This is a genomic window from Sedimentimonas flavescens (genome assembly GCF_019264375.1).
Taxonomy (GTDB): Bacteria; Pseudomonadota; Alphaproteobacteria; order Rhodobacterales; family Rhodobacteraceae; genus Rhodobacter; species Rhodobacter flavescens.
This window is the reverse complement of record NZ_JAHVAI010000001.1, coordinates 1-55081: the sequence shown is the minus strand read 5'-3', so window position 1 is coordinate 55081 and position 55081 is coordinate 1. Positions and strand designations below refer to the sequence as shown.

General features: G+C 64.7%; 55 protein-coding genes and 4 tRNA genes (1 of these 59 cut by a window edge). 23 read left to right on the top strand and 36 right to left on the bottom strand.

Annotation, left to right across the window (positions count from 1 at the left end; all coding sequences use genetic code 11):
- On the top strand, window positions 1-83 hold the 3' end of the coding sequence (locus KTQ37_RS00295) for a FecCD family ABC transporter permease (protein WP_218628470.1). Its footprint begins 976 nt before the window's first position; 83 of the gene's 1059 nt are visible here — the last part of the coding sequence; the start codon falls outside the window, past its left edge; it ends in the stop codon at window positions 81-83.
- Window positions 83-826, top strand: a complete 744-nt coding sequence (locus tag KTQ37_RS00290) for an ABC transporter ATP-binding protein (RefSeq protein WP_218628469.1) — start codon at window positions 83-85, stop codon at window positions 824-826. The genes KTQ37_RS00295 and KTQ37_RS00290 overlap by 1 nt, the downstream gene beginning before the upstream one ends.
- A gap of 38 nt (window positions 827-864) precedes the next feature.
- On the opposite strand, the gene KTQ37_RS00285 is transcribed toward KTQ37_RS00290, so the two are convergent.
- The 11 genes from KTQ37_RS00285 to hisA form a co-directional block, all read right to left on the bottom strand.
- Window positions 865-2196 carry a glutamine synthetase family protein gene (locus KTQ37_RS00285; RefSeq protein WP_218628468.1) on the bottom strand — a complete coding sequence of 444 codons (1332 nt, stop codon included), beginning with the start codon at window positions 2194-2196 and terminating at the stop codon, window positions 865-867.
- 4 nt (window positions 2197-2200) lie between these two features.
- Window positions 2201-3028, bottom strand: a complete 828-nt coding sequence (locus tag KTQ37_RS00280; protein ID WP_218628467.1) for an ABC transporter permease — start codon at window positions 3026-3028, stop codon at window positions 2201-2203.
- Window positions 3025-3906 (bottom strand): ABC transporter permease, encoded by an 882-nt coding sequence (locus KTQ37_RS00275; protein ID WP_218628466.1) that lies wholly within the window; start codon window positions 3904-3906, stop codon window positions 3025-3027. Before KTQ37_RS00275 ends, KTQ37_RS00280 begins: the two co-directional genes overlap by 4 nt.
- Before the next feature lie 45 nt (window positions 3907-3951).
- Window positions 3952-4662, bottom strand: a complete 711-nt coding sequence (locus tag KTQ37_RS00270) for a transporter substrate-binding domain-containing protein (RefSeq protein WP_218628465.1) — start codon at window positions 4660-4662, stop codon at window positions 3952-3954.
- Between the two features lie 36 nt (window positions 4663-4698).
- Window positions 4699-5475, bottom strand: a complete 777-nt coding sequence (locus KTQ37_RS00265) for an ABC transporter ATP-binding protein (RefSeq protein WP_218628464.1) — start codon at window positions 5473-5475, stop codon at window positions 4699-4701.
- 132 nt (window positions 5476-5607) lie between these two features.
- Window positions 5608-6054 carry a tellurite resistance TerB family protein gene (locus KTQ37_RS00260; protein WP_218628463.1) on the bottom strand — a complete coding sequence of 149 codons (447 nt, stop codon included), beginning with the start codon at window positions 6052-6054 and terminating at the stop codon, window positions 5608-5610.
- A gap of 40 nt (window positions 6055-6094) precedes the next feature.
- Window positions 6095-6397, bottom strand: coding sequence for a DUF1330 domain-containing protein (locus KTQ37_RS00255; protein WP_218628462.1), 303 nt, complete (start codon window positions 6395-6397; stop codon window positions 6095-6097).
- Window positions 6390-6692: a DUF1330 domain-containing protein gene (locus tag KTQ37_RS00250; protein ID WP_218628461.1), complete on the bottom strand. Its 303-nt coding sequence runs from the start codon at window positions 6690-6692 to the stop codon at window positions 6390-6392. The genes KTQ37_RS00255 and KTQ37_RS00250 overlap by 8 nt, the downstream gene beginning before the upstream one ends.
- Window positions 6693-6744: 52 nt before the next feature.
- On the bottom strand, window positions 6745-7056 hold the full coding sequence (locus KTQ37_RS00245; RefSeq protein WP_218628460.1) for a phosphoribosyl-ATP diphosphatase: 312 nt from the start codon (window positions 7054-7056) through the stop codon (window positions 6745-6747).
- Window positions 7057-7068: 12 nt separating this feature from the next.
- Window positions 7069-7827, bottom strand: a complete 759-nt coding sequence (gene hisF / locus KTQ37_RS00240) for an imidazole glycerol phosphate synthase subunit HisF (protein ID WP_218628459.1) — start codon at window positions 7825-7827, stop codon at window positions 7069-7071.
- Window positions 7828-7960: 133 nt separating this feature from the next.
- Window positions 7961-8680 (bottom strand): 1-(5-phosphoribosyl)-5-[(5-phosphoribosylamino)methylideneamino]imidazole-4-carboxamide isomerase, encoded by a 720-nt coding sequence (gene hisA, locus KTQ37_RS00235; protein ID WP_218628458.1) that lies wholly within the window; start codon window positions 8678-8680, stop codon window positions 7961-7963.
- Window positions 8681-8816: 136 nt separating this feature from the next.
- Between hisA and KTQ37_RS00230 the strand changes: the two genes are divergently transcribed.
- The gene (locus tag KTQ37_RS00230) at window positions 8817-9200 is read left to right on the top strand and encodes a DUF2147 domain-containing protein (RefSeq protein WP_218628457.1); all 384 of its coding nucleotides are present in this window, start codon (window positions 8817-8819) and stop codon (window positions 9198-9200) included.
- A gap of 30 nt (window positions 9201-9230) precedes the next feature.
- Here KTQ37_RS00230 and hisH read toward each other — a convergent pair whose 3' ends face one another.
- The 6 genes from hisH to KTQ37_RS00200 form a co-directional block, all read right to left on the bottom strand.
- Window positions 9231-9869: an imidazole glycerol phosphate synthase subunit HisH gene (gene hisH, locus KTQ37_RS00225; protein ID WP_218628456.1), complete on the bottom strand. Its 639-nt coding sequence runs from the start codon at window positions 9867-9869 to the stop codon at window positions 9231-9233.
- Window positions 9869-10456 carry an imidazoleglycerol-phosphate dehydratase HisB gene (gene hisB, locus KTQ37_RS00220; RefSeq protein ID WP_218628455.1) on the bottom strand — a complete coding sequence of 196 codons (588 nt, stop codon included), beginning with the start codon at window positions 10454-10456 and terminating at the stop codon, window positions 9869-9871. The genes hisH and hisB overlap by 1 nt, the downstream gene beginning before the upstream one ends.
- Before the next feature lie 220 nt (window positions 10457-10676).
- Window positions 10677-10751: transfer RNA gene (locus KTQ37_RS00215), tRNA-Gly, on the bottom strand.
- Window positions 10752-10772: 21 nt separating this feature from the next.
- Window positions 10773-10847 (bottom strand) — tRNA-Gly (locus KTQ37_RS00210).
- Between the two features lie 104 nt (window positions 10848-10951).
- On the bottom strand, window positions 10952-11320 hold the full coding sequence (locus KTQ37_RS00205) for an MAPEG family protein (RefSeq protein ID WP_218628454.1): 369 nt from the start codon (window positions 11318-11320) through the stop codon (window positions 10952-10954).
- A 48-nt stretch (window positions 11321-11368) separates the two neighbouring features.
- Window positions 11369-14803 (bottom strand): pyruvate carboxylase, encoded by a 3435-nt coding sequence (locus tag KTQ37_RS00200; protein ID WP_218628453.1) that lies wholly within the window; start codon window positions 14801-14803, stop codon window positions 11369-11371.
- Between the two features lie 221 nt (window positions 14804-15024).
- Between KTQ37_RS00200 and KTQ37_RS00195 the strand changes: the two genes are divergently transcribed.
- Window positions 15025-16473, top strand: a complete 1449-nt coding sequence (locus KTQ37_RS00195) for a TrkH family potassium uptake protein (protein ID WP_218628452.1) — start codon at window positions 15025-15027, stop codon at window positions 16471-16473.
- A gap of 25 nt (window positions 16474-16498) precedes the next feature.
- Here KTQ37_RS00195 and KTQ37_RS00190 read toward each other — a convergent pair whose 3' ends face one another.
- Window positions 16499-18268 carry a serine protease gene (locus tag KTQ37_RS00190; RefSeq protein ID WP_218628451.1) on the bottom strand — a complete coding sequence of 590 codons (1770 nt, stop codon included), beginning with the start codon at window positions 18266-18268 and terminating at the stop codon, window positions 16499-16501.
- A 176-nt stretch (window positions 18269-18444) separates the two neighbouring features.
- Here KTQ37_RS00190 and KTQ37_RS00185 point away from each other — a divergent pair, with 176 nt between their 5' ends.
- The 8 genes from KTQ37_RS00185 to glmM all read left to right on the top strand — a co-directional run bounded on the left by KTQ37_RS00185 (window position 18445) and on the right by glmM (window position 28987).
- Window positions 18445-19383 carry a glycine--tRNA ligase subunit alpha gene (locus KTQ37_RS00185; RefSeq protein ID WP_218628450.1) on the top strand — a complete coding sequence of 313 codons (939 nt, stop codon included), beginning with the start codon at window positions 18445-18447 and terminating at the stop codon, window positions 19381-19383.
- The gene (locus KTQ37_RS00180; RefSeq protein WP_218628449.1) at window positions 19380-19856 is read left to right on the top strand and encodes a DUF6446 family protein; all 477 of its coding nucleotides are present in this window, start codon (window positions 19380-19382) and stop codon (window positions 19854-19856) included. The genes KTQ37_RS00185 and KTQ37_RS00180 overlap by 4 nt, the downstream gene beginning before the upstream one ends.
- A gap of 1 nt (window position 19857) precedes the next feature.
- The gene (glyS, locus tag KTQ37_RS00175; RefSeq protein ID WP_218628448.1) at window positions 19858-22005 is read left to right on the top strand and encodes a glycine--tRNA ligase subunit beta; all 2148 of its coding nucleotides are present in this window, start codon (window positions 19858-19860) and stop codon (window positions 22003-22005) included.
- Between the two features lie 125 nt (window positions 22006-22130).
- Complete coding sequence (locus tag KTQ37_RS00170; protein WP_218628447.1) at window positions 22131-24674, top strand: putative PEP-binding protein; 2544 nt, start codon at window positions 22131-22133, stop codon at window positions 24672-24674.
- 225 nt (window positions 24675-24899) lie between these two features.
- On the top strand, window positions 24900-25577 hold the full coding sequence (locus KTQ37_RS00165; RefSeq protein WP_218628446.1) for a cell wall hydrolase: 678 nt from the start codon (window positions 24900-24902) through the stop codon (window positions 25575-25577).
- Between the two features lie 88 nt (window positions 25578-25665).
- Window positions 25666-26583, top strand: coding sequence for a dihydroneopterin aldolase (locus KTQ37_RS00160; RefSeq protein WP_218628445.1), 918 nt, complete (start codon window positions 25666-25668; stop codon window positions 26581-26583).
- Between the two features lie 38 nt (window positions 26584-26621).
- The gene (folP, locus tag KTQ37_RS00155) at window positions 26622-27641 is read left to right on the top strand and encodes a dihydropteroate synthase (RefSeq protein ID WP_218628444.1); all 1020 of its coding nucleotides are present in this window, start codon (window positions 26622-26624) and stop codon (window positions 27639-27641) included.
- Window positions 27638-28987 carry a phosphoglucosamine mutase gene (gene glmM / locus KTQ37_RS00150; protein ID WP_218628443.1) on the top strand — a complete coding sequence of 450 codons (1350 nt, stop codon included), beginning with the start codon at window positions 27638-27640 and terminating at the stop codon, window positions 28985-28987. The genes folP and glmM overlap by 4 nt, the downstream gene beginning before the upstream one ends.
- Here the strand turns inward: glmM and KTQ37_RS00145 are convergent, their stop codons facing one another.
- Window positions 28988-29377: a hypothetical protein gene (locus tag KTQ37_RS00145; protein WP_218628442.1), complete on the bottom strand. Its 390-nt coding sequence runs from the start codon at window positions 29375-29377 to the stop codon at window positions 28988-28990.
- Between the two features lie 80 nt (window positions 29378-29457).
- Window positions 29458-30480 carry a ketol-acid reductoisomerase gene (gene ilvC, locus KTQ37_RS00140; protein WP_218628441.1) on the bottom strand — a complete coding sequence of 341 codons (1023 nt, stop codon included), beginning with the start codon at window positions 30478-30480 and terminating at the stop codon, window positions 29458-29460.
- Window positions 30481-30605: 125 nt separating this feature from the next.
- On the opposite strand from ilvC, the gene KTQ37_RS00135 reads away from it, so the two are divergent.
- Both KTQ37_RS00135 and KTQ37_RS00130 read left to right on the top strand, forming a co-directional pair.
- A complete protein-coding gene (locus KTQ37_RS00135) occupies window positions 30606-31064 on the top strand; it encodes an Lrp/AsnC family transcriptional regulator (protein WP_218628440.1) in 459 nt (152 codons plus the stop codon).
- Complete coding sequence (locus KTQ37_RS00130; protein ID WP_218628439.1) at window positions 31061-31519, top strand: Lrp/AsnC family transcriptional regulator; 459 nt, start codon at window positions 31061-31063, stop codon at window positions 31517-31519. The genes KTQ37_RS00135 and KTQ37_RS00130 overlap by 4 nt, the downstream gene beginning before the upstream one ends.
- Window positions 31520-31632: 113 nt before the next feature.
- Here KTQ37_RS00130 and KTQ37_RS00125 read toward each other — a convergent pair whose 3' ends face one another.
- From KTQ37_RS00125 to KTQ37_RS00115, 3 genes are all read right to left on the bottom strand, one after another.
- A complete protein-coding gene (locus KTQ37_RS00125) occupies window positions 31633-32838 on the bottom strand; it encodes a UbiH/UbiF family hydroxylase (protein WP_218628438.1) in 1206 nt (401 codons plus the stop codon).
- A gap of 65 nt (window positions 32839-32903) precedes the next feature.
- A complete protein-coding gene (locus tag KTQ37_RS00120; RefSeq protein ID WP_218628437.1) occupies window positions 32904-33110 on the bottom strand; it encodes a hypothetical protein in 207 nt (68 codons plus the stop codon).
- 104 nt (window positions 33111-33214) lie between these two features.
- Complete coding sequence (locus tag KTQ37_RS00115; protein ID WP_218628436.1) at window positions 33215-33865, bottom strand: pyrimidine 5'-nucleotidase; 651 nt, start codon at window positions 33863-33865, stop codon at window positions 33215-33217.
- Window positions 33866-33980: 115 nt separating this feature from the next.
- On the opposite strand from KTQ37_RS00115, the gene KTQ37_RS00110 reads away from it, so the two are divergent.
- Window positions 33981-34619, top strand: a complete 639-nt coding sequence (locus KTQ37_RS00110; RefSeq protein ID WP_218628435.1) for a GntR family transcriptional regulator — start codon at window positions 33981-33983, stop codon at window positions 34617-34619.
- Here KTQ37_RS00110 and KTQ37_RS00105 read toward each other — a convergent pair.
- Entirely contained in the window at window positions 34579-36417 is a 1839-nt protein-coding gene (locus KTQ37_RS00105) for a glycosyltransferase (RefSeq protein ID WP_236020991.1), read from the bottom strand. The genes KTQ37_RS00110 and KTQ37_RS00105 overlap by 41 nt on opposite strands.
- Before the next feature lie 224 nt (window positions 36418-36641).
- On the bottom strand, window positions 36642-37808 hold the full coding sequence (gene carA / locus KTQ37_RS00100; RefSeq protein ID WP_218628433.1) for a glutamine-hydrolyzing carbamoyl-phosphate synthase small subunit: 1167 nt from the start codon (window positions 37806-37808) through the stop codon (window positions 36642-36644).
- Between the two features lie 170 nt (window positions 37809-37978).
- Here carA and KTQ37_RS00095 point away from each other — a divergent pair, with 170 nt between their 5' ends.
- On the top strand, window positions 37979-38437 hold the full coding sequence (locus KTQ37_RS00095) for a GatB/YqeY domain-containing protein (RefSeq protein ID WP_218628432.1): 459 nt from the start codon (window positions 37979-37981) through the stop codon (window positions 38435-38437).
- Between the two features lie 49 nt (window positions 38438-38486).
- Here the strand turns inward: KTQ37_RS00095 and KTQ37_RS00090 are convergent, their stop codons facing one another.
- Window positions 38487-38996 (bottom strand): DUF2244 domain-containing protein, encoded by a 510-nt coding sequence (locus tag KTQ37_RS00090; RefSeq protein WP_218628431.1) that lies wholly within the window; start codon window positions 38994-38996, stop codon window positions 38487-38489.
- 131 nt (window positions 38997-39127) lie between these two features.
- Between KTQ37_RS00090 and KTQ37_RS00085 the strand changes: the two genes are divergently transcribed.
- Window positions 39128-39502, top strand: a complete 375-nt coding sequence (locus KTQ37_RS00085; RefSeq protein ID WP_218628430.1) for a hypothetical protein — start codon at window positions 39128-39130, stop codon at window positions 39500-39502.
- A 51-nt stretch (window positions 39503-39553) separates the two neighbouring features.
- Here the strand turns inward: KTQ37_RS00085 and ctaD are convergent, their stop codons facing one another.
- From ctaD to lipB, 3 genes are all read right to left on the bottom strand, one after another.
- Window positions 39554-41224 (bottom strand): cytochrome c oxidase subunit I, encoded by a 1671-nt coding sequence (ctaD, locus tag KTQ37_RS00080; protein ID WP_218628429.1) that lies wholly within the window; start codon window positions 41222-41224, stop codon window positions 39554-39556.
- 195 nt (window positions 41225-41419) lie between these two features.
- The gene (locus KTQ37_RS00075) at window positions 41420-41824 is read right to left on the bottom strand and encodes a c-type cytochrome (RefSeq protein ID WP_218628428.1); all 405 of its coding nucleotides are present in this window, start codon (window positions 41822-41824) and stop codon (window positions 41420-41422) included.
- A gap of 116 nt (window positions 41825-41940) precedes the next feature.
- Window positions 41941-42633 carry a lipoyl(octanoyl) transferase LipB gene (gene lipB, locus KTQ37_RS00070; protein WP_413243714.1) on the bottom strand — a complete coding sequence of 231 codons (693 nt, stop codon included), beginning with the start codon at window positions 42631-42633 and terminating at the stop codon, window positions 41941-41943.
- Between the two features lie 168 nt (window positions 42634-42801).
- On the opposite strand from lipB, the gene KTQ37_RS00065 reads away from it, so the two are divergent.
- The 5 genes from KTQ37_RS00065 (at window position 42802) to KTQ37_RS00045 (ending at window position 47882) form a co-directional block, all read left to right on the top strand.
- A tRNA-Leu gene (locus KTQ37_RS00065) sits at window positions 42802-42888 on the top strand.
- 396 nt (window positions 42889-43284) lie between these two features.
- The gene (locus tag KTQ37_RS00060) at window positions 43285-44388 is read left to right on the top strand and encodes an ABC transporter ATP-binding protein (RefSeq protein ID WP_218628426.1); all 1104 of its coding nucleotides are present in this window, start codon (window positions 43285-43287) and stop codon (window positions 44386-44388) included.
- A gap of 87 nt (window positions 44389-44475) precedes the next feature.
- A complete protein-coding gene (locus KTQ37_RS00055) occupies window positions 44476-45549 on the top strand; it encodes an ABC transporter substrate-binding protein (RefSeq protein WP_218628425.1) in 1074 nt (357 codons plus the stop codon).
- Window positions 45550-45661: 112 nt separating this feature from the next.
- Entirely contained in the window at window positions 45662-46912 is a 1251-nt protein-coding gene (locus KTQ37_RS00050; protein ID WP_218628424.1) for an ABC transporter permease, read from the top strand.
- Window positions 46913-46922: 10 nt separating this feature from the next.
- Window positions 46923-47882, top strand: a complete 960-nt coding sequence (locus KTQ37_RS00045; RefSeq protein WP_218628423.1) for an ABC transporter permease — start codon at window positions 46923-46925, stop codon at window positions 47880-47882.
- A 184-nt stretch (window positions 47883-48066) separates the two neighbouring features.
- Here the strand turns inward: KTQ37_RS00045 and KTQ37_RS00040 are convergent, their stop codons facing one another.
- Genes KTQ37_RS00040 through KTQ37_RS00010 form a run of 7 tightly spaced genes read right to left on the bottom strand, consistent with a single transcriptional unit; the run spans window position 48067 to window position 54456 of the window.
- Window positions 48067-49017, bottom strand: coding sequence for an AEC family transporter (locus KTQ37_RS00040; protein ID WP_218628422.1), 951 nt, complete (start codon window positions 49015-49017; stop codon window positions 48067-48069).
- Window positions 49014-49814, bottom strand: a complete 801-nt coding sequence (locus KTQ37_RS00035; protein WP_218628421.1) for an MBL fold metallo-hydrolase — start codon at window positions 49812-49814, stop codon at window positions 49014-49016. Before KTQ37_RS00035 ends, KTQ37_RS00040 begins: the two co-directional genes overlap by 4 nt.
- Window positions 49811-50614: a TatD family hydrolase gene (locus KTQ37_RS00030; RefSeq protein WP_328799675.1), complete on the bottom strand. Its 804-nt coding sequence runs from the start codon at window positions 50612-50614 to the stop codon at window positions 49811-49813. Before KTQ37_RS00030 ends, KTQ37_RS00035 begins: the two co-directional genes overlap by 4 nt.
- A gap of 22 nt (window positions 50615-50636) precedes the next feature.
- Complete coding sequence (locus KTQ37_RS00025; RefSeq protein ID WP_218628419.1) at window positions 50637-51755, bottom strand: DNA polymerase III subunit delta'; 1119 nt, start codon at window positions 51753-51755, stop codon at window positions 50637-50639.
- On the bottom strand, window positions 51752-52363 hold the full coding sequence (gene tmk / locus KTQ37_RS00020; RefSeq protein WP_218628418.1) for a dTMP kinase: 612 nt from the start codon (window positions 52361-52363) through the stop codon (window positions 51752-51754). The genes KTQ37_RS00025 and tmk overlap by 4 nt, the downstream gene beginning before the upstream one ends.
- A 6-nt stretch (window positions 52364-52369) precedes the next feature.
- A complete protein-coding gene (locus KTQ37_RS00015; RefSeq protein WP_218628417.1) occupies window positions 52370-53533 on the bottom strand; it encodes a D-alanyl-D-alanine carboxypeptidase family protein in 1164 nt (387 codons plus the stop codon).
- 14 nt (window positions 53534-53547) lie between these two features.
- Window positions 53548-54456, bottom strand: coding sequence for an SPOR domain-containing protein (locus KTQ37_RS00010; RefSeq protein WP_236020989.1), 909 nt, complete (start codon window positions 54454-54456; stop codon window positions 53548-53550).
- Between the two features lie 257 nt (window positions 54457-54713).
- Between KTQ37_RS00010 and KTQ37_RS00005 the strand changes: the two genes are divergently transcribed.
- A tRNA-Ser gene (locus KTQ37_RS00005) sits at window positions 54714-54803 on the top strand.
- The last annotated feature ends 278 nt before the right edge of the window (window positions 54804-55081 follow it).

Here is a 55081-nt window from a genome sequence, read left to right as displayed (position 1 = left end):
CGGCGATCCCGGTCGGGATCGTGACCGCCGTGGCTGGCATTCCGATGCTGGCCGCCGTCATCCTGACCCATAGGGGGAACTGATGTTCGAAATCACCCTTCCGGCGCTGCGGCGTGGACGTAGCCTGGTTCTGCAACCGATGGAATTGCGCCTGCCTGCCGGATCTCTGACCGGCATCGTCGGGCCGAATGGCGCGGGTAAATCGACGCTGCTGCGCGCCATCGCCGGGCTTTCGCCCGAGCGTGCGATCCTGCGTCGCGCGGGCCGTGTGCTCGATCGCGCCGCAGTGGGCTTTTTGCCGCAAAGCTTCACGGTGCGGGCCAATCTGTCAGTGCTCGATTGCGTCTTGCTAGGCCGGCGCGAAGGGTTGGGCTGGAGCGTCCCGCCCGCGATGATCGCGCAGGCACGTGATATCCTTGGGCGTTTCGGGCTGGCCGAACTGGCCGCGCGCGGGATGAACACGCTTTCCGGCGGGCAGCAGCAGCGTGTTCTTCTGGTGCAGCGGCTGTTTCGCAATCCGCAGCTTCTGGCGCTCGATGAGCCCACCTCGGCGCTGGACCTGCATCACCAGCTTGGCGCGCTGGCCGCGTTGCGCACCCATGCGCGGCAAAGCGGCACTGCTGTGATCGCGGCGCTGCACGACCTGACGCTGGCTGCGCGGTTTTGCGACCGGGTCATGGTGCTGGGCGAGGGGCGGTTGATCTGCCACGACACGCCCGAGGGTGCGCTGACGCCCGAGCGCGTCGCAACGCATTGGTGCGTGACGCCCGAGTTGTTGCGCGACCGCGATGCCTGTCTGGTCGTGGTGCCGCATACGGTCGAGTAGGTGGGCCGCCCGACACTGGCGGCCCGGAGGATCGTTCGTCAGACCGTATCGAGGTAGAGTTCGGTCTGCTCTTCGTCCGACAGTTCGGCCATGTAGTGGACCTCCTGCCGCTTGGTCATCAGGAAGTTCGCGACCAGTTCCTGCGGGAAGATGCGCTTGATGTAGTCGCAGTTCGCGAAGGTCTCGATGGCGAGGTTCCAGGTCGCGGGCAGTTGCGGCAGATCCTGCTCATAGGCGTTGCCCGCAATCGGATCATTCGGGGTCATCTTGTCCTCGATCCCGATCAGCGCGGCGCCCAGTACGGCAGCGATCATCAGGTAAGGGTTCACGTCGCCCCCGGCCACGCGGTGCTCGATCCGCCGCGCGGCAGGCCCCGAGGCGGGGATACGCACCGCCGCGGTACGGTTTTCATAGGCCCAACCGATGCCGGTGGGCGCATGGGCGTTGGGCACCAGCCGGTCATAGCTGTTTTCATGCGGCGCGAAGATCAGGGTCGAGCCGGGCAGAGCGGCCAGGCAACCCGCCACCGCGTGGCGCAGCGCGTCCGAGCCCTTGTCGGAGCCGTCGTTGAAGATGTTCTTGCCCGCCTTATCGAGGATCGAGAAATGCATGTGCATTCCGTTACCCGACCACAGGTCATAGGGCTTGGCCATGAACGAGGCCGCAAAGCCGTGGCTGCGTGCCAGCCCCTTGACCAGCATCTTGAACAGCCACGCATCGTCGGCTGCCTTCAGCGCGTCGTTCGAATGCATCATGTTGATCTCGAACTGGCCCGGCCCGGCCTCGGATATCGCCGTGTCGGCAGGGATGTCCATCGCCTCGCAGGCGTCGTAAAGCGCGGTGAAGTAATTGTCGAAGGCGTCGAGCGCCCGCAGGCTCAGGATCTCGCCGCCGGTGCGGCGCTTGCCCGAGCGAGGCGAGGGCGGCACGCGCAGCGTCTTGCCCGAGTCGTCGATCAGGAAGAACTCCAGTTCGGTTGCCACAACCGGGGTCAGGCCAAGCGCCTTGTAGCGATCCATCACGCGCGCCAGGACCTGCCGCGGGTCGCCGTCATAGGGGCGGCCATCCATGTGGAACATCCAGATCGGCAAGAGCGCGGTCGGCGCCTCAAGCCAGGGCATCGGCATGAAGCCACGCTCGGTGGGCATCAGAAGGCCGTCGCAGTCGCCGGTCTCGAAAACCAGCGGGCTTTCCTCAATGTCCTCGCCCCAGATGTCGAGGTTCATCACCGAAAAGGGAAAGCGTGTGCCCTCGGTGAACACCTTGTCTGCAAAACGAGCGGGTATGCGCTTACCCCGCGCGACCCCGTTGAGATCAGCCGCAGCCACGCGAATGGTGCGAACCTCGGGGTGCTCTCTCAGCCAGTCCATTTCCTCACCTGATGATTTGCGGCCTGACCTTCAGTTTGGGGCGGCTCGCACCCGGAAGATGCCGGTTCAGGCGGCGGTTGATCACCCCGAATACCGCGATCAGGGCCAGCGTCAGACAGACGAAATAGAAGGCCGCGATCGGGTAGGGGATGAATGGGTTGAAGGTCTTGTCCGCGAAGAACTTCGCGTAATAAAGCGCATCGCCGCGCTGCTGGAACGCCGGGAAGCCCGAGAAATAGACCAGCGTCGTGGCATGGAAGAGAAAGATCGCCTCGTTTGTATAGGCCGGCCAGGCGAGCCGCAGCATGGTCGGCCAGACAACCTTGCGGAACTTTTTCCAGCCGGTGAAGCCATAGGCGTCGGCGGCCTCAAGGTCGCCCTTCGGGACCGAGCGCAACGCGCCGTAGAAGATCTCGGCGGCATAGGCGGAGGTGTTGAGGAACAGCACGAACAGTGCGCCCGCCCAGGCCTTGGTGGTCCAGGCGGTGTGGATGGTGATGCCGAAAACATCGATCCCGGCCTTCGGCAGCAGCACCAGCGCCTCATAAGCCAGGAAGAACTGGATGAAGAGCGGCGAGCCGCGGAAGACGAAGATGAACCACTCGGCCGGTTTGCGCAGCAGCGGGTTCTCGGCCGCCTTGGCCAGTGCGAGGCCGGTGGCCATGAAGAAGCCGAAGGCAAGCGCGAGAACGCCGAAATAGAGGTTCCAGATCAACCCCGAACCGATCAGCGTAAACTGGTGGCACAGCGTGAAATCCGAGCGCGGCAGAAGGCGTTCCCCGATCCCGAGCGAGCGCAGGCCGTAGTCGGCGATGATGTCAACGCAGCTCATGCGCCCGCCTTTCGCATCGCTTCACCGGCCATCGTGGCCTGCCCGCGCGACAGCCGCGCCGACAGACGTCCGAGGTAGATCTCGGAAATTCGGGTCATGCCGAGGTAGTAGAACAGCAGCACGAGGAAATACCACACGCGCCAGTCCGGGTGCGGATAGTCGTAGATCGCGGATTTGGTCGAGCCCAGTTCCCGCGCCCAATAGACGATGTCCTCCACGCCCAGCAGGAACAGCAGCGGCGTGGCCTTGATCAGGATCAACCACAGGTTCGACAGGCCGGGCAGCGCATAGGTCCACATCTGCGGGATCAGGATGCGCCGGCGCACCTGTTTGGGCGACATGCCATAGGCCTCGGCGGTTTCCAGCTGCGCGCGGGGCACGGCGTTCATTGCGCCGTACAGCACGTTGGCGGCAAAGGCGCCGAACACGATCGAGAAGGCGATGACCGCAAGGGCGAAGCCATAGGCCTCGTGCCAGAACTGCGGGCTGGTCGAAAGCGGCAGCTTGGCCGCGGCGCAGACGTTGAATTCGTTATTGGCCCAGATCGGTGCGTCCGTGGGCGGGCATTTGTACAGGTTGCGCAGGTATTCGAGCCCCTGGTCCATCGCAACCGGCACGAAGAGGAAGAAGATGATATCGGGCACGCCGCGCACCATGGCGGTATAGCCCTTGCCGAGCCAGCGCAGCGGCGCCACGTGGCTGCGCGCAGCCAGCGCCCCGCCAAATCCGAACATGAGCGCGATCGGAGCCGTGATGACCATCAGTGCCATGACGACAAGGAACGAGGTATAGAACAGCATGTGCTTGCCCGAGGTCAGGTAGCACAGGAACCAGTTCAGTCCCTCGAGTTGAGATGGATCAGCGCAGCTTTCAAACATGGCGGGAACCGGGCAGGCGGCGCGAGGGCCGCCCGCCCGTCACTCTCAGAATACGGTGGCTTCGTCGCCGAACCACTTCTTGATCATGGCGTTGAGCGAACCATCGGCCTTCATCTCGGTGATGAGGGCGTCGAACTTGCCCTTCAGCTCGGCATCCGACTTGCGCATACCGATGCCCACGCCGCCGCCAAGCGGAACGTCGTCACCCGCCCAGGACATGTCGCTGCCCACGAAGGGCGCCAGCGCGTCCTTGTCGGCGAAGACCGCGTCGGCCTCGCCGTTCTTCACGGCGGCGACGGTGTCGTCGAGGGTGGCGAATTCAAGCAGCGTCGCGCCCGACTTGGCAACGTAATCGGCCTGGATGGTGCCCACCTGTGCTGCGACCACGCCCGACAGATCGGCATCGGCCGACAGCGCCGCATAGGCCGAGGCCGCCGGCGGGATGTAGTTCTGGGTAAAGTCGATGGTCTCCATCCGCTCGTCGGTGATGCTCATGCCGGCGATGATGGTGTCATAGTTGCCCGAGAGCAGGTTGGGGATGATCGAGTCCCACTCGTTCGTCACCCACTCGCAGGTCAGGCCGGCTTTTTCGCACAGCAGATCGCCCAGTTCGCGCTCGAACCCGTCAACCTCACCCTTGTCGTTGATGAAGTTGTAGGGAGGGTAGGCGCCCTCGGTGCCTATGCGCACGGTATCGGCCATCGCAAATCCGGTGCTGAGCGCCAGCGCGGCGGCCGTCAGGATCAGCTTCTTCATAGTCAAGACTCCACTGTTGAGTTTGTTTTGTTGGTTTCAGGCCGGCGCGGTGGCCGACAGGAACTGTTGCAGGCGTTCTGATTTCGGCGCCCCGAAGAGAGCGGCGGGCGGGCCTTCCTCTTCGATGCGGCCCTGGTGCAGGAAGACGACGTGATCGGACACATCGGCGGCCAGCCGCATGTCATGGGTCACAAGGATCATGGTGCGGTGCTCTGCCGCGAGGTCCTTGATCACCTTGACCACCTCTTGCTGCAATTCCGGGTCGAGCGCCGAGGTCGGCTCGTCGAACAAGAGCGCTTCGGGCTGCATGCAGAGCGCGCGCGCGATGGCTGCGCGTTGCTGCTGACCGCCCGAAAGCTGCGCGGGCCAGTTGTCCGCCTTGTCGCCGATGCCCACCTTGTCGAGCAGGCTGCGCGCCAGCACCTCGACCTCGTCTGCGGGACGCCCGAGGACGGTGACGGGGGCCTCCATCACATTTTGCAGAACGCTCATGTGGGACCAGAGGTTGAACTGCTGGAACACCATCGCGAGGTTGGTGCGAAAGCGCGTGACCTGCGCGCGATCGGCCGGGTGGCGACGCAGGCCCTCGCCCGTCCATTTCACCGCCTCGCCCTCGAACAGGATCTCGCCGCTCTGGCTGTCCTCAAGCAGGTTGCAGCAACGCAGAAGCGTCGATTTTCCCGACCCCGAGGAGCCGATAAGGGAGATAACCTGGCCCTTTTCGGCGTGGATGGAGACGCCTTTCAGCACCTCGAGCTGGCCATAGCTTTTATGGAGATCGCGGATCTCGATGACGGGCGCGTTGTTGGTCACTATGGGTTTCTCTTTGTCCGTTTGATCAAGTTGGCGCGATTTCTTGTGCGATTGCAACGGCACAATGATGGGTGACGTGAGGGTATTGATCAAAAGTCCAGCCTTGCCTGGTCAAAATGACCGGGGGCATCATCAATCATCGAGCCGTGCGATCACGCGCTGTCGGGCCAGTGCCGAATCGCGGTCATTGATCCCAAGAAGGTTTGCGGCAAGCCGAATGAGCGAGTCTTCCTCGGCCCCGCGCGCGCCATCGGCCATCGCCACTTCCCACAGCGCCTCGATCACGCTCATGCGGTCGTCATGGGCGATCCCGTCCTTCAGCGCGCGGGTAAAGCGCACGGTGTCTGCAGCCTCGTCCTCCAGCGCCTCGGCGCGGCGGCGCAGCGCGGTGGCCTCAAACGGGCCGATGCCGTTGCGCGCGATCAGGAGGCGGTCGATATGAGCCTGCTCGCTTTCCTCATACAGCCCGTCCGAACGCGCAAGCCGCACCAGCAGCGCAGCCAGGGCCAGTTCGACATCGTCGCTGTCGGCGGGTTCAGGGCGGGGATTGGCCAAAAGGCCGAAGAGCGATTTCAACATGCGCCCAATCTAACGCCTCCGGTGCCGGGGGCAAGCGGGCTCAGGCAATCGTGTGGCCTTCGATGATGCTCAGATCGACTTCGGCCGAGGCGTCGCGCGCGGCAATGGTGGCCTGATAGGCCGCGCCGAAATAGCAGGCCCGCGCGGCGGCCAGATCGGGGAACTCGACGATGACGGTATGCGGTCGCATCTGCCCGGCGACGGTCTGCTGTGCCCCGCCAAGCGCCAGAATGCGCCCATCCTGCGCGGCGATCGCGGGGGCGGCCATGGCACGGTAGGCGGCGTAACCCGCCGGATTGGACACGGTGACATGGGCCACCCAGTAGCCCTTCGCCTTACCCAAGATAACCCTCGACAATGCTCAGATCGGCGTCCGAGACCGGCGTGCGCAGCGCCAGCGCGCGCTGGTATTCTGGGCTGAGGTAGCAGGCCCGCGCGGCCTCAAGCGAGGGGAACTCGATCACCACCGAGCGCGGGCGCTGATCGCCCTCGACGACTTCTTGCGCACCGCCGCGCACCAGAAACCGCGCCCCGTATTTCGCGAATGCCACGGCATTGGCCTCGCGGTAGGCCTGATAGGCCTGCGGATCATCGACCGTGACATGGCCGATCCAGTATCCTTTGGGTGTGTCGCTCATCTCCGCCTCCGTTTGGCCCAACATTGCCGGGCAGGGCGGCGGATGCAACCTCTCAGCCGCGCGCGGCCTTCTCGGCAATGCCCGAGGTGCCCTCGCGCCTTTCTAGCTCGGCCAGAACCTCGTTCAGGCTCACATCCCGCGCGGCCAGCATGACCACGAGGTGATAAAGCACGTCGGCGGCCTCATAGACCAGGTTCTCGCGGTCGTTCTTGGCGGCTGCGATGATCGCCTCGATGGCCTCCTCGCCGAATTTCTCGGCGCATTTCTCGGGACCCTTGGCGAAGAGCTTCGCGGTCCAGCTGCTGTCCGGGTCCGCCCCCTTGCGCGAGGCAACGGTCGCAGCGAGTTGGTCGAGCGTGTGCATGATCGGCTCCTGTCAGAGGCGGACGGGAATACCGGCGGCGGCCATGTGTTCCTTGGCCTGCCGGATCGTGTATTCGCCGAAATGGAAGATCGAGGCCGCCAGCACCGCCGAGGCGCCGCCCTTGGTCACGCCCTCAACAAGGTGGTCAAGGTTGCCAACCCCGCCCGAGGCGATGACCGGAATATTGACCGCATCCGAAATCGCGCGGGTCAGGGGCAGGTTGAAGCCCGCCCGTGTGCCGTCCCGGTCCATCGAGGTCAGCAGGATCTCCCCCGCGCCCTTCGATTCCACCAGCCGGGCAAACTCCACCGCGTCGATGCCCGTGGGCTTGCGCCCGCCATGGGTGAAAATCTCCCACCGGCCCGGCTCGACGGTCTTGGCATCGATCGCCACCACGATACACTGGCTGCCAAAACGATCGGCCGCCTCGGCGACCACATCGGGGTTCGCGACGGCCGCCGAGTTGAACGAGACCTTGTCGGCCCCCGCCAGCAAAAGCGCGCGCACATCCTGCTGTGTGCGTACCCCACCGCCCACGGTCAGCGGCATGAAACACTGCTCGGCCGTGTGCGTGACCAGGTCAAACATCGTACCGCGATTTTCATGGGTCGCGTGAATGTCCAGAAAACACAGCTCGTCGGCCCCCGCCGCGTCATAGGCCTTCGCGGCCTCAACCGGGTCGCCCGCGTCGATCAGATTGACGAAATTGACGCCTTTCACCACGCGCCCATCGGCCACGTCGAGGCAGGGAATGATCCGGGTCTTCAGCATGGGCGGGCTCCTTTGGCGCCTACATAAGCCCTGAACGCGCCCGTGGGAAGCACCTCAAACCGCCCACCCTTCTTCTTGGCCCAAATACCTAGGGTTAGCCCGGTACGGGCGAGGGGGCAGCGCCCCCCTTTGCTTAGCCCTTCAGCGCCGCAAGCGCCTGCGTCAGATCCAGCGCCCCGTCATAGATCGCCCGCCCCGAGATCGCGCCCGCGATCACGCCGGTGTCGCGCAGGGCGATCAGGTCGGGCAGCGACGACACGCCACCCGAGGCAATCACCGGGATCGAGACGGCGCGGGCCAGCGCCTCGGTCGCCTCGATATTCGGGCCGGTCATCGCGCCGTCGCGCATGATGTCGGTGTAGATGATCGCGGCCACGCCCGCGTCCTCGAAGCTGCGCGCCAGATCGGTGACCATCACGTCGGTCTCCTCGGCCCAGCCTTTCGTCGCCACGCGGCCGTTGCGGGCGTCGATGCCCACGGCGACCTGGTTCGGGAAGGCGCGTGCAGCCTCGCGCACGAGGGCGGGGTTTTCGACCGCGACGGTGCCCAGGATCACGCGGGCAAGGCCCTTGTCGAGCCAGCGCTCGATCGTCGCCATGTCGCGGATGCCGCCGCCAAGCTGGGCGGGCACCTTGATGCGCGCCAGGATCGCCTCGACCGCGGCGGCATTGACCGGTTCACCGGCGAAAGCGCCGTTCAGGTCTACCAGATGCACCCATTCGCAGCCTGCAGCCTCGAATTTCGCGGCCTGCGCGGCCGGGTCGTCGCCGAACACGGTGGCCTTGTCCATCTCGCCATGGAGCAGTCGCACGCATTGGCCGTCTTTGAGGTCGATCGCGGGGTAGAGGATCATCGGTATCTCCTTCGTCTTGCGGGCCTCTTGCCACGCGATTTCCCTTCGGGCAAGGCGCGGCGGTGCAACGCCACGTCATTCTTGCCGTGAATCGACGCCCATGCCCTCCTGCGCGCGGAGTTTTGGAGGAGACACCATGAAAACCACTCTTCTTGCGGCGGCACTTGCGCTGGCCGCAGGCACCGCTTTCGCCGACCCGATCGAGGGGCTGTGGCAGACCCAGCCCGATGACGGCGCATTCGCCCATGTGAAGATCGCCCCCTGCGGGGAGAATTACTGCGGCACCATCGTGCGCACCTTCAAGACCGAGGGGGAATACGCCTCGCCCAACCTCGGCAAGGCCATCGTGATCGACATGACGCCGAAGGGCGGGGGCGCTTACCAGGGGCAGGTCTGGCGGCCGTCGAACGGCAAGACATATCTGGGCAAGATCGCGCTCAATGGCGATGCGATGAAGCTGGCGGGCTGCGTGGCTGGCGGGTTGTTCTGCGCCAAGCAGAGCTGGACGAGGATCAAGTAAGTGAAAAGGGCGCCTTCGGGCGCCCTTTGCTTACGGCTTCCAGTTCAGGAAGTTCGAGATGATCCGCAGACCCACGGCCTGCGATTTCTCAGGGTGGAACTGGGTGCCCACCATATTGTCGCGCCCTACGATGGCCGTGATCGGGCCGGCATAGTCGGCGTGGGCCAGCAGGTGCTCGGGGCGTTCCACCACGAAGTGGAAGCTGTGCACGAAATAGGCGTGATCGCCGGTCTGCACGCCGTCGAGCACCGGGTGCGGGCGGTCGATCACCAGATCGTTCCAGCCCATATGTGGCACCTTCAGCGCGGCATCGGCGGGCTCGATATGGCGCACCTCGCCAGGGATCCAGCCAAAGCCTTCGGTCGGCTCAAACTCCAGCCCGCGCGTGGCCATCATCTGCATACCGATGCAGATGCCCATGAAGGGCTTGCCCTGCTGGTAGACGCCTTCCTCGATTGCCTCGAAGAGACCGGTGAACCGGTCGAGCGCGCGGCGGCAGGCCGGAAAGGCGCCGTCGCCCGGCAGCACGATCCGGTCGGCCTTGGCGACCACGTCAGGCTCCGATGTCACGACGATGGTGCCGTGACCGGCCTCATGCGCCATCCGCTCGAACGCCTTCTGGGCCGAGTGCAGGTTGCCCGAGTCGTAATCGACCAGCGCCGTGAGCATCAAAGCGCCCCTTTGGTCGAGGGCAGGATGCCGGCAGTGCGCGGATCGACCTCAACCGCCATGCGCAGTGCGCGGGCGACCGACTTGAACGCCGCCTCGGCGATGTGGTGGCTGTTGAAGCCGTGCACGCGATCGATATGCAGCGTGATGCCGCCATTGGTCGAGAGCGCTTGGAAGAACTCGCGCACCAGTTCGGTGTCGAAAGTGCCGATCTTGGGCGTGGGCATGTCGCAATTCCACACGAGGTAGGGGCGCGCCGACAGATCGAGCGCGCATTGCACCTGCGTGTCATCCATCGCGAGCGCGAAGTGGCCATAGCGGCGGATGCCCTTCTTGTCGCCAAGCGCCTTGACCAAGGCCTGGCCAAGCGCGATGCCGGTGTCCTCGACCGTGTGGTGGTCGTCGATATGCAGATCGCCCTTGGCGCGGATCACCATGTCGATCAGTGAGTGCCGGGCCAGTTGGTCCAGCATGTGATCGAAGAAACCAACGCCCGTCTGGTTGTCGTAGCTGCCAGTGCCGTCGAGATTGATCTCGACCGAAATCTCGGTTTCGGCGGTTTTCCGGGTGATGGTGGCGGTCCGCATCGTCGTCCTTCCCAAGGGGTTACGGGGCCTTATAGGCCGCGCGCGCAGGCTTGTTAAGCGTTAAGCGCCCATTGTCTGCGGGGTGTTCGGGGAAGGTCGTTTCGGGGGCGAGCTCGGGGCGGCGCCAGGTGCCACGCGCCTTGCGCGGAGGCAGATGGATGCGGGGCGCTAACCACCTGCAGAACAACAAAAAACCTCCCAGAAGGGAGGCTTTTTGTAATGGAGCGGGCGATGAGATTCGAACTCACGACCCTAACCTTGGCAAGGTTATGCTCTACCCCTGAGCTACGCCCGCGTCCTTGGGTACTGTCCGAACTGGAGCGGGCGATGAGATTCGAACTCACGACCCTAACCTTGGCAAGGTTATGCTCTACCCCTGAGCTACGCCCGCGCTACCGGTTCGGTGGAGGCGGATTTAGGGGATAGAGCGGGGGCCTGCAAGAGGAAAATTCGCGCGACCCGTGAAAAAACTTTCCCGTCCGGTCCGCACGGGGATCAGGCCAGAACCGCGGCAAGCGCCGCGGCGGCAAGCGACAGGAAGGTCAGCACCATCCCGGCGACCCGCGCGGCGAAGGGGCCGCGCCAGCCGATGGCCCATGCGTGCAGCACGCGACCCGTCAGCAGGGCTGTGCCCGCGAAATGCAGCGCCGGGGCAGGGGCCTGCGCAAGCTCGGCCATCAGGAGCAGAACAAGCCCCATCGGCGCGAATTCGGCGCAATTTCCATGCGCCCGCACGCGCCCTCGCAGCTCGGGGTCATCGCCGTCGCCCAGAGAGATTCGCTGTGCCTTGCGGTAATTGATGACCCGCGCGGAAAGCACGATGAACAGCGCCGTAAGGGGCAGGGCGTAAAGCGGTGTGATCATGGGGCCTCGCGGAAAGGAAACGGCCCGCCGTTGGGCGGGCCGTCGGGGTCATTCCAGTTCGATCAGCAGATCCTTGGCGTCGATCTGCGCGCCGGGGGTGACGTGCAGGGCTTTCACCACCGCCGTCCGGTCGGCGTGGATGCCGGTCTCCATCTTCATCGCCTCGATGGTCAGCAGCAGATCGCCCGCATGGACCTTCTGGCCAAGCGTAACCGCCACGCTTGCGACCGAGCCGGGCATCGGCGCGCCGAGGTGGTTGGCGTTGCCGGCCTCGGCCTTGGGGCGTGCCTTGGTCTGGGCCTTGACAGCCCGGTTCGGCACGCGCACCGCGCGCGGCTGGCCGTTGAGTTCGAAGAAGACCTTCACCTCGCCCGCCTCGTCGGTCTCGCTCATGGTCTGGTAGCGGATCTCGAGCGTCTTGCCGGGGTCGATCTCGGCCGAGATCTCGTGGCCCTGCTCCATCCCATAGAAAAAGACCGGGGTCGGCAGGGTGCGCACCGGGCCGTACTGGCGATGGCGGCCCATGTAGTCGAGGAAGACCTTGGGATACATCAGGTAGCCCGCCAGATCCTCGTCATCGACGTTAAAGCCATTCAACTCGGCCGAAAGCTTGGCGCGGGTTTCCTCAAGGTCCACGGCGGGCAGGTGCCTGCCCGGGCGCTCGGTCGAGGGGGTCTCGTCCTTCAGCACCTTGCGGGTGATACCCTCGGGCCAGCCGCCGGGCGGTTGGCCCAGGTTGCCGCGCAGCATGTCCACGACCGAGTCGGGGAAGGCCACGTCCTTGGCCGGGTCGAGCACGTCGGCCTTGGACAGGCCCTGCGCCACCATCATCAGCGCCATGTCGCCCACGACTTTCGAGGACGGCGTGACCTTGACGATGTCGCCAAAGATCTGGTTGGCGTCGGCATAGGCCTGCGCCACCTCGTGCCAGCGTTCCTCAAGCCCGAGGCTACGCGCCTGCGCCTTGAGGTTGGTGAACTGGCCGCCGGGCATCTCGTGCAGGTAGACCTCGGAGGCCGGGGCCTCGAGCCCGCTTTCAAATGCCGTGTACTGGTGGCGCACGCCTTCCCAGTAGTTCGACATCCGGCGGATCGCGTCGATGTCGAGGCCGGTGTCGCGCTCGGTATGTGCCAGCGCCTCGACGATCGAGCCAAGGCAGGGCTGCGAGGTGCCGCCCGAGAAGGCGTCCATCGCCGCGTCGACCGCATCCACGCCCGCATCGGCCGCCGCAAGGATCGTCGCCCCCGCGATACCCGAGGTGTCATGGGTGTGGAAGTGGATCGGCAGATCGACCTCATCCTTGAGCGCCTTGATCAGCGCCCGCGCGGCAGCGGGCTTGAGCAGGCCGGCCATGTCTTTCAGGCCCAGAACATGGGCGCCCGCGGCCTCAAGCTCCTTGGCCATGCCGACATAGTATTTTAGGTCATACTTCGCGCGGTCGGGGTTCAGGATGTCGCCGGTGTAGCAGATCGTGCCTTCGCAGACCTTCTCGGCCTCGACCACGGCATCCATGGCGACGCGCATGTTCTCGACCCAGTTCAGGCTGTCGAAGACGCGGAACACGTCAACCCCGGTGGTTGCGGCCTGACGCACGAAGAACTGCACCACGTTATCGGGGTAGTTCGTGTAGCCCACGCCGTTCGAGGCGCGCAGCAGCATCTGGGTCATGATGTTCGGCATGGCGGCGCGGATGTCGCGCAGGCGCTGCCAGGGGCATTCCTGCAAGAAGCGGTAGGCCACGTCGAAGGTCGCCCCGCCCCAGCACTCGACCGAGAAGAGGTCGCCCAAATTCGCCGCATAGGCGGGCGCGGCCTTGATCATGTCGATCGAGCGCATCCGGGTGGCCAGCAGCGACTGATGCCCGTCGCGCATCGTGGTGTCGGTCAGCAGCAGCTTCTTTTGCGCCTTCATCCAGTCGGCCACGGCCTTCGGCCCCTGGGCGTCCAGCAGATCGCGGGTGCCGGGTTGCACGGGGCCTTTCAACTCGGGCAGGCGCGGCGGCTTGGCCTCGGCGGCGGGTTTCGGGCGGCCTGCGGTCTCGGGGTGACCGTTGACCGAGATGTCGGCGATATAGGTCAGGATCTTGGTCGCCCGGTCCCGGCGCTTCTTGAACTGGAACAGCTCGGGCGTCGTGTCGATGAACTTCGTCGTGTAGCTCATGTCCAGGAAGGTCGGATGCTTGAGCAGGTTGATGACGAAGTCGATATTGGTCGAGACGCCCCGGATACGGAATTCACGCAGGGCGCGGTCCATGCGGGTGATCGTCTGCTCGGGCGTCTGCGCCCATGCGGTGACCTTGACCAGAAGCGAGTCATAGTAGCGCGTGATAACGCCCCCCGCATAGGCGGTGCCGCCATCGAGGCGAATGCCCATGCCGGTGGCCGAGCGATAGGCCGTCAGGCGGCCATAGTCGGGGATGAAGTTGTTTTGCGGGTCTTCGGTCGTCACGCGGCACTGGAGCGCATGGCCGTTCAGGCGCACGTCGGCCTGTGCGGGCACGCCGGTCGCTGCGGCCAGCGTCGCGCCCTCTGCGATCTTGATCTGCGCCTGCACGATGTCGATGCCGGTGACCTGCTCGGTCACGGTATGCTCGACCTGAACACGCGGGTTCACCTCAATGAAGTAGAACTGCTGGCTGTCCATATCCATCAGGAATTCGACGGTGCCTGCGTTCTGATAGCCGACCGCGCGGCCGATCTTGAGCGCAAGCTCGCAAACCTCGGCGCGCTGTTCGGCGCTCAGATAGGGGGCGGGCGCGCGCTCGACGACTTTCTGGTTGCGGCGCTGCACGGTGCAGTCGCGCTCATAGAGATGATAGAGATCGCCATGCGTGTCGCCCAGAAGCTGCACCTCGACGTGGCGCGCGCGCAGGATCATCTTCTCCAGATAGCCCTCGCCGTTGCCAAAGGCGGCCTCGGCCTCGCGGCGGCCTTCTCGGACCTTTTCGATCAGCTCATCGGGGCCCAGGATCGGGCGCATGCCGCGACCGCCGCCGCCCCAGCTGGCCTTGAGCATCAGCGGATAGCCGATCTCGGCGGCTTCCGACTTGATCGCGTCGAAATCGTTGCCCAGCACTTCGGTTGCGGGGATGACCGGCACGCCCGCCGCGATCGCCACGCGCCGCGCCGAGGCCTTGTCGCCAAGGGCGCGCATGGTTTCGGCCTTGGGGCCGATGAAGGTGATGCCCGCCTTGGCGCAGGCCTCGACGAAATCGGGGTTCTCGGACAGCAGGCCGTAGCCGGGGTGGATCGCATCCGCACCCGATTCCCTGGCGACCCGGATGATCTCGGGGATGCTGAGGTAGGCGCCGACCGGGCTGAGGCCTTCGCCAATGCGATAGGCTTCGTCCGCCTTGAAGCGGTGCAGGCTGAGCTTGTCTTCCTCGGCATAGACCGCGACGGTCTTCTTGCCCAGCTCGTTCGCGGCACGCAGCACGCGGATGGCAATTTCGCCCCGGTTGGCGACCAGAATCTTACGGAACATGGCAGTTCTCCCCCGTCTTGATGGCGCAAACCCTAGCCCTGCTGCGGTGCAGCGCAAGAAAAAATTGCGAAATTGAGCAAATTAACTGACCAATTTCCGCCGTTTTGCAAAGTTTACCGCCGCGTGGGGGAGGTGAATAGACCATGAACGACGTAACCCGCGCTATTGCGACACGCCCGGCGCTATTGACAGTGCGCCGACCACACGGGCAAGCAAGGCGCATGATAGATTTGCGCCCCGTGGGCTACATCATCGGATTGCTTGCAGCGGTTCTGGGGTTGGCGATGCTGATTCCGGCTCTGGTCGATTACATGTCGGGGGACGAGCACTGGCGCGCCTTCGTCGAGGCCGCGATCATCAGCGCAACAGCCGGTGGGCTGCTGGCGATGGCCTCGGCCAGCGGAATGCGACAGATGCTGACTATTCCGCAAAGCTTCCTGATGACGGCGACCGTCTGGGCGATCCTGCCAGCCTTCGGGGCCTTGCCCTTCATGATCGGCGCGCCGGGGCTGAGTTTCACCGACGCCTATTTCGAGGCGATGTCCGGCCTGACGACCACCGGCACCACGGCGATCCCCGAACTGGATGCGCTACCCGCGGGCGCGAACCTGTGGCGGGGCATCCTGCAATGGCTGGGTGGTCTGGGGATCATCATCGTGGCGATGATTTTCCTGCCGGTGATGAAGGTCGGCGGGATGCAGTTCTTCCGCTCGGAAGGCTTTGACACCTTGGGCAAGATCCTGCCGCGCGCCATGGATATCTCGCGCGCGCTGATCCGCATCTATGTGGGGCTGACGCTGGCCTGCGCGCTGGTCTATGGCGCGCTTGGAATGACGACCTTCGACGCGGCGGTGCACGCGCTGACCACGGTATCGACCGGCGGTTTCTCGAATTATGATGCCAGCTTTGCGGTCTATACCGGGGCGCCGGAATATGCGGCCTCGGTCTTCATGCTGCTGGCCGCCATGCCGTTCATCCGTTTTGTCCAGATGGCGCAGGGAAATGTTGCGCCGCTCTGGCGCGATCCGCAGGTGCGCGCCTTCCTGCGCTGGCATGCTTATGCCATCGCGGTGATCGTGCTTTACCGGTTGTTCCGACACGAGGCCGAGTTCTGGCCTACCCTGCGCGAGGTGACGTTCAACGTCGTCTCGATTTTCACCGGGACAGGCTATGCCTCGGAGGACATCACGAAATGGGGGCATCTGGCCTTTGTCGTGCTGATCATCACCGGGCTGATCGGGGGCTGCACGTCCTCGACGGGCTGCTCGGTCAAGGTATTCCGCTACCTGATCCTGTTCGAGGCCATCAAGACCCAGATCCGGCGGTTGCACAGCCCGCATCGCGTGGCGCGCGTGAATTATTCGGGCAGGCCGGTCGAGGACGAGATCGTGAACTCGGTCATCGCGTTCTTTTCGCTGTTCATTCTGACCTTCGGCCTGCTGATCGTGGGGCTGTCGCTGACCGGTCTAGAGGCCAAGACGGCCATGACCGCAGCCTGGACCGCTATCGCCAATGTGGGGCCGGCCTGGGGGCCGGAGGTGTCGGGCAATGGCGCTATCAACGCCTTCCCCGAATCCGCCAAATGGTTGATGTCGATCGGCATGTTCCTTGGACGGCTGGAGCTGATGTCGGTCTTCGTGCTGTTGCTGCCGCGCTTCTGGCGGGCCTGAGGGGCGCGCGGCCCCCCGGCAGGGGTCACTTCCAGCAGGCGACGCGGACGGTCATGTCCTGCGCGAGTGCCGCGATATCCTCGGCCGCGATGGAACCCGAAGGTTCCGAAGCGGCGGGGGCATAGCCGTTCTCGGTCAGCCGCGCGACGATGTCGAAGCTGCGCAGGGCCTGTGCCAGATCCTCGGGCAGCAGCTTGTCGGGCGTGGCCTCGGTGGGCAGCAGCATCCCCACGACCGCGCCGGTCGTATCCAGAACCGGGCCACCCGCATCCCCTGCCAGCGTGCGCACCGCTAGACGCGCGCGGCTGGCCTCGCCGGAAAGGCCACTGATGTCGGACAGCGTGCCGAAGCTGAGCACCGGGGCCGAGAGCGCCTCGGGGTAGGAAAAGCCTGCCACGGCGATTTCTCCGCCGGGGCGCGGCTCGGCAGGCTGGAAGGCGGCGACGGCTGCCGGGGCCAGCGGCTTTTGCGGCCGCAACACGGCCAGCCCAAGCGCCTCATCGGCATAGGCCAGATCGGCCAGATGATCCTCGACCGTGATCCTCCCGCAGGCTTGCAACCCGGCGGCAGCGGTCAGCACGGCCCCATCGGCCGCGATGAAAAAGCCCGAGCGGGCGAATTCCGGGTGGCGCTGGTCCAGACCGGCCATCAACGCCGAGCGCTCCACCGCCAGAGGCTTGCCAAGGGTCGCATCCAGCGCCTTCTTGCCCTGCGGCCGGAAGCTTGCCTTCATCGCCTCTAGCACGCGCGCCATGCGGTCCGCCTGATCGGCCGGATAGACCAGCGTGAAGCCTTTGATCAGGCCGCCCGAAAGCCCGACCTGCGTATAGGAGTGGATGCGCTCGTTCTGCCCGGTCAGCAGGAAGGAGGCGCGTTCGCGCTTGCGCTCCCCCACCATGGGCACGATTTCGAGCGTCTGCATCGCGTCGTAAAGGCCGAACAGGCTGTTCTGATCGCCCTGCTGCGAGATCAGCAGCACGGTCACGCCCGAGCCGTCCTTGGCGCGGTAATGCACGAAGGGCGCATCGTAATGGTCAAACTCGATCAGCCCCAACGGCAATTCGATGGCGATCCCGGCTTCGGGTTCGTCGATGGCAGTCAGGCCAAGGGCCGCGCGCTCCGCAGCCACAGCGCCCAGAAGTTGCGCCTGCTGCGCCGAGGCCAGAACGCCGGTCGCCTCATAACCATTGGCCTGCTGCCAAGCGCCGATCGAGGCGCGGGTTCCCCGGCCAAAAGCGCCGTCGATGGTCGAACTGTAGAAGCCCTGCCATTGCAGAGCGGATTGAATTTCCATCCGCGTCGCGGCACTCAGCGCAGCCTCGAGCCTGCGGGACTCGGCCAGTGTTTCAACTGGGGCCGGTGTCTCGGCAGCGGGTGCTTCGGCTGCCGGAAACTCAACGGGGGCAGGTTTTACCGCGACGGGCGCGGCGGGTTCTGCCACCGGGGCAGGGGCCGCGCCCGCGGGCCAGAACTGCTCGCGGAAGCGGCTGCCGTTCGAGACATAGCTGTCAGGCGGGATCATCCGCTCGCCGCGCAGAACGCGCAGTTGCGAATCGGCTTCGGCCTCATCGGCATAGGGACCAAGGGCGATGGCATACCAGCCGGTAGACATCGCAAAGCCCGAGACCGCAGGCAGGATCGTGGACCAATCGCGCGCGCGCTCTTGCGCCTGGTCGAGCGTGGGGCGCGCCTCGATCTGGACCCAGGCGGGCTCCGCCCATGCGGTTCCGGTCCAGACCATCCCGGTCAGACTTGCCGCCACCACTACCGAAACCGACCTGCGCACCAATCTCATGCCTCAAAACCTCTTTCTGGCCTTCGCCTTTATGCGGGCAAGTTAGCAACTCTTGCGCCCGCGTCACCCCCAAAGCGAAGCTTTTTGCCCGCAGTGTGGCCACGCGCCCCCTTGCCCCCGTTGACCCCCGCGCGCCCCTTGCCTAGAGAGAGGGCGCTTTCAGCAAAAGGTGAGCCATGACGAAACCCGCAGCCCCCCGTTCGTTCCAGGAAATTATCCTGCGCCTTATGAACTATTGGGCGTCGAAAGGCTGCGCGGTCTTGCAGCCTTATGACATGGAAGTGGGCGCGGGCACGTTCCACCCGGCCACCACGCTGCGCGCGCTTGGCTCGCGCCCCTGGGCTGCGGCCTATGTTCAGCCCTCGCGCCGCCCGACCGACGGGCGCTATGGCGAGAACCCGAACCGCCTGCAGCACTATTATCAATACCAGGTGCTGATCAAACCGAGCCCGCCGAACCTGCAGGAACTGTATCTGGGCTCGCTCGAAGCCATCGGCATCGACCTTGATCTGCACGATATCCGCTTTGTCGAGGATGACTGGGAATCTCCGACCCTTGGCGCCTGGGGTCTGGGCTGGGAGGTCTGGTGCGACGGCATGGAAGTGTCGCAGTTCACCTATTTCCAGCAGGTCGGCGGCCATGACTGCAAGCCGGTCTCGGGCGAGCTGACCTACGGGCTTGAGCGCCTTGCCATGTATGTTCTGGGCATCGATCACGTCATGGACATGCCTTTCAATGCGCCCGAAGCGCCGATCCCGCTGCGCTATGGCGACATCTTCCGCCAGACCGAGGAAGAATACAGCCGCCACAATTTCGACGGCGCCACGACCGAGATGCTGCTGCGCCATTTCGAGGATGCCGAGGCCGAGTGCGAGCACCTGCTGGCCTTCGAGGCCGCCGATCCGAACTCGGGCAAGCGCATCGTCATGGCGCACCCGGCCTATGACCAGTGCATCAAGGCCAGCCACCTCTTCAACCTGCTCGACGCGCGCGGTGTGATCTCGGTCACCGAGCGGCAGGCCTATATCGGCCGCGTGCGCGCGCTGGCCAAGAAATGCGCTGATGCCTTCGTGCAGACCGAGGCCGGCGGCTGGACCGCCGAGGTGACGGCGTGAATGGCAAGCTGGTCGGGGGTGCGATCGTGCTGAGTGCGCTGATCACGGGGGCTGCGGTCTGGTATCTCCAGGTTTACGGCTTTTACGACAAGCTGGAGGCCACCGCGCCCGCAGCCGAGATCCGGCTGACTTCGGTCGTGACCGGCCAGCCCGAGCCGATCCTGGCCGAAGGTTTTGAGGGCATCGACGCGGACAGCTCGCCTCTGCGGTTTCGCAGCTGCTTCCGCACGCCGCTGTCGCTGGCGCTGCTGACCGAGACCTTCGAGGTCTATGAGGCGGCCACGCCGCTCAACGCGCCCGGCTGGTTCGGCTGCTTCGATGCCGCGCGCATCGGTGCCGATCTTGAGGCGGGCGCCGCGGTCGCCTTCCTCTCTGAGCATGACATCAAGCCCGGCGTTGACCGGGTCGTTGCAATCTATCCCGATGGCCGCGCCTATGCCTGGCATCAGCTGAACGACGAAGCGGAGAAGTGACATGGCTGATCTTCTAATTGAACTCTTCTCCGAGGAAATCCCCGCCCGGATGCAGAAAAAGGCCCGCGAGGACCTGAAGAAGCTGGTCACCGACGGGCTGGTCGAGGCCGGGCTGCATTACGCCCATGCCGAGGCGCTCTCGACCCCGCGCCGTCTGTGTCTGGCGATCGAGGGGCTCAGCCTCGAAAGCCCCACCCTGCGCGAGGAACGCAAGGGCCCCGCGACCAGCGCGCCGGAAAAGGCCATCGAGGGCTTCATGCGCTCGACCGGGCTGACGCTTGAACAGCTTGAAGTGCGCGACGACAAGAAGGGGCAGGTCTATTTCGCCGTGGTCGAAAAGCCCGGCCGCGCCGCGCCCGAGATCGTGGCCGAGGTGCTGGAAAAGACGATCCGCAACTTCCCCTGGCCGAAGTCGATGCGCTGGGGCGCGGGCAGCCTGCGCTGGGTGCGCCCGCTGCACTCGATCCTGTGCATCCTGACGAGCGAGGCCGGGGCCGAGGTTGTGCCGCTCGACGTGGACGGCATCGTGTCGGGCAACACCACCGAAGGGCACCGCTTCATGGCGCCGGGCCGCTTCGCGGTGTCGAGCTTTGACGATTACGCCGCCAAGCTGAAAGCCGCCAAGGTCGTCCTCGACAGCGCCGAGCGCGAAGAGATGATCTGGCACGAGGCCAAGACGCTGGCCTTCGCGCGCGGGCTTGAGCTGGTCGAGGATGCCGGCCTGCTGGCCGAGGTTGCCGGGCTGGTCGAGTGGCCCGTCGCACTGTTGGGCGACATTGCCGATGAGTTCCTGGCGCTGCCGCCCGAGGTGCTGCAAACCTCGATGAAGGAACATCAGAAATTCTTCTCGGTGAAGAACCCCAAGACCGGCCGGATCGAGGGCTTCGTCACCGTCGCCAACCGCGAAACCGCCGATCATGGCGCGACGATCCTCAAGGGCAACCTCAAGGTGCTCTCGGCGCGTCTGTCGGATGCCAAGTTCTTCTGGGAACACGATCTGCGCATCGTCAAGACCGAGGGGCTGGAGGGCATGGGCGCGGGCCTGGCCAACGTGACCTTCCACAACAAACTGGGCAGCCAGGCCGCGCGGATCGAACGCATCGAGGCGCTGGCGCGCGAGATCGCGCCGCTGGTTGGCGCCTCACCCGATCTCGCGGCCGAGGCGGCGCGGGTGGCCAAGGCCGACCTGCGCTCGGCCATGGTGGGGGAATTCCCGGAACTTCAGGGGCTTATGGGCAGCTATTACGCCCGCGCGGCGGGACTGCCCGAGGCCGTCGCCGTAGCCTGCAAGGGCCACTATTCGCCGCTTGGCCCCTCGGATGAAGTCCCGAGCGAGCCGGTGACCGTGGCCGTGGCGCTGGCCGACAAGATCGACACGCTGACTGGCTTCTGGGCCATCGACGAGAAGCCCACGGGCTCGAAAGACCCCTTCGCCCTGCGCCGCGCAGCGCTTGGGGTGATCCGGCTGGTGCTCAGCCAGCAGTTCAGAGCGAACCTCGGGCCGCTGCTTTCAGAGCATTTTGTGTCCGTCGACGGATCTCGAAATGAAGCCGCCGGTGGTTTGGGCGGGACATACACACTTCTCGTGCCGGATGCTTCCGGGAGGAAGCTGGACGTGAGGGCGCTAGACCTCCTCTCGTTCTTCCACGACCGTCTCAAGGTCCACCTGCGCGACGAGGGCATTCGTCACGACGTGATCGACGCGGTGCTGGCGATGCCCGGCTCGGATGACCTGACGCTGGTCGTCAAGCGGGCCGAGGCGCTTTCGGCCTTCCTCAAGACCGAAGATGGCGGCAACCTGATCCAGGGCTTCAAGCGCGCCAATAACATCCTGTCTCAGGCCGAGGCCAAGGACGGGGTTGAATACAGCTTTGGTGCCGACGCCAAATTCGCCGAAAGCGATGAGGAACGCGCGCTGTTCGCCGCGCTCGACGCCGCCGAGGCCGCCATTGGCCCCGCGATGCAGGCCGAGGAATTCGGCGCCGCCATGGGCGCCATGGCCGCCCTGCGCGCCCCGATCGACGCGTTTTTCGAAGCCGTTCAGATCAACTCGGACAATGAGATCGTGCGCCGCAACCGGCTCAATCTGCTCTCGCGCATCCGGCAGATTTGCCTGAGCGTGGCCGATCTGACCCGTATCGAGGGTTGAGCCTTTCGTTCCGGCCGTGCCCTTACGGCAACGGCCGGAACGCCGCCTTTGCCCGTCATCCGATTGTCGCACTTGCGTGGGGCGGATTTCCGCCTATTCTGCACGGGGTTTAGGGGCGCGCTGCAATGCAGAAACATGAAGAACTTGAAGACTTTGTCGAGCTTTCGCCGGGTGCGGACGTTATGGTTGCGCGCCACGGCTGGCGCGCAAAGTGCCTTCAGCGCCTGATCCGGCTTGATCTGCCGGTGCCGCGCACCATTGCGCTTCCTTGCGAAACCGTGCGCGCCATCGCCTCGGGGCAGATGCCCGACACCCGAGCCATTGCCGCGTCCTTCGGGCCGAATTTCCTGGTTTCGGTGCGCTCCAGCCCCGAGAACCCCGAATGGGGCGGGCCGGGGACGGTGCTGAACGTCGGGATGAACGACCTTGTGCAGAAGGACCTGATCGAGAGCCATGGGCGCGAGGCGGCCGATGCGCTCTATCTGCGCTTCGTGCAGAATTACGCGACCCACGTGGCGCGACTCGATCCCGACATGTTCCACGATGATCCGGGTCCGGACGCGTTGTCGCGGGCGCTGGCGGCCTATGAGGCCGAGATGGACGAGCCTTTCCCGCAAGATCCCGCGCGCCAGATGGGCGAGGTGCTGCGCTCGATGGCCCGCGCCTGGGAGGGCACCACCGCGCGGCTTCTGCGCCAGGCCAAGGGCGCGCCGGTCGATGCCGTTCTGGGGCTGGTCGTGCAGGAGATGGCGCTTGGGATCGGTCCGGGGCTGTCAGGCTCGGGGACCATGCAATTCGTGGATTCCGTCACCGGCGGGCCGCGCATCACCGGCCGCTTCAGGGGCCAGAGCCAGGGCCGCAAGGCCGCTGTCGAGACGCTTTATCTGACCCGCGACCCGCGCGGGGCCTCGCTGGAGGAAGCCTCGCCCGAGGTGTTCGAGGATCTCAAGCGATACGGCAATGCCTGCCGCGAGCGTCTGCGCGAGGAGATGCAGCTGGAATTCGCGGTCGAGGGCGGCGCGGTCTCGATCATTGACGCTGTGCGGGTGCAACGCTCCTCGCGCGCGGCGGTCAAGATCGCGGTGGCGCTGGCCGAAGATGGTGTGATCTCGCGCGAGGATGCGCTGCTGCGCGTCGAGCCGCGGGCGCTGTCGGAACTGCTGCACTATCAGGTCGATCCGCGCGCCCCGCGCGACCGGATCGCGCGCGGGATTGGTGCCTCTCCGGGTGCCGCGACCGGCAAGATCGTGTTTACCGCCGCTGCCGCGCAGGCTTCGGCTGCGCGGGACGAGCCCTGTATCCTCGTGCGTCGCGAGACCGTGCCTGAAGACATCCGCGGGATGCACGCCTCGGTCGCGGTGCTGACCGAGCGCGGGGGTATGACCTCGCACGCGGCGGTGATCGCGCGTGGCCTCGGGCTACCCTGTATCGTTGGCTGTGCCGATATTCAGATCAACCCGCGCGAACGTGTCTTCCGTGGCCCTGCCGGGCGCATCTTCCGCGAGGGAGAGGTGATCACCATCGACGGCACCAACGGCGAGGTTCTGGTTGGCGCAGCCGAGATGCTTGAGCCCGCGCTGGACGACGGGTTCCGCACCCTGCTGCACTGGGCCGACAACGTGCGCGATATCGGTGTGCGCGCCAATGCCGATACGCCTGACGATGCCCGCACCGCCCGCATGTTCGAGGCCGAAGGGATCGGCCTTGCGCGGACCGAGCATATGTTCTTCGACGAAGACCGTCTGACGGTGATGCGCGAGATGATCTTTGCGGATACCGCCAATGACCGGCGTGTGGCCTTGGAGCGGTTGTTGCCCATGCAGCGCGCGGATTTCACGGCTCTGTTCGATATCATGGCTGGCCTGCCGGTCTGCATTCGTCTGTTCGACCCGCCGCTGCATGAGTTCCTGCCGCATGACCGCGAGGGGATGCGCGAATTGGCCGAGGCGCTGGATCGCCCGCTCTCCGAAGTGACCCGCCGCGTGGAAGCGCTGAGCGAGTTCAACCCAATGCTGGGGATGCGCGGCGTTCGCCTGGGTGTGACTGTTCCCGAGATCTACGACATGCAGGCCCGCGCGATCTTCGAGGCAACGGTCGAAGCCAGTCGCCGGGGTGCCCCGGTTGTGCCCGAGGTGATGATCCCGCTGGTTTCCGCCGCGCGCGAGGTCGAGATCGTCAAGGCCCGGATCGATGCGGTCGCCTCTGCCGTCAAGATGGAGATGAAGGCTGAGTTCACCTATCGCCTTGGCGTCATGGTGGAAACGCCGCGCGCCGCCCTGCGCGCCGGTGAGATCGCCGAGCACGCCCATTTCCTCTCTTTCGGCACCAACGACCTGACGCAGATGACCTATGGCCTCTCGCGCGATGACGCGGGGCGCTTCATGTCCACCTATGTCAATCAGGGCGTCTATGCCGAGGATCCGTTCCACATTCTCGACGTCGAGGGTGTGGGGGAGTTGTTGCTTATCGGGGCAGGGCGCGGCCGCTCCTCCAGTCCGGAGATCACCATCTCGGTCTGTGGCGAGCATGGCGGCAACCCTGAATCGATCGCCTTCTGCCGGGCGGCGGGCTTCGACTATGTGTCCTGCTCGCCCTTCCGGGTGCCGGTGGCCCGGCTGGCGGCGGCGCATTTCGCGCTGCTCGCACCGAAGAGCAGAGACGGTTTCTGATTGTAGAAAAACCCTCCAAAACCACTGGCGTTCACAAAATCTTGTGGGTATCTGTTGGACATGGTTCGTGAAAGCGAATCACCTCCCCCTATAGGCAAGAATCCGCCACTTTTGTGGCGCTGGCCGATTATTTTCTAATCAACGGGTAGACATCTCTACCCGTAAGGGCTAACGCGTGCCCGTCGCGGCTTCGGCCGGGGCGATTGTCCTTATCGGAAGATAAACATGTCAGTGCTGAAAAGCTGGACGGGGGGCGCTGTTGTCCTCCTGGCCCTTGCCGGAGGCTTGCGTGCCGAAGTTACGGTAAGCCAGTCGAATGATCCCTCGGGGATGCCAGCCCAGGGGCTGGTTTCGATGCTGGTGCAGGAGCGCTCGGGTCTGGGCGCACTCTCGGCGAGTCGCATAACCGCGCTCACCACGACCCCTCGTGCGAAGGGCGCCAAAGATGCGCCGTCGCAGATCACTGCGGAGTGGCTGCAAACCCAGCCCGCCGCGACCGGGGGTGAGCAATTCCAATGCCTTGCCAAGGCTGTCTACCACGAGGCTCGCGGCGAGGGCGTCGACGGGCAGGTGGCCGTAGCCGAGGTTATCCTTAACCGCGTAGACGATCCGAAGTTTCCCAAGACGGTTTGCGGCGTTGTCCATCAGGGCAACAGCCGGGGATGCCAGTTCAGCTGGGTCTGTGATGGCAAGTCGGACGCGATCCGCAACGCCGCTGTCTACGCCTCCATCGAAAAGATCGCCCGGGCGATGCTGGATGGCGCGCCCCGCGATCTGACGGACGGCGCGACCTACTTCCACACGCCCGCCGTGCGCCCCTCCTGGTCCAAGCGTTTCGTCAAGACTGCGCGGATCGGGGCGCATATCTTCTACCGCGCGCCGCTGCAGACCGCCTCGAACTGAGGTCGCGAACAGCCGCTGGCGTGACGTTTCGGGGTGGGCCTTGGCCCACCCTTTTTCTATAGTCCCGCCGAACGGAACGGAGCGCCCAGTGACCAGCGATATTTCCCTTGCCTTTGCCCATCCCGAGGAGCGGGCGCTGGCCTCGGCGACGGCGGATCCGCGCGACCGCATCAGCCTGCGCGACCATATCGTCAGCGCCGATATCGGGGCGTTCCAGCAGGAACGCGGCCACACGCAGCGTCTGCGCTTCAACGTCGTGGTCGAGGTGCGCGCCGCGCCGACGCCGCTTGAGGATGATGTCGACCGCATCCTGTCCTACGACCGGATCACCGAGGCGATTGCCTCAGAACTGGCCGAAGAACGTCTTAACCTTTTGGAAACGCTGGCCGAGCGCGTGGCCGAACGTATTCTGGCCGAACCTCAGTCAATGCGCGTCTTCGTGCGGATCGAAAAACTCGATCGCGGCCCCGGCGCGCTTGGCGTCGAGATCGTGCGCTCGCGCGTCGGCCTGCCGGTGCAAACAAGCGACGAGCACGGTGCCGAGGCGCTGCATCCCGTTGTGGCCTACCTGTCGAACGCGGCGATTGCGGCCGAGGATCTGGGTGCGCGGCTCGACGCGCTTCAGGCGGGTGGAGCGCCGGTGATCCTGACGGTCGGTCTGCCCGATCTGGCGCTGCCCGAGACTGGCCAACGCCCGACGCAGCGCCGTATCGACCTGCTGGCGATCGAACAGAACGCCTGGGTTCTGGCCGCGCGCGATCCGCGCTGTGTCGTCGTCGCGACCCGGACCGAGATCGACTGGGCGATGAAACATGGCCAGATGGTCGTCTGGGCGCCCACGAAGATCGTGCTCGATGCCGTGGATGGCCCGAAGGGCTCGGCGCGTGACGCGGTGGCGCTGTCGCTGTGGCTGGCCGAACAGATGGCCGCCGAGCGGCTGGAGCTTCACGGGGATGTTTCAGTTCCGGCAGGAAGCCGCGTGCCGGTGCTGCGCAAGGCGCTCTGAGCCTTGCCAAGGCCGGGCGCTTGCGCTCAAAGGGGCGCATGGAAAAGCTCTATTATCGTCCGCTTGTTCAGACCGATGCCGCGCGCCCCGATGAGGCGCTGACCCTTGCCGGCGGCTGGGGCTGGTTCACCGAGGTCGAGCAGATCGCCCGTGGCGGCGCGCGTGAGATCATCCCCGCCGCGCATCTGCCCTTTGACGTGGCCGAGCGCCTGACCGCGCGCCGTGCGCCCGTGGCGGGTCTGGGCATGGAAAGCCCCAAGATCATGGGCATCTTGAACCTGACGCCCGACAGCTTCTCGGACGGCGGGCGTTTTGACGAATTCGACGCCGCGCTGGAACGTGCCGAGGCGCTGATCGCGGCAGGCGCGGATATTCTCGACATCGGCGGCGAATCCACCCGACCCGGCGCGCAGGAAGTGCCCGAGGACGAGGAAATTGAGCGCACCGCACCGATCATCGCGGCGCTGCGCGATGAAGGTCTCTCGGCCCCGATTTCCATCGACACCCGCAAGGCAATGGTGGGCGATGCGGCGGTTGAGGCCGGGGCGGATATGCTCAACGACGTCTCGGCGATGGAGTTTGACCCGGCGATGGCGGAACTGGCCGCGATCACCGGCCTGCCGATCTGCCTGATGCATGCCCAAGGCTTGCCCGAAACCATGCAGGACGACCCGAGCTATGGCGATGTGCTGCTCGACGTCTATGACTACCTGGAAGAGCGCATTGAGTTGGCCGAGGCCAGCGGCATTCTGCGCGACCGGATCGTGGTCGATCCCGGTATCGGTTTTGGCAAGACGCTCCAGCACAATCTGACGCTCTTGCGCGGGTTGAGCCTGTTCCACGCGCTTGGCTGCCCGATCCTGCTCGGGGTGTCGCGCAAACGCTTCATTGGCACGATTGGTGGGGCCGATGCGGCCGATGCTCGTGCACCCGGAACCCTGGCGGTCACGCTGATGGGGCTAGGGCAGGGCGCGCAGATCCACCGCGTGCACGATGTGGCCGAAATCGCGCAGGGGCTGCGGCTCTGGCGTGCCATAACAGAGGGTTACGAGGAATGAGCAGAAAGCTTTTCGGCACCGATGGCGTGCGCGGCGAGGCCAATAGCTGGCCGATGACCGCCGAGATGGCGCTGCGTCTTGGCGCGGCGGCGGGGCGTTACTTCCGTCAGGACAGCTCGGACCGGCATCGCGTGGTGATCGGCAAGGACACGCGCCTGTCGGGCTACATGCTGGAAAACGCGCTGACGGCGGGCCTGACCTCGACGGGGATGAACGTGCTGCTGCTCGGTCCGGTGCCGACGCCCGCGGTGGGCTACCTGACCCGCTCGATGCGTGCCGATCTGGGCATCATGATCTCGGCCAGCCACAACCCGGCCAAGGACAACGGTATCAAGTTCTTCGGGCCTGACGGGTTCAAGCTGTCGGATGAGGCTGAAGCAGAGATCGAGGCCATCGTCGCGGGCGAGATCCGCCTTGCACAGCCCATGAATATCGGGCGCGCCAAGCGCATCGATGACGGGCTTGGGCGCTATGTCGAATATGCCAAGACGACTTTCCCGGCGCGCGGACGGCTGAGCGGCCTCAAGGTTGTCGTCGATTGCGCGAATGGAGCTGCCTACAAGGCCGCGCCCGAGGTGCTGTGGGAGCTTGGCTGCGAGGTGATCCCTGTCGGCGTCAGCCCCAACGGGACCAATATCAATGACAAATGCGGCTCGACCTACACCCAGACCGCGGCCGAGGCCGTTGTCGCCCATGGCGCCGATTTGGGCATCGCGCTCGATGGTGATGCGGATCGGGTGATGATCCTGGATGAGACCGGGCGTGTGGCTGACGGCGACCAGATCATGGCGCTTTTTGCCAGCCGTTGGGCCGATGCCGGCCAGTTGCGGGGCGGCACGCTGGTGGCGACGGTAATGTCGAACCTCGGGCTGGAACGCTTCCTTGACGGTCGCGGCTTGCGGCTTGAGCGCACCAAGGTCGGCGATCGCTACGTCGTCGAGCGGATGCGCGAGGGTGGCTTCAACCTCGGCGGCGAGCAGTCAGGTCATATCGTGATGACTGACTATGCCACCACGGGCGACGGGCTGATGGCGGGGCTGCAGTTCCTCGCCGCGATGGCGGAAACGGGGTTGCGCGCCTCGGAACTGGTGCGGCAATTCGAGACGGTTCCGCAGTTGTTGAAGAATGTGCGGTATCAGGCCGGACAGGAGCCTCTGAGCACAGATAATGTTCGAAAAGTGATAGCGGAAGCTGAGGTCAATCTGGCTGGCAAGGGCCGCTTGCTGATCCGCAAGTCCGGCACCGAGCCGCTGATCCGCGTCATGGCGGAATGCGAGGATGAGGCGGTCCTGACCCAGGCCGTGGATGGGATCGTGGCAGCGGTCGAGGAGGCGACGGCGCGCTGATCAGCGCCTGAAGATGAACACGCCAGCGATCAGCAGCAGCCCTGCCGCCTCAAGCAGCGTCCAGACCACACCCGCCCGGCGCCAGCCTTTCGGGCCGGGCGTGGCGCGGTTCGTTCTCAGCTGGGCGCGCAGGATCGCCAGCCGATAGAAGCCGATCACCGCGCAACCTACAACAACCAGCTTGTCCAGGTTTCCCGGGGCAGCGATCGCAATGAGCATTGCCAGCATCACTAGCGCGGGCACGACCCAAAGCAGAATGCCGTAATTGCCCAGCCAGAACGTGTCGCCGGGGCTGAGGCGACCTGAAAGCAGTCGCGCAAACCATTTCGGCGTAAAGATTTTCGCGCGTTCGGCGGCAATCGCGTCGAGCTCTTTTTGCGGCATGTCCATCGGGTGTCTCCTTTGGCGGCGACCCTAGAAAGAAAAGGGGCGCCCCGCAAGGCGCCCCCGGTATTGCGAATGATCGCAGCTTAGTTGCGGGCCTTGTCGACCATCTTGCCCTTGGAGATCCAGGGCATCATGGCGCGCAGCTTAGCACCGACCTGCTCGATCTGGTGCTCGTCGTTGATGCGGCGGGTGGCCTTGAAGAAGGGCTGGCCGACGGCGTTTTCCTGCATGAAGTCACGCACGAACTTGCCGGTTTGGATGTCGGTCAGGACGTCCTTCATGGCTTTCTTGGTCTGCTCGTAGGGCAGGATGCGCGGGCCCGAGACATACTCGCCATACTCGGCGGTGTTCGAGATCGAGTAGTTCATGTTCGCGATGCCGCCTTCGTAGATCAGGTCCACGATCAGCTTCACTTCGTGCAGGCACTCGAAATAGGCCATTTCCGGCTCGTAGCCAGCTTCCACGAGGGTTTCGAAGCCCATGCGGATCAGCTCGACCAGACCACCGCACAGCACGGCCTGCTCGCCGAACAGGTCGGTTTCGCATTCCTGACGGAAGTTGGTCTCGATGATGCCCGAGCGGCCGCCACCGATGGCCGAGCAGTAGGACAGAGCGATGTCCTGCGCCTTGCCGGTCGCGTCGTTGTGGACCGCGAACAGGCACGGCACGCCGCCGCCCTTGGTGTATTCGCCGCGCACGGTGTGGCCCGGGCCTTTCGGAGCCATCATGATGACGTCGATGCCCGGCTTCGGCTCGATCAGGCCGAAGTGCACGTTCAGGCCGTGGGCGAACGCGATCGCCGAGCCTTCACGCAGGTTGTCGTGGACGTATTTCTTGTAGGTCTCTGCCTGAAGTTCGTCGGGCATGGTGAACATGATCACGTCACACCAGGCGGCGGCTTCGGCGATACCCATGACGGTCAGGCCCTCGGCTTCGCATTTCTTGGCCGAGGCCGAGCCTTCGCGCAGCGCGATGGCGACGTTCTTGGCGCCCGAGTCGCGCAGGTTCAGCGCGTGGGCGTGGCCCTGCGAGCCGTAGCCCAGAATGGCGACTTTCTTGTCCTTGATCAGGTTCACATCGCAATCGCGATCATAGTACACGCGCATGGCGGTCCTCCATTGGTTGATGGCGACAGAATAGAGATTCTTCGTCAAAACAGCGTTCAATATTTGCTAGTTTTTCCTTATGGCGATAAAAGTCATGCGCAGCTGGCGCTATAGGTGAAAAATTCATGCATGTAGATGATACGGATCGGCGCATTCTGCGGCAGATGCTGGCCGATCCCGGTCTGGCCATGGCCGAGCTGGCCGAGCGGGCGGGCGTGACCGCCGCCACCTGCTGGCGCCGGGTCGAGAAGATGCGCGAGGGCGGCGTGATCCTGGGCGAGCAGGCCGTGATCGACTGGCGCGCCCTTGGGTGGGAGGTCGAGGTGAGCCTGCGCTTCACCCTCGACAAGACGCATCCGCGCGCTTTTGACGAGTTCATCGCCGCCGCGCGCGAGGTGCCCGAGGTTCTGGAAATCCAGACCTTCCTTGGTCAGACCGATGTGCGCCTGAACGTCATCGCCCGCGACATGCCGCATTACCAAGAGATCTACCGCACCCGCATCCTGACCCTGCCGCATATCGCTGATACCGACGCGCTGATGCTGATCTCCACTATCAAGGACAGCCCGGAGTTGCCGCTATGATTGCGCTCGACGATACCGACCGGGCGATCCTGCGGGCGTTGTCTGCTGATGCCACGATCAGCGCCGGTGCCTTGGGGCGGCAATTGGGCCTGTCGCAGCCGGCCTGCTGGCGGCGGATCAAGCGACTTCAGGATGCGCGCATTCTGGCGGGGCGACGGTTGTTGATCGACCCGGAGGCGCTTGGCTTTGGGGTGACGGTATTCCTCGGGATCAAGCTGGCGACCAAGGGGCGCGTCAGCCTTGAGGATTTCGAGCGCGCCGCAACCGCCATCCCCGAGGTGCAGGTGGTGCAGCACGTTCTGGGGCTGTTCGATTACCGGCTCAAAGTGCGCGCCCGCGACATCGCGGATTTCGAGCGCGTGTTGCGCCGCCGTGTGATGACCCTTCCGGGCGTGGGGCAGGTCGAGGCCAACGTCGTGCTGTCCGAGGAGCGCCGGCCCGGACCATTGGGGTGATCTCCGTTGTGCGGGCTCTTCAGGCATAAAGCCTTGATTTCAGGCTTTGCTTTGGCCTTCGGATGCGCGAGCCGAGAGTTGATGCCACTACGCGCCCGCGCCGCTTGGCCTGGTCAGCGCACGCCCAGACCCGCGCGCATCAATGTCTTGCGAACAGGTTTCAGGCTGTAGAGTGCGCCAAGGGCGGCAGCGCGCAGGTCGCGCAGCGGGCGGGACTCAACCATCGAGGCGCGGTTCAGCAAGTCGATCCCGATTTCGCGCGCCTTAACCTCGGGCCAGCGGCGGCGGTTATAGGCGGCCAGCATGGCAGGCTCGCCGATATGGGCGGGGTCTTTCTCGCATAGATCAAGCAGGCAGGTCAGATCGGCGAGCGACATGTTCAGCCCCTGCGCACCGATCGGCGGGATGACATGGGCGGCCTCGGCGATGAGCGCCACACGCTGCGCTGTGAAACTCGACGCGATCTGCGTCATCATCGGCCAGACCGAGCGGCGGGTGACCAAGGTGAGCGGGCCGAGGATGCCGGTCGAGCGGGCATTCATAGCAGCCTCGAACTCGGCTTCGGGCAGGGCGGCGAGGCGTTCAGCCTCGGCACCGCGCTCCATCCAGACGATGGCCGACGAGGGGCTGCCGTCGCGGTCGGGCAGGGGGACGAGCGTGAACGGGCCGCCGGAGCGGTGGATCTCGGTCGAAACGTTGTTGTGCGGGATCGGGTGCGTGACGGCAAAGGCAAGCGCCTTTTGACCATAGCGCGTGGTCTTGACCGGGATGCCGGCGGCCTCGCGGATGAACGAGTTGCGCCCGTCGGCGGCGACAACCAGCCGCGCGGTGACACGGCTGCCATCCGACAGGCTTACCTCGGCCCCGGTTTCGCGGGTGACAAGGCCCGTGGTCGCCACGCCGGGGCGGAAATCGACCAGCGGCAGTTCGGCAAGGCGCGCCACCATCTCGCGGCGCAGCAGCCAGTTCGGCAGGTTCCAGCCGAAGGGTTCGTCCGAGATGTCGGAGGCATCGAAATCGCGGGTCAGCCGAGCTTCGGGTTCGGCGCCGCCAGCGTCGATGATCCGCATGATCTGGAGGGGGGCCGCAAAGGGGGCCAGCCGCTCCCACAGCCCCGAGCTTTCGAGGACTTTGCGCGAGGGATGCAGGAAGGCCGTGGTGCGCAGGTCCGCGCCGGGGTCGGTCTCGGTCGTGACCGGGGGGGTCGGGTCCACGCAGATGGTGGTGAAACCGGCCGCACCGAAGGCAGCGGCTGCGGTCAGGCCCGCTACGCCGCCCCCGGAAATCAGTACATCGGTCTGGATCGCTTGTTCGGGCATGGGCATCCTCCGTTTGCGCGCATTCTAGCGGCGGCGCGGCGGAAGGCCAGAGGCGAGGGAGGCGATCAGCCGCCCGCGGTCAGCAGAACGAGGAAAGCAAGGATGGCCCAGCTTGCAACGACGGCGGTCAGGATCAGGCCGCCCAGGCCGAAAACCGCAGTCATGGCGCCCGTGATCACGAGGACCAGCAGCGCGAGCAGATACATCGTCGATGCTTTGATCTGCTTGTTCTCTTCGGTGGCGTGCGCAATCTCTGCGGTGGTCGTGGTCATGGCAAAGTCTCCCAAGGGCTGTCTCCCTGACAGCACGGGTCTTCTAGCGAGCATGCGCGCGCGCGTAACCGCGCCATCTTGTCGCAGGCGCAGAAAAATATACCTCAGATATGCCGCAGTGCAGCGAGAAAGCGCGGCAAGTCCGGAGTGTGATGCTGGATATGCGGTTCGCGGGTCGGAGCGGGGGCCACGTGCACCGTGCGCATACCCATAGCATACGGCGCGGTGAGGTTGCGCGGGTCGTCTTCGAACATCGCGGCGCGCGCCGGGGTGATTCCCGCCTTGGCAAAAACGGTCTCAAAGGCACGCTGCTGCGGCTTGGGGTGGAAGTCGGCATGCTCGACCCCATAGATGCCATCGAACAGGCCCGACAGACCGCGCGCGGCCAATACACGCTCGGCATAGGGTGCGCAGCCGTTGGTATAGACAATCTTGCGCCCCGGCAGGGCCGTGATCGCGTCGCGCAGTGCGAGATCCGGCGTCAGGTGATCGAGCGAGATATCGTGCACATCCGTCAGGTAGGGGGCGGGATCAACGTCGTGTTCGTGCATGAGGCCCGCCAGCGTCGTGCCGTAAAGCTGCCAGTAGTGCCTGCGCAACCGATCAGCCTCGGGGCGGTCAACTCCGAGAGCGCGCATGACATAATCGGTCATCCGCACTTCGATTTGCGCGAAAAGCTGCGCTTCGGGCGGATAGAGCGTGTTGTCGAGATCGAAGACCCAATCGGTCACATGGGCGAAATCTTGTGCGGGCATGGCGGCAGGCTAGCCCTACGCCCGTGCAAGTGCAATCGGCACTGCAACTTATTGGCGTCTTGCCACCGCCTGAGCGCGCGCATAATGTTCGGCGCCTCGGGGCAAGGAAAGACCAATGCAGAAAGATGCTTACACGCTGATCCTCGAAGCGATAGATGCAGGAGTGTACCGGCCGGGCGATCGGCTGGTGGAATCGGAACTCGCCGAGCGCTTCGGCGTATCCCGCACCCCCGTGCGAGAGGCGCTTCAACGCCTTGAAACGCAATCGATGCTGGCGCGCGACGGACGCTCGCTGATCGTGGCCTCGCTTGATCACAACCAGCTTGCCGAGCTGTACGTGGTGCGTGCCGAACTGGAAGCGCTGGCCGCACGGCTGGCCGCCAAGCACGCGGCCCCCGAAGAGGTGCGCGTGCTTCAGGACATGGTCGAAGAAGACCGCAAGCATATCGGTGATCCGGTGGCTTTGTCGCGGGCCAACAAGCGGTTCCACAAGCAGATCCACCTGGCCTCTCACAACCGGTATCTGGTGCAGCAACTTGACCTCGTGCACCGCACGATGGCGCTGGTTGCCACGACGTCGCTTGCGGCCGAGGGGCGCGGTGCGACAGCGCTGGCCGAGCATCAGGCGATTGTGGACGCAATTCGCAACGGCGACGAAGATGGCGCTGCGACCGCGCTGCGGGCGCATATCTCAAAGGCATTCGAGACGCGGCTCAAGCTTGACGCGGCAAGCGGACGACAGCGGCGCAACTGAGTCTGCGCGCCTTGCCCGGCGAGGCTTGCGGCGCGTCGTAAAGCCCGTGGGCCGTCTTGTCCCAGTAGAACGGCTTGACGACGACTTCGTAGATCGCTTTCCAGCCCGCCAGAGCCCCGAGCGGGAAATAGAGGTGTAGCATCGGCACCCAGGGGATCAGGAACCGATGGCCGTGCCCGCGCAGCGCCCAGATCCCGACGACGATATGAATGATCTCGGTCACGGTGAAGGTGACGAAGAGGGCGCGGATCATCGCCGGGCTCATCAGCGCCTCGATCGGGTGCCAGATGCCAAACGGCATCAACCAGAAGCTCCAGAGCAGCGGCGCCAGCAGATATTGCGACAACCCGCCCAGCATCAGGATCTGGATCCCGATGAACCGCTTCGCCCCCAGTTCGCGCCAAAGGCGCACAGGGTTGCGCATATGCACGGCCCAGGTCATCGCATAACCCTTGAGCCAGCGTGAGCGCTGCCGGATCCAGGGCAGGGCGCGGCAGTTCGCCTCTTCATGCGTCACGGTGGGGATGACCTCGGTGCGGTAGCCATGCCGCGCCAGACGCAGCCCAAGGTCCGCGTCTTCGGTCACGTTATGTGCATCCCACCCACCCAGTTCTTCCAGAATTTCGCGGCGAAAGAACAGCGTGGTCCCGCCAAGCGGGATCACCAGCCCGAGCCGCCCGAGGCCGGGCAGCATGGCGCGGAACCAAGCCGCATATTCGATGGTGAAACAGCGCGACAGCCAGTTGGTGCGCGGATTGTAGTAATCGAGCATCCCCTGAAGGCAAGCGAGCGTCGGATCGGCACCGGCGAAATGCGCCGCCACCATGCGCAGCTGCGCCGGGTCGGGCATGTCCTCGGCGTCATAGACCCCGATGATCGAGCCTCGGCACAGCGGCAGTGCATAGTTCAGGGCGCGGGGCTTGGTCTTGATGGGGCCCTCGGGCACGATGACGATCCGCATCCAGCGCGGCAGTTCTGTGCGCGTTAGCGCGGCCTGCGTCATCCGGTCGGCCTCTTCCACGACCAGAACGATGTCGAGCCGCTCGCGCGGGTAGTCGAGCCGTTCAAGCCGGGCAATCAGGCGTGGTGCGATATCGGTTTCATGAAAGAGCGGCACCATGACCGAGATGGTCGGCAGGCTGTTGGTTGGCACGGGGGGCGGGGTTGGCCGTTCGGGAGCCCGCATCTCGGCCAGCCAGGCTACCAGCTTGAGGCCCACGGTCGCGATCAGTGTCAGAATCGCCCAACCGAAGAGCGCCGCATAGACGATCGATGGCATCAGCCACAGGCCGATCGCCAGTGCGACAACAGCGCCCAGGGCTGCTCGGCTCACGTGGTCCCCGGCAAGGGTGCGGCAGCTTTCGTGCGGCGCCACGCAGGTCTCGGCCCGGCGGATCAGTGCGGTGCGACGGCAGGCGAATATGGCCGTTTCCAGTGTGCTGGGTGCGGCAAGCACCATTTGGCAGGGGCCAAGAGTGTCCGTGAGGCCCTCGTCGATCCGTCCGAATCCCTCAGGGTGCGCGGTTGCGACAAGCGTGACGCCCGCGATGCGCCGCCACGGCACGATGCGTTCTTTCAGGCAGCGCGCGGCCCCGATGGTGTCGATCAGGCGCGGGTCCGGCGGCTGCGCGGCAAGATCGACGATCGACAGGCCGAATAGCTCGGCCTGTGCGGCGATCAGCTGCGCCTCGGTGACCAAGCCATGCGCCAGAAGCGCCTCGCCAAGCGGCAAATTCTGCCGCTTGCAGATTTCTAGGGCACGCAGCAGCGCAAGCGGCTGAACAGCCCCACGTTCCATCAAGATCTGACTTAGGGAGGGGCGCGCCTCGATCGGGGCTATCGGCCGAATGGCCTGTTCTGAAGCGAGAGCAACCGGAAGCTGTGTCACAGAGGTCATGCCATCCATAGGGGCCGCGCGGGGGCCTGAGGCGAGCATTCCCAAAGAGGGTTAATAAGTCGTTAATTCAAAACAAGAGCCCCCTCCGGCGAAGGCCGAAGGGGGCTCTTGTGGAATATATTCAATCAGGCGCTGCGGCGGGCGCGCATGGCCTCGGCGAAGCGGTCGAACAGGTAGTAGCTGTCCTGCGGGCCGGGGCTGGCTTCGGGGTGATACTGCACCGAGAACACCGGGCGATCCTTCATCGCGATGCCGCAGTTCGACCCGTCGAAGAGCGAGACATGTGTTTCGGTCACGCCTTCGGGCAGGGTCTGCGCATCGACGGCGAAGCCATGGTTCATCGAGGTGATCTCGACCTTGCCGGTGGTGAGGTCTTTCACCGGGTGGTTTGCGCCGTGGTGGCCGTGGTTCATCTTGATGGTCTTGGCGCCAAGCGCCAGGGCCAGCATCTGGTGACCAAGGCAGATACCGAAGACCGGCAGGTCTTTCTCCAGCACACCTTTGATCATCGGCACGGCATAGGTGCCGGTCGCGGCCGGGTCGCCCGGGCCATTCGACAAAAACACGCCGTCGGGATTGAGCGCGAGCACATCTTCCGCCGTCGCCGTCGCGGGTAGAACGGTCACATCGCAGCCCGCCGAGGCGAGGCAGCGCAGGATGTTGCGCTTGGCGCCGTAGTCGATAGCCACGACCTTCAGGCCCGGCTCGCTGCGTTTGGAATAGCCATCGGGCCAGGCCCAAAGCATCTCATCCCAACGATAGCTCTGCGCGCAGGTGACTTCCTTGGCCAGATCGAGGCCGACGAGGCCCTTCCACTCGCGCGCTTTCTTGACCAGCGCCTCGATGTCGAACTCGCCATCGGGGTTGTGGGTCAGCGCCACGTGCGGCGCGCCTTGCTGGCGGATTGCGCGGGTCAGGCGGCGGGTGTCGATGCCACCCACGCCGATCCGGCCGCGCTTGGCCAGCCAGTGGACGAGGTTTTCCGAGGCGCGCCAGTTCGACGGCTCGGTCGGGTCCCATTTGACCACGAGACCGGCGGCGACCGGGTCGGTCGTCTCGTCATCCTCGGGGTTCACGCCGACGTTGCCGACATGCGGGAAGGTGAAGGTGACGACCTGACCGGCGTAGGACGGATCGGTCATGATCTCTTGGTAGCCGGTCATGGCGGTGTTGAACACCAGTTCGGCTACCGTCTCGCCCACGGCACCGAAACCCTTGCCGTAGAACAGCTGCCCGTCTGCCAGCGCGATCAGCGCGGTGGGCTTTTCCGATGACTGGTGGCTTGCAGGCATGGCGCGACTCCCCGGGGCAAAATCTGCTGGAACCTACGGGGGGAGGGCGTCGGGGTCAAGGGGGTAAGGGTTATTACTGTTGCGTAATAAAATCAATAAGTTAGCAAGATTGCACCCGGCCGCGCTTACGGTTATTCTGGCGCTCTTGGTTCTGAAACGAGGACGACCCCATGGACATGCGCGAGCGAATTGCCACGGCGCTCAAGGATGCGATGAAGATGAAAGAGCAGGAGCGGCTTTCGACGCTGCGCCTGATCAATGCGGCCATCAAGGATCGCGAGATCGCGCTGCGCGGCACGGGCGACGGGGGCTCAGTCGGCGATGCCGAGGTGCTGGCGATCCTGGGCAAGATGGTCAAGCAGCGCCAGGAATCCGCACGCGCCTTCGAAGAGGGTGGGCGGCTTGAACTGGCCGAAAAGGAAATCGGCGAAGCCCGCGTCATCGAGGAATTCCTGCCGCGCCAATTGAGCGCCGAGGAAGTCTTGGAAGCCATCGACAAAGCCATCGCCAAGGTCGGTGCCAGCTCGATCCGCGACATGGGTCGGGTGATGGGCGAACTGAAGGCGAAATACACCGGTCAGATGGATTTCGGCGCGGTGGGGCCGATGGTCAAGGACAAGCTCGGCTGAGTGCTTGCACGGGAATAGCTATAGACGAAGGGGGCTTCGGCCCCCTTTTTCATGCCTGCGCACCGGGGTCCGAGTGGCGATGTTCGGCCAGATGTTGCAGGAGTTCCCGAAACAGCGCGCGGCGCTCCTCGGGGGTCAGGAAGGCGCCGATCTCGACCTCGCGCGGTCCGCCGCGCAGGGTGAGGTAATCGGGCACGCGCCCACCGGTCGGATGCAGCATCGGCTGAACCCAATAGGCGTTCGTCTCCCAGATAAGCGGATCGCTTCTTGGCGCGCGGTGGGTCAGCGTGATGCGTTCAGCGGACAGCGTCAGCTCTTCGAGCACCTCGCCCGAGCGGTAAGAGCGTGACAGCGCGAACCAGATCGCCCAGATCGTGGCCAGCAGGAAGGGTAGCAGAGCCCAGAGGATCTTTGAGCCCAGAACGGCCAGGAGCGGCACGGCAAGGAATCCGGCGGTCACGCCGATGAAGGCAACGAAGCCGCGCCTGGGCAGCGACCGATAGGGCCAGAGCCGCAGCCTGACCGTGCCGGCCTCGTCTTCGGACCACCTGTAGGGCATCGCCTCCCTCGTTCGCGCCAGAGCAGCCTAAGGGCGCAGGGGGGCAGGGCGCAAGCCTTGGCGGGCGTCCATGCCGCATCGTGTGAAGGGGCACTTGCCGCTATCCTTTCGATAGCGGAGGAGGGTTTCCGATGGTGAAATCGACAGGGCTGAAAGTGGCTGGCGCAGTGGCGTTGGCGTTTGGCGCGTTAACGCTGTTCTCGGGCTGGGGCGCGCTGTTTGGTGGCAAGGACATGGGGGCGGTCGTGCCCTTCGTGCTGTGGTTCAACTTCCTCGCGGGCTTTGCCTATCTGGCGGCGGGCTGGGGAATGTGGGCCGCACGGCGCTTTGCCCGGCCCCTCTCGGCGGCGATCGTGCTTGCAAGCCTCGCCGTGGGTGCGGCGCTGGCACTCCACATCGCTGGGGGTGGTGCCTATGAGATGCGTACGGTGGGTGCGATGAGCCTGCGCATCGTGATCTGGGCGGTGCTTGCGCTGGTTGCGCATCGGGCATTGCCAAGGGGCTGAATGCAAACGGCCCCGGATCGCTCCGGGGCCGTTCATCAATCTGTAAGCGCCTTAGTGGGCGTGCGAGTGATCCCAGTCCTCACGCTTCGGGAGTTGCTCGAACGTATGCTCGGGCGGCGGCGAGGGCAGGGTCCATTCCAGCGTGTCCGCGTATTCGTTCCAGTAGTTCTTCTCGGTCACACGCGCACCGCGGGTGAGGGTGTAGAACACGATACCGATGAAGAACAGGAACGAGGCGAACGAGATGAAGGCGCCGATCGACGAGATCTTGTTCCAGTAGGCGAAGGCCTCCGGGTAGTCGATGTAGCGGCGCGGCATCCCCTGACGGCCCAGGAAGTGCTGCGGGAAGAAGATGAGGTTCGAACCGATGAACATCATCCAGAAGTGCAGCTTGCCCGCCCATTCCGGATACTGACGGCCCGACATCTTGCCGATCCAGAAATAGACACCGGCGAAGATCGCGAAGACCGCACCCAGCGACATCACGTAGTGGAAGTGCGCCACGACGTAGTAGGTGTCGTGATAGACGCGGTCGAGCGGGGCTTGCGACAGCACCACGCCGGTCACGCCGCCCACGGTGAACAGGAACAGGAAGCCGAAAGCCCAGAGCATCGGCGTCTTGAACTCGATCGAGCCGCCCCACATCGTTGCGATCCAGGAGAAAACCTTGACGCCGGTGGGCACCGCGATGACCATCGTGGCCAGCATGAAGTAGCTCTGCTGCTGCAGCGACATGCCCACGGTGTACATGTGGTGCGCCCAGACGACGAAGCCCAGAACCCCGATTGCGACCATCGCATAGACCATCGGCAGGTAGCCGAAGATCGGCTTGCGCGCGAAGGTGGCGATGACGTGGCTGATGATGCCGAAGCCCGGCAGGATGATGATATAGACCTCGGGGTGGCCGAAGAACCACAGGATGTGCTGATATAGGATCGGGTCACCGCCGCCTTCCGGGTGGAAGAAGGTCGTGCCGAAGTTACGGTCCATCAGCAGCATGGTGATCGCGCCTGCCAGAACCGGCAGCGACAGCAGGATCAGCCACGAGGTCACGAAGATTGACCAGCCGAACAGCGGCACCTTGTGCATCGTCATGCCAGGGGCACGCATGTTCAGGAAGGTGGTGATCATGTTGATCGCACCCAGGATCGACGAGGCGCCCGAGACGTGGACCGCGAAAATCGCGAGGTCCATCGAATAACCGGCCTCATTGGTCGAAAGCGGCGGGTAAAGCACCCAGCCCACGCCCGAGCCCGACTGTCCGTTGCCACCCGGCGCCAGCAGCGAGGCCACGCCGAGCGCGACGCCCACAACGTAAAGCCAGTAGCTGAGGTTGTTGAGGCGCGGGAAGGCCATGTCCGGCGCACCGATGTGCAGGGGCATGAAATAGTTGCCGAAACCTCCGAACAGTGCCGGGATGACGACGAAGAACATCATCAGCACGCCGTGATAGGTGATCATCACGTTCCACAGATGCCCGTTCGGGGTGCATTCCGCATCCGACGCGATGAAGCGTGCGCCCTCGGCACACATGTATTGCACGCCCGGATCCATCAACTCCATCCGCATGTATACGGTGAAGATCACCGAAATGAGGCCGACGACCCCTGCGGTGAAGAGATAGAGAATCCCGATATCCTTGTGATTGGTCGACATGAACCAGCGGGTGAAGAACCCACGAGTGTCATGGTCGCCGTGGCCGTGAACGGCTGCGTCCGCCATACTGATCTCCCTTTTCGCGCAGCCCGATATCTCCCGTTCACGGGCCGCTTCGGCGCAGGGTAATGGGCAAATTGTCGCGCAGCAATCACAGAAGCGCGCAAACTGCGAAAAAATGTCGCGGCACTGCGGCGAGCGGAAAAAGAAAGGCCCGGCCGGAGGTTGCTCCGACCGGGCCTGTTCCTGCTGGGCAGGAGATTACTGTGCGACCGAGGCCAGATAGGCCGCGACGTCTTCGCCGCCCTTGGCCAGCTTGAAGGTCATCTTCGACTTGCCTTCGCCGCCGTGGGTGTCGATGAACTTGGTCGGATCGACGACATATTCTGCGATCAGCGCCTCATCCCACACCAGGCCGTTCTCGGCTGCTTTCGTGAGGCCGTCGCCGTACTTGAACCCTTCGACCGAGGCGGCCGCGCGGCCGACGATGCCGTAGAGGTTCGGGCCAACCTTGCCGCCCTTGACGATCTCGGTCCCATCGGGCGCAACGATCATGTGGCAGGACTTGCACTTGGCAAAGGTCTTTTCACCGACGGCTGCGTCACCGGCGAAGGAGGGGGTGGCAAGGGCCATAGCGGCGAGGGTGGCGTAAAGGCTGATCTTCATCGCATCTTCCTTAATAACTGATCTCGGCCCGGCGATGCCGGGAGGGCGGTTACGCCGCTTAAAGGGCGCTGCCCCCTCTTACCACGGGGCAAAAGGTCGCGTCAGCAACATTTCCGTCATTCGCAGCGGTCCGGCGTCCGACCATTGTCGAAGACCGGCCCGAAGCTGCGCTCCAGCGCCGCGTCCAGATCCTCCATCGTCACCGGAAGCCCCAGATCGACAAGGCTGGTGACACCGTGATCGCGGATGCCGCAGGGGATGATTCCGGCGAAATGGTTCAGGTCCGGCTCGACGTTGATCGAGATGCCGTGAAAGCTGACCCAGCGGCGCAGTTTGACGCCGATGGCGGCGATCTTGTCTTCGGCGGGGTGGCCGTCGGCGCCGCTACCCTTCTCGGGGCGGGCGACCCAGACACCCACGCGCCCGTCGCGGATTTCGCCGGTCACGTTGAACTCGGCCAGGGTGTCGATAACCCAGCGTTCGAGCTGGCGCACGAAGCAGCGCACGTCGCGCCCGCGCCGGTTAAGGTCAAGCATGACGTAAACGATGCGCTGGCCGGGGCCATGATAGGTGTATTGCCCGCCGCGGCCGGCCTCATGGACGGGAAAGCGGTCGGGATCGACCAGATCTTCGCGTCGGGCCGAGGTGCCTGCTGTATAGAGCGGCGGGTGTTCGAGTAGCCAGATCGCCTCATCAGTTGTGCCTGCGGCAATCGCGGCCACGCGCGCCTCCATGAAGGCCAGAGCCTCTTCATAGGGAACGGGGGTGTCGGAACGGATCCACTCGACCATCTGCGCCTCCGGTGTCAGCTCTTCCGAGTTAGGGGAAGAGCCGCGCGCGCTCAAGGCAATTACGCCCGAAGCCTGTGCCTGCGAGGCGCGCGCTCTAAGCCGGAAAGAATTTCGATCAGGAGCGAAAAATCCGCTTTTCATCGGCGAAAGCCTCGGCTAATACGCCGCCACACCAGCCAAGACAGTGCGGTCGTGGCGGAATTGGTAGACGCGCAGCGTTGAGGTCGCTGTGGGGTAACTCCCGTGGAAGTTCGAGTCTTCTCGACCGCACCATTGGCTGAAAGCCGCGATAGCCCGGACCTTGGTCCGGGCTATGCTTTTTTGGCTCTGGCGGCATCGCTTTTCGCACGTTCCGGACAGCATTCCATCTCGAATCGACAGGTGATTCGCGGCTCTAGGGGTTCCTTGCGTCAATTCGCTCGCGCCTGGGTTGCGTGACGTCGCGTTATTCGCACTCCCCCCGGTAGAGCATTTTGCTCTTGCAGCATGAGCAATCTGGTCGCCGCCTGCGCGCAAGGCGACGCTTTTTGACGGTTTTGTGACCGAAACGGAGGGGGCGGAAAGACTGACGAGCCAGAATGGAATTGCGGGTTGAATTCCTGAAATTCCCTTGCTTTAGTTCGGTGCACGGGAGCTAACGAACCAAAAAAACCGACGGGGAGCCCGAATTTGAACACTGCTGCCACCGACGATGGATTCGTCGTATTCGACCATGTCCAGAAGAGCTATGACGGCGAAACGCTTGTCGTCAAAGACCTGAACCTTTCGATTGGCAAGGGCGAGTTTCTGACGATGCTCGGCCCCTCCGGCTCGGGCAAGACGACTTGCCTGATGATGCTTGCCGGCTTCGAAACTGCGACACATGGTGAGATCCGCCTTGCGGGTAAGAACATCAACGACATGCCGCCGCACAAGCGGGGCATCGGGATGGTGTTCCAGAACTATGCGCTTTTCCCGCACATGACGGTTGGCGAGAACCTCGCCTTTCCGCTCGAAGTGCGGGGCATGGGCAAATCCGAGCGCGAGGCCAAGGTCATGCGCGCGCTCGACATGGTGCAGATGGGCAAATTTGCCAACCGCCGTCCTGCGCAGCTTTCGGGCGGCCAGCAACAGCGGATCGCGCTGGCCCGCGCGCTCGTGTTCGACCCCGAGCTCGTGCTCATGGACGAACCGCTCGGCGCGCTCGACAAGCAACTGCGCGAGCATATGCAGTTCGAGATCAAGCACCTGCATGAGACGCTCGGCATCACCGTGGTCTATGTGACCCACGACCAGGGCGAGGCGCTGACCATGTCGGACCGCGTCGCCGTGTTCAACGATGGCCGCATCCAGCAACTGGCTCCGCCCGATGAGCTTTACGAACGTCCGCAGAACTCGTTCGTGGCCCAGTTCATCGGCGAGAACAACAAGCTGCCGGGCACGGTCGAGACGCTGGATGGCGATAGCTGCACCGTGCGTCTTGCGACGGGCGAACTGATCGACGCGACGCCCGTTAACGTGCGCAGCGTGGGGCAGGAAACCCTGGTTTCGATCCGCCCCGAGCGGGTCGAGTTCAAGGCCGATATGATGCCCCCGGGGGCGCATATGGTTGACGCAGAAGTGCTTGAGGTCATCTATATGGGCGACATCTTCCGCACGCGCATGCGGGTCGCGGGCACCGAGGATTTCGTGATGAAATCGCGCAATACGCTTGGTCAGACCAAGCTGCGTCCGAGCGAGAAGATCAAGATCGGCTGGCATCCGCAGGACGCCCGCGCCCTTGAACCTATGTAAGTCGGGAAGGCGGGAAAACCCGCCTCCTTGCCGCGCCAGCGCGGCCAACGTGAAAAAAAGTACATAAAATCAACACGGGAGTTACCAATGAAGAAAGCAATGATGCTGACCACGGCCTTGATCGCGACTGGCTTCGCTGCCAGCGCGCAAGAGCTCAACGTGGTGTCCTGGGGTGGCGCCTACACCGTCAGCCAGGTGGAGGCTTACCACAAGCCCTTCACCGAGATGACCGGCGTCAAGGTGAACTCGATCGATGCCGACAACCCGGCAACGCCGCTCAAGGCGCAGGTTGAGGCCGGCAACGTCTCGATCGACCTCGCCGATATCGAGCTGTCGGATGCGATCCGTCTGTGCGACGAAGGTCTGCTGGAAGAGATCGACCCGGCGATGCTGCCCCCGGCGCCCGATGGCACCCCGGCGACCGAAGACTTCGTTCCGGGCGCTATCCAGGACTGTGCCGTCGCGAACATCGTCTGGGCCACGGTTGTCGCCTATGACGCCTCGAAGTTCCCGGAAAATCCGCCGAGCACCCTGGCCGACTTCTTCGACACCGAAAAGTATCCGGGCAAGCGCGGCCTGCTGAAAGCCGCCAAGCGCTCGCTCGAGATGGCTCTGGTCGCCGATGGCGTTCCGGGCAGCGAAGTCTATGAAGTCCTCGGCACCGAGGAAGGCGTCGCACGCGCCCTCGCCAAGCTCGATACGATCAAGGACTCGGTCGTGTGGTGGGAAGCTGGCGCGCAGCCGCCGCAGCTGCTGGCCGATGGCGAAGTTGTCATGACCACCGGCTACAACGGCCGTATCTTCAACGCCATGATCGCCGAGAACAAGCCGTTCAACATCATCTGGGACGGCGCCTATATGGACTATGACCTCTGGGCCATTCCGAAGGGCGCGCCGCACCTGGAAGATGCCAAGAAGTTCCTGGCCTTCTCGACCGACACTCAGCGTCTTGCCGACCAGGCCAAGTACATCTCGTACGGCCCGGCGCGCAAATCGTCCTCGGCCCTCGTCGGCATGTATCAGGACGGCAAGACCGAGATGGCGCCGCACATGCCCACCAACCCGGACAACCTGACCAACCCGATCTGGACCGATCCGACCTTCTGGGCTGACCACGACGTCGAACTGAGCGAGCGGTTCAACGCCTGGCTCGCCAACTGATCCTGCGCAGGGCGGCACCCGATGCGGTGCCGCCCGCCTTTTCTTCGTAAGAGATCCCTGATCGCGCGCCCATCTGGGTGCGTTTGGTAGAATTTTTCCCAGAGGGAACCGAATGACCGACGCAACCGCCCTATTGACCACAGCCGATGGCAAGCCGCTGAAGGCGGCGCTTGCGGCCTCGCTCGCGACGCGGCGCCGCCGCGCCTTCCTGCTCGTTGCGCCGCTCTTTCTGTTCATCATGATCAGCTTCATCGTGCCGATCGGCCAGATGCTGTACCAGTCGTTCTATAACGACACCTTCAGTTCTGCTGCACCGAACCTGGCCGAATGGTTCGACGCCAACCCCGAAGGCTCGGCCATTGACGAAAGCGCCTATGCCGCGCTCGCCGCCGACCTTGCGCTGATGAAGAAGGACAAGACCGCGGGCGCGGCAGGGACGCGTATCAACTACGACGTCTCGGGCACGCGCTCGATGTTCACTTCGACCGCGCGCAAGGCCGACAAGTTCGAGCCCCCCTTCAAGGAGGCGGTTCTGGCCGAGGAGAAGAAGTGGGATGATCCGAATATCTGGCGTGCCATGCGCTCGGCGTCATCGCCCTTCACCTTTGACTTCTACCTTGCGGCCCTTGATCTGACGCGCGACTCGAGCGGCTCGATCGTGCCGGTGGCGGAAGGGCAGGCGATCTACAAGACGCTGTTCTGGCGCACGCTTTCGATGTCGATCGAGATCACCGCGCTTTGCCTGCTGCTCGGCTTCCCGATCGCGCATCTTCTGGCGGTGCTGCCGATGCGCAAAGCGATGCTCCTGATGATCCTGGTGCTGCTGCCGTTCTGGACCTCGCTGCTGGTGCGTACGACCTCGTGGATGGTGCTGCTGCAAAGCCAGGGCGTGCTGAACGACATGCTGGTCTGGGCGGGCCTGATCGACGAGAACGGCCGAATACAGATGATGTATAACCAGACCGGCACGATCGTCGCGATGACGCATATCCTACTGCCTTTCACGGTCTTGCCGCTTTACTCGGTGATGAAAACGATCCCGCCCAGCTATGTGCGCGCCGCGCGCTCGCTCGGGGCAACCTCGTGGACTGCGTTCCGTCGGGTGTATCTGCCGCAGACCCTGCCGGGGATCGGCGCAGGGGGGCTGTTGGTCTTCATCCTCGCGATGGGCTACTACATCACCCCCGCCCTTGTCGGTGGCGCCGACGGGCAGATGATTTCCAACATGATTGCCTTCCACATGCAGAAGTCGCTGAACTGGTCGCTCGCCGCGGCGCTGGCAGCAATGCTTCTGGCCATCGTTCTGATCTTCTTCTGGATCTACGATCGCCTGGTTGGCATCGACAAGATGAAGCTCGGCTGAGGAGAGAGATATGGCGCTTCCCACCTACGCAAGCCCGCTCGAGAAAGCCTGGCATTATAGCTACCTGGTGATCTGCGGACTGATTTTCCTGTTCCTGATCGCCCCGATCGTGATCGTGATCCCGCTCAGCTTCAACGCCGAGCCCTACTTCACCTTCACCGAGAAGATGCTGACGCTCGACCCCGAGGGGTACTCGATGCGCTGGTATGACAGCCTGCTGACCTTCGGGATGCAGAACCCCGAGGCCGAGCGCGGCGCCTCGTTCTGGTCGGACTTCTGGGGCAACGCGACCTGGATGCAGGTGACCAAGAACTCGATCATCATCGGCTTCTTCGCGACGATCCTGTCGACGGCGCTTGGCACGATCGCCGCCCTGGGCCTGACCCGGCCCGAAATGCCCTACCGCAAGCAGATCACGGCGGTCCTTATCTCGCCGATGATCGTGCCGATCATCATCTCGGCGACGGGCATGTTCTTCTTCTATTCCTGGATGAAGCTGCCGGTGCCGAGCTTTGAGGGGGGCTTCCATTTTGAATGGACGCGTCTGGCGGGTTCGTACCTGGGGATCATCCTGGCGCACGCGGCACTTGGTATCCCCTTCGTCATCATCACGGTGACGGCCACGCTCTCGGGCTTTGACCAGTCGCTGGTGCGTGCGGCCGCAAGCCTTGGGGCAAACCCGCGCACGGCTTTCTTCAAGGTCGTGATGCCGCTGATCATGCCGGGCGTGGTGTCCGGCGCGCTATTCGCCTTTGTGACCTCGTTCGACGAGGTGGTCGCAGTTCTCTTCATCGCCGACCACACCCAGCAGACGATCCCGCGCCAGATGTGGAACGGTATCCGTGAGCAGATCTCGCCCGCGATCCTCGCCGTGGCGACGATCCTGGTGATGATCTCGATCCTGTTGCTGACGACGGTCGAGCTTCTGCGCCGGCGCTCGGAGCGGCTTCGCGGGGTCAGCCCGCAGTAAGCTGCAGTCAACTAGAGACAAACGATGCGAAAAGGGGGGCTCTGCCCCCCTCTTTGCTATTCGCAAATTCACCCCCCCGGGATATTTGCGCAAAGCCGAAAGGGGAACGGTGCCCGTGTTCGTCTTTGTCTAAATATCCCGGGGGTGAGGGCCGCCAGGCCCGAGGGGGCAGCGCGCCCAACGTTTAAGGAAGAATCGCGAGCCAGGCCCAGATCGTCAGGATCGAAGCTGCCGTTGCAACCAGGACCGAAGAGGCGGCGACCCGTCGCGCGGCGCCATACATATTGGCGAAGAGATAGGCGTTCACTCCCGGGGCCATCGCCGCTGTTATCACCGCTGAGCGCAGCGCCGCCGTATCGAGCGCAAAGACCCAATGCCCAAGCAGATAGGCGATACCCGGATGCACGATCAGCGAGAGCGCTGAGACCATGACTATCGCGCGCCCATCGCCCTCGGGGCGATAACGGAAGAGCACACCGCCAAGGCCGAAGAGGGCGGCGGGCAGGGCAGCGTTGGCCATCATGTTCATCGCTGCCCAGACAGGCCCCGGAAGGTCTTGCCCCGTCGTTTTCCGCAGGATCTGAATCGCGAAACCGCACAGGATGCCGATTACGAGGGGGGTGCGCAGCACACCCATCAGTGCGTTGAAGCCCACGCGGCTCAGCCCCGCGCCCGTTCCTGCGGAGCGCACGGCCTCCATCGCGACGATGCCAATGGTGTACAGCAGGGGCGAATGGATTGAGATGATGGCGAAGTTGCCCGCCAGCGCGTCGGGGCCATAGGCGCGCTCGGTGATCGGGATGCCGAGCAGGAGCGAGTTCGAGAAGAGGCAGCAAAAGCCGATTGCGACCGCATCCGGACCGGTGCGGCGGAAGATCACCCGCGCCGCCGTGATCCCGATGGCAAATGAGGTCAGCGCGCCGGCGTAAAACGAGATCATCAGCCCCGCGTCATAGCTCGTGCTCAGGTCGAGCATCGCGATGGAGCGCGCGAGCAGCACCGGCACGGCGAAGTTCTGCGCAAAGCGCATCAGCCCGTCGACCGCTGCGTCGGAAAAGAGGCCGCGCCACGAGACGACGTAGCCGAAGCCGAGCACGAGAAAGACGGGCAGGATGACGTCGATCAGCGCGCTCATTGCGCGGCGAACTCCAACACCAGCCCGTCATAGGCGGGGCGGATGTGTTCGGGTGTCTCGGCTGCGACATCGTCATAGTCGAGGTCGATATGCATGTTGGTCAGCACCGCCGATGCCGGTTTGACACGCTCGATCCATTCCAGCGCGAGGGCCAGATGCGCATGGGTCGGATGTGGCGTGCGGCGCAGCGCGTCGAGGACCCAGCACTCAAGGCCGTTCAGATGCGACCAGGCTTCCTCGGGGATGGTGCTGACATCGGGCAGGTAGGCCACGTCGCCGATGCGGAAGCCGAGCGCGTCGATATTGCCGTGCTCGACGCGGAAGGGGTGCAGCTCGATCGGGCCGCCGGCGCCGGTGATCTCGAAGGTGCCGTGGATCGCGCGCAGGTCGCAGATCGGCGGGTAGTTCGAATCCGGCGGCTGCACGAAGGCGTAGCCGAAGCGGTTCAGAAGGGCCTCTTGCGTGTCGCTATCGGCCCAGACCGGCAGGCGGCGGCGCATGTTGAAGGTGATCTGGCGCAGATCGTCCAGCCCGTGGACATGGTCTGCGTGGCTGTGGGTGTAGACGACGGCGTCCAGCTCACCCACGCCTGCGCGCAGCAGTTGCTCGCGCAGATCGGGCGAGGTGTCGATCAGCACGCGGGTCGTGCCATGGGGCGAGACGCGCTCGACCAGCATCGAGCAGCGGGTGCGGCGGTTTCTCGGGTTGTCCGGGTTGCACTCGCCCCAGTGCCCGCCGATGCGGGGCACCCCGCCGGACGAGCCGCAGCCGAGGATCGTGAAACGCATCCGGGTCATCGTTTGGCCTTCCAGAACAGGCGGTCGAAATTGGCCGAGGTGGCGGCGGCAAACTCGGCATAGCTGACGCCGTAGAGATCCGCACCGATTTTTGCGGTCAGCGCGGTATAGGCGGGCTCGTTGCGGCGGCCGCGATGGGGCGGGGGGGCAAGGTAGGGGGCGTCGGTCTCGACCAAGATGCGGTCGAGGGGGGCGGCGGCGAAGATCTCGCGTACCTCGGTCGATTTCGGGAAGGTCGCGATGCCCGACATCGACAGGTAAAAGCCCATCTCAAGCGAGGCCTGCGCCAGCCGCGGCCCCGAGGAGTAGCAATGCATCATGCAGCTATAGGGGCGCGATTTCAGCCCCTCGGCCAGAATCGCCTCCATATCAGCGTCGGCGGCACGGGCGTGGATGATCAGCGGCAGGCCGGTTTCCTGCGCAGCCTCGATATGGATGCGTAGCGAGGCCTTCTGCACCTCGGCGCTGTCGGCAGTATAGTGGTAATCGAGGCCCGTCTCGCCGATGCCCACGAATTTGGGGTGGCGGGCGAGAGCCACGAGGTCCTGGACGGAGGCCAGGGGCTCTTCCGCCGCGCTCATCGGATGGGTGCCTGCGGCGTAATAGATGCCATCATGCGCCTCGGCGATGGCACGAACCGAGGGTTCATTGCGCAGGCGCGTGCAGATGGTGACCATGCGCGTCACGCCAGCGGCGCGGGCGCGGGCGATGACCTCGGGCAGTTCCTCGGCGAAATCAGGGAAATCGAGGTGGCAGTGGCTGTCGACGATTTCGGGCGGATGGGTTTCGGTCTCGGCCACGGGCAGGTCCTTTATGGGCGGCTCAGGCGGCGGCCGCCGTGATTTCAAGAACCATATCCATGACCAGCGCCGCAGGGTCAAGGTTGACCCCCTTGCCATGGCGCGCGCGGGCGCCAAGGGTCTGGTGCAATGCCGCCCATTTCATCGCCGCGTAGCCATCGGGGCTGAGGCGGGCGATCACCTGCGCCTCGCCTGCCGCGCCCTCCAGGGGCGGAGGTCCGGCCACGCCCGCGCGGGCAAGGCGCGCCAGGAACAGTTCGATCAGCCCCAGCATCAGGTCATAGCGCGGCTCGTTTTGCTTGCCGGTGATACTGTCGGCCAGCGCCAGCGCGCGCACCCGGTCAAGCCGGGGCAGGCTGCCGAACAGCGCCACGAGCTTTTCGTAGGTCGCAAGGCCGTCGAGGTTCAAAAGCCGGATCGCCTCGCCCACCGATCCGCCCGAAAGCGCGGCAAGGGCGGCGGTGTCGGCCTCGACCGCCTCACCTGCTGCGGCGAGGGCGGCGGCCATATCTTCAGGTGCAAGCGTAGCCAGCCGCAACTCGCGGCAGCGCGAGCGGATCGTCGGCAGAAGCCCCGCGGGCTGGTGCGAGATCAGAAGGAAGGTCACGCGCGGCGGCGGTTCTTCGAGCAGTTTAAGTAGCGCGTTGGCGGCCTGCGTGTTCATCTCGTCGGCGCTGTCCACGATGACAACGCGCCGCCCGCCCTCGGCTGCCGACAGGTGCAGGAAGCTTTTGAGCTTGCGCACCTCATCGACGCGGATGTCCTGCGACAGGGCCGTTTCGGTTGCGTTCAACCCGCGTTTGAGCAGGAACACACCGGGTTCCGAGCCCGCGTGGATGCGGCGGCAGACAGGGTGCTCGGGGTCGGTTTCGAGGTTGGTGGGCGGTGGGGGTGCGCCGAAAAGGCCGCCATCATCGGTGGGTTGCGTCAGCAGGAAGCGCGCGATGCGCCACGCCAGCGTCGCCTTGCCGACGCCGCGTGGGCCGGTCAGCATCCAGCCGTGGTGCATCCGGCCCGAGGTGAAGGCGTCAAGGAAATCCGCCTCGGCGCGCGTTTGCCCCATCAGGTGCAGTGTGTCGCGCGGGTGGATCGCACCTTCGACCTGCGTCGGATCGGGGATGTCGGCGGTCTTGCTGCTCATGCCAGCGCCGCCCGGGTGAGCGAGAGGATCTCGGCTGTGACCTCCTCGGTCGGGCGGGCGCCGTTGACCAGCCGGAAGCGTTCGGCAAACTCGTGCGCCAGCGCCAGGAAGCCTGCGCGCATCCGCTCTTGCATCGCAAGGCCCATGTCTTCGAACCGCTCCTCGGTGCCCCGACGGCCCTTGGCACGCGCAAGGCCCACGGCAGGGTCGATATCCACAAGGAAGGTCAGGTCGGGCTCGCGCCCGATCATCAGGCTGTGCAGCTGATCCACCAGCCCGCGCAGATCGCCGCGCGAGAGGCCCTGATACATGCGGGTCGAATCCGCGAAACGGTCGCAGATCACGATGCGCCCGGCGGCCAGTGCGGGGGCGATGGTGCGCTCCAGATGGTCGCGGCGGGCGGCGGTGAAAAGCAGGATCTCGGTCTCAGGGGACCAGCGGTCGGGGTCGCCTTCCAGAACGAGGCGGCGGATTTCCTCGGCGCCGGGCGATCCGCCCGGCTCACGCGTCAGCACCACATCGAAGCCACCGGCGCGCAGGGCTTCGGCCAGCAGGCGCGCCTGCGTGGATTTTCCCGATCCGTCGATGCCCTCGAAGGTGATGAACATCTGCCCTCAGCTGTTCGCAGCCTGCATGGCCTTGGCGGTGAGGCGCGCAAACGCAGCCTTGACGCGCACCATGAATCCGCCCGCGGCCACGTCCTCGGCCGCGACCAGTGCCACGCGCTTGGGTTCGTTCAGGCCGGGGATCGTCAGCACCAGCTCGCCCAGTTGATCGCCCGTCGCGATCGGCGCGGCGACGGGGCCGGTAAAGACCGCCTCGGCCTTGATGGCGTCCTGCGCGGCGGCGGGGATCAGCAGCGACAGATCCTCGGCCGGGGTCAGCCCGACCTTGTCGGCAGCGCCAAGCCAGACAGGCGCTTCGGCCAGACGGCTGCCCTTGTTGGCCAGTGTTTTCAGTACGAACTGGCGGAACGCCCAGTTGGCGATGGCCTCTGCCTCCTGGGCGCGCTCGGTTTCCGAGGTCAGGCCGGTGATCACGAAGACGATACGGCGATCACCCATCACGGCCGAGCCGGCAAGGCCATAGCCCGACTCCTCGGTGTGCCCGGTCTTGAGACCGTCCGCGTGCCAGTCCGCCGCCGCGATCTTGAGCAACGGGTTGCGGTTGTTGGCATTGGCGGGCGAGCGGTCCTTGTAGTTATAGGAGGTTTCCGAGAACAGCGGGTAATAGTCGGGAAACTCCGAGATCAGCCGCACGGACAGAACGCCCAGATCGCGCATCGACATGCGCTGCCCCGGATGCGGCCAGCCCGAGGCATTGGCGAACATCGAGTTGTTCATGCCCAACTGGCGTGCACGCTCGCCCATCTGGCGCGCGAACGCATCTTCCGAACCAGCCAACCCCTCGGCCACCACCACGCAAGCGTCGTTGCCCGAGTTGATGACGATGCCCTTCAGAAGTTCGCCCACCGTCGGGCGGTCCATCTCATTGAGGAACATGGTCGAGCCGCCCATCTGCTTGGCGCGGGTCGAGACGGCAAAGCTCGTATCCAGTGTCACGCGTCCGTCGCGCAGGGCCTCGAACAGCATGTTCACGGTCATCAGCTTGGACATCGACGCCGGTGGCAGCGGGATATCTGCGTTCTTCTCAAGCAGCACCGTGTTGGTCGTCACGTCATAGACCCATGCGGCCGTTGCGCGGGTCTCGAAGGCGCGGGCGGGCAGGGCTGCCAGAAGTGCAAGGCAGATGACGGTGAAAAGACGGGTCAGTTGCATCGGGCTGGTATTCCTTATTTCGAGACGGCGTAGGCGTCGGTGAAACCGAAGCCCTTGAGCTGGGCCAACAGCTTGTCGCGTTCGGCCGACGTGGCGACCGGGCCGACGACGACCCGCCATACGGTCTTGATCGCGCCGACTTCCTTGCGGATGACGACGTCTTTCACGCCCTTCTTGAGCAGATCTCCTGCCGCGCGCTGCGCATTGGCTTCGCTGCTGTAGGTGCCGATCTGAACCAGCAGCTTGCCTGCGGGTGCGGCGGGCGCGGGGGCAGCGGGTTTGGCTTGAGCGGTCGCTGCGGCCTCGGGTTTTGCGGTTGTCGCCTTGGCGGGTGCTGCCGGTTTCGGCGGGGCCGCCGCCTTCGCGGGTTCGGCAGGCTTGGCTTTCGGGTCTGCCTCGGCCTTCGCGATGGCCCCGGCGGCCGTGGCGGCGATCGCGGCGGCGGGCTTGGGCACGGGTTTCACATCGGCCGCCGGTTTGACCGAGGGCGTGGCGGTGGCCGGCGGTGCAGGCTCAACCGGTACCTCCTCGCGACGCAGGGCCACAACGGAAAGCTTTGCAGGCGCCCCGGCCAGCATTCCGAGTGCCGCCGCCGCATCAGACGAAACCTGGATCTTGGGGCCGGGATTCTCACGCTCGCGCCGGAACAACGCGGAGTTCACCGATTTGCCGTTGGAAAGGTTGCGCACCACGACGCGCTCGGGGTCTTTCACCGAGGCATGGGCAACCCATACGCCCCCAAGCGAGGGGCGTCCGTCCCACAGGCCCTGATCCTCAACCGAGAAAACCTTGGGCGCTTCGACGTCACGCTCGACCGTGCGGACGGCGGCGGCTTCGGGGGGCGTGCCATCGGCGGGCGCCTCCTCGGGGTCGGCGCCCGTGCCCATCTGGCACCCCGCCAACGCCACTGCCGTTCCCAGCATCAGAACGTATCGCGACAACGATCCCTTGCGCATCATGCCCCTTCCTGCGCGGCTGTTGCCGCGTCTCATCTCCGGCCCGTCAGAGCCCTGCCCCGGCTCTCGTGGCCGCCTCGCGCCGCGCATCATGCGCGTCCCTGAACTGGAGCGGACTTTACCCCGTCCGCGCGGGCATGAAAAGCGGCGCAACCGACCGCAAGCGGAAAACGGTAAGCCCGGGTCTTTCAGAATCGCGTGAAGGGCGTTACGCGAAGGGCGTCGGAGGAGTGGCAGAGTGGTTTAATGCACCGGTCTTGAAAACCGACGAGGGTGAAAGCCCTCCGTGGGTTCGAATCCCACCTCCTCCGCCACCGACCCCTGTCTCTGCCGCACCGGCCAGTTTTCCCCAAACTTTCCACGACATTTCAAAGCCTTTCCCGGGGTGTCTCTTGGCTGAGACGATCCTGCTTCGGCTGTTTGCGCAAGCCTGTGCGATGCGTCTCAGAGACCAGATTTCGGCGGTCCGGTTTTGACCGGGTTTCCCTGATACGGGTCAATTTACAGGGAATTTCCTTGAATTGAGCCGATTTGAGGCAAAATGCACCTCAGATTGCACTGTAATTCCAATGGCTTGTGGGGCGAATTCCCT

What these genes read in the sequence shown, in the direction of transcription:
- KTQ37_RS00015 (WP_218628417.1), bottom strand. Translation starts at nt 53,533, where the DNA reads ATGCAACTGACCCGTCTTTTCACCGTCATCTGCCTTGCACTTCTGGCA.
- KTQ37_RS00050 (WP_218628424.1), top strand. Translation starts at nt 45,662, where the DNA reads ATGACCGACGCAACCGCCCTATTGACCACAGCCGATGGCAAGCCGCTG.
- KTQ37_RS00285 (WP_218628468.1), bottom strand. Translation starts at nt 2,196, where the DNA reads ATGGACTGGCTGAGAGAGCACCCCGAGGTTCGCACCATTCGCGTGGCT.
- glyS (WP_218628448.1), top strand. Translation starts at nt 19,858, where the DNA reads ATGGCTGATCTTCTAATTGAACTCTTCTCCGAGGAAATCCCCGCCCGG.
- hisF (WP_218628459.1), bottom strand. Translation starts at nt 7,827, where the DNA reads ATGCTGAAGACCCGGATCATTCCCTGCCTCGACGTGGCCGATGGGCGC.
- KTQ37_RS00275 (WP_218628466.1), bottom strand. Translation starts at nt 3,906, where the DNA reads ATGTTTGAAAGCTGCGCTGATCCATCTCAACTCGAGGGACTGAACTGG.
- KTQ37_RS00045 (WP_218628423.1), top strand. Translation starts at nt 46,923, where the DNA reads ATGGCGCTTCCCACCTACGCAAGCCCGCTCGAGAAAGCCTGGCATTAT.
- tmk (WP_218628418.1), bottom strand. Translation starts at nt 52,363, where the DNA reads ATGTTCATCACCTTCGAGGGCATCGACGGATCGGGAAAATCCACGCAG.
- KTQ37_RS00260 (WP_218628463.1), bottom strand. Translation starts at nt 6,054, where the DNA reads ATGTTGAAATCGCTCTTCGGCCTTTTGGCCAATCCCCGCCCTGAACCC.
- KTQ37_RS00195 (WP_218628452.1), top strand. Translation starts at nt 15,025, where the DNA reads ATGATAGATTTGCGCCCCGTGGGCTACATCATCGGATTGCTTGCAGCG.
- KTQ37_RS00145 (WP_218628442.1), bottom strand. Translation starts at nt 29,377, where the DNA reads ATGGACATGCCGCAAAAAGAGCTCGACGCGATTGCCGCCGAACGCGCG.
- KTQ37_RS00085 (WP_218628430.1), top strand. Translation starts at nt 39,128, where the DNA reads ATGGTGAAATCGACAGGGCTGAAAGTGGCTGGCGCAGTGGCGTTGGCG.
- KTQ37_RS00090 (WP_218628431.1), bottom strand. Translation starts at nt 38,996, where the DNA reads ATGCCCTACAGGTGGTCCGAAGACGAGGCCGGCACGGTCAGGCTGCGG.
- ctaD (WP_218628429.1), bottom strand. Translation starts at nt 41,224, where the DNA reads ATGGCGGACGCAGCCGTTCACGGCCACGGCGACCATGACACTCGTGGG.
- KTQ37_RS00055 (WP_218628425.1), top strand. Translation starts at nt 44,476, where the DNA reads ATGAAGAAAGCAATGATGCTGACCACGGCCTTGATCGCGACTGGCTTC.
- KTQ37_RS00095 (WP_218628432.1), top strand. Translation starts at nt 37,979, where the DNA reads ATGGACATGCGCGAGCGAATTGCCACGGCGCTCAAGGATGCGATGAAG.
- KTQ37_RS00120 (WP_218628437.1), bottom strand. Translation starts at nt 33,110, where the DNA reads ATGACCACGACCACCGCAGAGATTGCGCACGCCACCGAAGAGAACAAG.
- KTQ37_RS00035 (WP_218628421.1), bottom strand. Translation starts at nt 49,814, where the DNA reads ATGACCCGGATGCGTTTCACGATCCTCGGCTGCGGCTCGTCCGGCGGG.
- ilvC (WP_218628441.1), bottom strand. Translation starts at nt 30,480, where the DNA reads ATGCGCGTGTACTATGATCGCGATTGCGATGTGAACCTGATCAAGGAC.
- KTQ37_RS00245 (WP_218628460.1), bottom strand. Translation starts at nt 7,056, where the DNA reads ATGCACACGCTCGACCAACTCGCTGCGACCGTTGCCTCGCGCAAGGGG.
- KTQ37_RS00025 (WP_218628419.1), bottom strand. Translation starts at nt 51,755, where the DNA reads ATGAGCAGCAAGACCGCCGACATCCCCGATCCGACGCAGGTCGAAGGT.
- KTQ37_RS00105 (WP_236020991.1), bottom strand. Translation starts at nt 36,417, where the DNA reads ATGGAACGTGGGGCTGTTCAGCCGCTTGCGCTGCTGCGTGCCCTAGAA.
- hisA (WP_218628458.1), bottom strand. Translation starts at nt 8,680, where the DNA reads ATGATCCTCTACCCCGCGATCGACCTCAAAGACGGCCAATGCGTGCGA.
- KTQ37_RS00200 (WP_218628453.1), bottom strand. Translation starts at nt 14,803, where the DNA reads ATGTTCCGTAAGATTCTGGTCGCCAACCGGGGCGAAATTGCCATCCGC.
- glmM (WP_218628443.1), top strand. Translation starts at nt 27,638, where the DNA reads ATGAGCAGAAAGCTTTTCGGCACCGATGGCGTGCGCGGCGAGGCCAAT.
- folP (WP_218628444.1), top strand. Translation starts at nt 26,622, where the DNA reads ATGGAAAAGCTCTATTATCGTCCGCTTGTTCAGACCGATGCCGCGCGC.
- KTQ37_RS00205 (WP_218628454.1), bottom strand. Translation starts at nt 11,320, where the DNA reads ATGATCACACCGCTTTACGCCCTGCCCCTTACGGCGCTGTTCATCGTG.
- hisB (WP_218628455.1), bottom strand. Translation starts at nt 10,456, where the DNA reads ATGCGGACCGCCACCATCACCCGGAAAACCGCCGAAACCGAGATTTCG.
- KTQ37_RS00130 (WP_218628439.1), top strand. Translation starts at nt 31,061, where the DNA reads ATGATTGCGCTCGACGATACCGACCGGGCGATCCTGCGGGCGTTGTCT.
- KTQ37_RS00185 (WP_218628450.1), top strand. Translation starts at nt 18,445, where the DNA reads ATGACGAAACCCGCAGCCCCCCGTTCGTTCCAGGAAATTATCCTGCGC.
- KTQ37_RS00230 (WP_218628457.1), top strand. Translation starts at nt 8,817, where the DNA reads ATGAAAACCACTCTTCTTGCGGCGGCACTTGCGCTGGCCGCAGGCACC.
- KTQ37_RS00170 (WP_218628447.1), top strand. Translation starts at nt 22,131, where the DNA reads ATGCAGAAACATGAAGAACTTGAAGACTTTGTCGAGCTTTCGCCGGGT.
- KTQ37_RS00165 (WP_218628446.1), top strand. Translation starts at nt 24,900, where the DNA reads ATGTCAGTGCTGAAAAGCTGGACGGGGGGCGCTGTTGTCCTCCTGGCC.
- KTQ37_RS00110 (WP_218628435.1), top strand. Translation starts at nt 33,981, where the DNA reads ATGCAGAAAGATGCTTACACGCTGATCCTCGAAGCGATAGATGCAGGA.
- KTQ37_RS00250 (WP_218628461.1), bottom strand. Translation starts at nt 6,692, where the DNA reads ATGAGCGACACACCCAAAGGATACTGGATCGGCCATGTCACGGTCGAT.
- KTQ37_RS00040 (WP_218628422.1), bottom strand. Translation starts at nt 49,017, where the DNA reads ATGAGCGCGCTGATCGACGTCATCCTGCCCGTCTTTCTCGTGCTCGGC.
- KTQ37_RS00190 (WP_218628451.1), bottom strand. Translation starts at nt 18,268, where the DNA reads ATGAGATTGGTGCGCAGGTCGGTTTCGGTAGTGGTGGCGGCAAGTCTG.
- KTQ37_RS00135 (WP_218628440.1), top strand. Translation starts at nt 30,606, where the DNA reads ATGCATGTAGATGATACGGATCGGCGCATTCTGCGGCAGATGCTGGCC.
- KTQ37_RS00115 (WP_218628436.1), bottom strand. Translation starts at nt 33,865, where the DNA reads ATGCCCGCACAAGATTTCGCCCATGTGACCGATTGGGTCTTCGATCTC.
- KTQ37_RS00280 (WP_218628467.1), bottom strand. Translation starts at nt 3,028, where the DNA reads ATGAGCTGCGTTGACATCATCGCCGACTACGGCCTGCGCTCGCTCGGG.
- KTQ37_RS00075 (WP_218628428.1), bottom strand. Translation starts at nt 41,824, where the DNA reads ATGAAGATCAGCCTTTACGCCACCCTCGCCGCTATGGCCCTTGCCACC.
- KTQ37_RS00290 (WP_218628469.1), top strand. Translation starts at nt 83, where the DNA reads ATGTTCGAAATCACCCTTCCGGCGCTGCGGCGTGGACGTAGCCTGGTT.
- hisH (WP_218628456.1), bottom strand. Translation starts at nt 9,869, where the DNA reads ATGCTCACGGCGCTGGTCGATTACGACTCGGGCAACCTGCACTCGGCC.
- carA (WP_218628433.1), bottom strand. Translation starts at nt 37,808, where the DNA reads ATGCCTGCAAGCCACCAGTCATCGGAAAAGCCCACCGCGCTGATCGCG.
- KTQ37_RS00270 (WP_218628465.1), bottom strand. Translation starts at nt 4,662, where the DNA reads ATGAAGAAGCTGATCCTGACGGCCGCCGCGCTGGCGCTCAGCACCGGA.
- KTQ37_RS00010 (WP_236020989.1), bottom strand. Translation starts at nt 54,456, where the DNA reads ATGCTGGGAACGGCAGTGGCGTTGGCGGGGTGCCAGATGGGCACGGGC.
- KTQ37_RS00125 (WP_218628438.1), bottom strand. Translation starts at nt 32,838, where the DNA reads ATGCCCGAACAAGCGATCCAGACCGATGTACTGATTTCCGGGGGCGGC.